48 protein-coding genes and 3 pseudogenes (1 of these 51 cut by a window edge) are annotated in these 50,322 nt (G+C 49.0%); 21 read left to right on the top strand and 30 right to left on the bottom strand.

All coding sequences use genetic code 11. The features are described from left to right. Positions 1-1,050, top strand: the 3' end of a protein-coding gene (locus AC5JLP_RS06980) for a GAF domain-containing protein (RefSeq protein ID WP_496067201.1). The gene continues 4,512 nt to the left of window position 1, outside the view; the window shows 1,050 of its 5,562 coding nt (coding positions 4,513-5,562); the start codon falls outside the window, past its left edge; the stop codon is at positions 1,048-1,050. Then, positions 1,047-1,673, top strand: a complete 627-nt coding sequence (locus AC5JLP_RS06985; protein WP_496067202.1) for a response regulator — start codon at positions 1,047-1,049, stop codon at positions 1,671-1,673. Before AC5JLP_RS06980 ends, AC5JLP_RS06985 begins: the two co-directional genes overlap by 4 nt. Before the next feature lie 67 nt (positions 1,674-1,740). Here the strand turns inward: AC5JLP_RS06985 and AC5JLP_RS06990 are convergent, their stop codons facing one another. The 5 genes from AC5JLP_RS06990 to AC5JLP_RS07010 all read right to left on the bottom strand — a co-directional run bounded on the left by AC5JLP_RS06990 (position 1,741) and on the right by AC5JLP_RS07010 (position 8,427). Continuing rightward, complete coding sequence (locus tag AC5JLP_RS06990; RefSeq protein WP_496067203.1) at positions 1,741-3,501, bottom strand: GMC family oxidoreductase; 1,761 nt, start codon at positions 3,499-3,501, stop codon at positions 1,741-1,743. 111 nt (positions 3,502-3,612) lie between these two features. Then, positions 3,613-4,383, bottom strand: a complete 771-nt coding sequence (locus tag AC5JLP_RS06995) for a gluconate 2-dehydrogenase subunit 3 family protein (protein ID WP_496067204.1) — start codon at positions 4,381-4,383, stop codon at positions 3,613-3,615. A 31-nt stretch (positions 4,384-4,414) separates the two neighbouring features. Continuing rightward, on the bottom strand, positions 4,415-5,941 hold the full coding sequence (locus AC5JLP_RS07000; protein ID WP_496067205.1) for an iron uptake porin: 1,527 nt from the start codon (positions 5,939-5,941) through the stop codon (positions 4,415-4,417). A 404-nt stretch (positions 5,942-6,345) separates the two neighbouring features. Then, entirely contained in the window at positions 6,346-6,810 is a 465-nt protein-coding gene (locus AC5JLP_RS07005) for a nuclear transport factor 2 family protein (protein WP_496067206.1), read from the bottom strand. A 171-nt stretch (positions 6,811-6,981) separates the two neighbouring features. Then, complete coding sequence (locus AC5JLP_RS07010; protein WP_496067207.1) at positions 6,982-8,427, bottom strand: HlyD family secretion protein; 1,446 nt, start codon at positions 8,425-8,427, stop codon at positions 6,982-6,984. Between the two features lie 459 nt (positions 8,428-8,886). Between AC5JLP_RS07010 and AC5JLP_RS07015 the strand changes: the two genes are divergently transcribed. The 9 genes and pseudogenes from AC5JLP_RS07015 (at position 8,887) to AC5JLP_RS07055 (ending at position 19,545) form a co-directional block, all read left to right on the top strand. Next, on the top strand, positions 8,887-9,483 hold the full coding sequence (locus AC5JLP_RS07015; protein WP_496067208.1) for an isochorismatase family protein: 597 nt from the start codon (positions 8,887-8,889) through the stop codon (positions 9,481-9,483). A gap of 100 nt (positions 9,484-9,583) precedes the next feature. Then, on the top strand, positions 9,584-10,567 hold the full coding sequence (locus AC5JLP_RS07020; protein ID WP_496067209.1) for a tetratricopeptide repeat protein: 984 nt from the start codon (positions 9,584-9,586) through the stop codon (positions 10,565-10,567). Between the two features lie 64 nt (positions 10,568-10,631). Continuing rightward, a complete protein-coding gene (locus AC5JLP_RS07025) occupies positions 10,632-12,233 on the top strand; it encodes a DHA2 family efflux MFS transporter permease subunit (protein ID WP_496067210.1) in 1,602 nt (533 codons plus the stop codon). Between the two features lie 214 nt (positions 12,234-12,447). Then, positions 12,448-12,669: pseudogene (locus AC5JLP_RS07030) on the top strand (IS6 family transposase); the annotation flags it as partial. 42 nt (positions 12,670-12,711) lie between these two features. Beyond that, positions 12,712-13,332: a TetR/AcrR family transcriptional regulator gene (locus tag AC5JLP_RS07035; RefSeq protein WP_496067211.1), complete on the top strand. Its 621-nt coding sequence runs from the start codon at positions 12,712-12,714 to the stop codon at positions 13,330-13,332. A gap of 94 nt (positions 13,333-13,426) precedes the next feature. Continuing rightward, positions 13,427-14,833: an HlyD family secretion protein gene (locus AC5JLP_RS07040; RefSeq protein WP_496067212.1), complete on the top strand. Its 1,407-nt coding sequence runs from the start codon at positions 13,427-13,429 to the stop codon at positions 14,831-14,833. 96 nt (positions 14,834-14,929) lie between these two features. Then, entirely contained in the window at positions 14,930-16,909 is a 1,980-nt protein-coding gene (locus tag AC5JLP_RS07045; RefSeq protein WP_496067213.1) for an ATP-binding cassette domain-containing protein, read from the top strand. An 8-nt stretch (positions 16,910-16,917) separates the two neighbouring features. Then, a complete protein-coding gene (locus tag AC5JLP_RS07050; RefSeq protein WP_496067214.1) occupies positions 16,918-18,051 on the top strand; it encodes an ABC transporter permease in 1,134 nt (377 codons plus the stop codon). After that, positions 18,052-19,545 (top strand): ABC transporter permease, encoded by a 1,494-nt coding sequence (locus AC5JLP_RS07055; RefSeq protein ID WP_496067215.1) that lies wholly within the window; start codon positions 18,052-18,054, stop codon positions 19,543-19,545. Positions 19,546-19,786: 241 nt separating this feature from the next. On the opposite strand, the gene AC5JLP_RS07060 is transcribed toward AC5JLP_RS07055, so the two are convergent. The 8 genes from AC5JLP_RS07060 to AC5JLP_RS07095 all read right to left on the bottom strand — a co-directional run bounded on the left by AC5JLP_RS07060 (position 19,787) and on the right by AC5JLP_RS07095 (position 26,355). Then, entirely contained in the window at positions 19,787-20,707 is a 921-nt protein-coding gene (locus AC5JLP_RS07060) for a DUF2231 domain-containing protein (protein WP_496067216.1), read from the bottom strand. 11 nt (positions 20,708-20,718) lie between these two features. After that, a complete protein-coding gene (locus tag AC5JLP_RS07065; protein WP_496067217.1) occupies positions 20,719-21,258 on the bottom strand; it encodes a DUF2231 domain-containing protein in 540 nt (179 codons plus the stop codon). Between the two features lie 8 nt (positions 21,259-21,266). Next, positions 21,267-21,425: a hypothetical protein gene (locus AC5JLP_RS07070; protein ID WP_496067218.1), complete on the bottom strand. Its 159-nt coding sequence runs from the start codon at positions 21,423-21,425 to the stop codon at positions 21,267-21,269. A 4-nt stretch (positions 21,426-21,429) separates the two neighbouring features. After that, positions 21,430-22,170 (bottom strand): cbb3-type cytochrome c oxidase subunit II, encoded by a 741-nt coding sequence (locus tag AC5JLP_RS07075; RefSeq protein ID WP_496067219.1) that lies wholly within the window; start codon positions 22,168-22,170, stop codon positions 21,430-21,432. After that, on the bottom strand, positions 22,167-23,657 hold the full coding sequence (locus AC5JLP_RS07080; protein ID WP_496067220.1) for a cbb3-type cytochrome c oxidase subunit I: 1,491 nt from the start codon (positions 23,655-23,657) through the stop codon (positions 22,167-22,169). The genes AC5JLP_RS07075 and AC5JLP_RS07080 overlap by 4 nt, the downstream gene beginning before the upstream one ends. 721 nt (positions 23,658-24,378) lie before the next feature. After that, positions 24,379-25,251 carry an NAD(P)-dependent oxidoreductase gene (locus tag AC5JLP_RS07085; protein ID WP_496067221.1) on the bottom strand — a complete coding sequence of 291 codons (873 nt, stop codon included), beginning with the start codon at positions 25,249-25,251 and terminating at the stop codon, positions 24,379-24,381. 62 nt (positions 25,252-25,313) lie between these two features. Continuing rightward, positions 25,314-25,610 carry a DUF1330 domain-containing protein gene (locus tag AC5JLP_RS07090; protein ID WP_496067222.1) on the bottom strand — a complete coding sequence of 99 codons (297 nt, stop codon included), beginning with the start codon at positions 25,608-25,610 and terminating at the stop codon, positions 25,314-25,316. A gap of 19 nt (positions 25,611-25,629) precedes the next feature. Continuing rightward, positions 25,630-26,355 carry an SDR family oxidoreductase gene (locus AC5JLP_RS07095; protein WP_496067223.1) on the bottom strand — a complete coding sequence of 242 codons (726 nt, stop codon included), beginning with the start codon at positions 26,353-26,355 and terminating at the stop codon, positions 25,630-25,632. Between the two features lie 206 nt (positions 26,356-26,561). On the opposite strand from AC5JLP_RS07095, the gene AC5JLP_RS07100 reads away from it, so the two are divergent. From AC5JLP_RS07100 to AC5JLP_RS07115, 4 genes are all read left to right on the top strand, one after another. Continuing rightward, complete coding sequence (locus tag AC5JLP_RS07100; RefSeq protein WP_496067224.1) at positions 26,562-27,458, top strand: LysR family transcriptional regulator; 897 nt, start codon at positions 26,562-26,564, stop codon at positions 27,456-27,458. Positions 27,459-27,734: 276 nt separating this feature from the next. After that, a complete protein-coding gene (locus AC5JLP_RS07105; RefSeq protein WP_496067225.1) occupies positions 27,735-28,526 on the top strand; it encodes a DUF6597 domain-containing transcriptional factor in 792 nt (263 codons plus the stop codon). Between the two features lie 78 nt (positions 28,527-28,604). Then, positions 28,605-28,973 carry a nuclear transport factor 2 family protein gene (locus AC5JLP_RS07110; protein WP_496067226.1) on the top strand — a complete coding sequence of 123 codons (369 nt, stop codon included), beginning with the start codon at positions 28,605-28,607 and terminating at the stop codon, positions 28,971-28,973. A 4-nt stretch (positions 28,974-28,977) separates the two neighbouring features. Further along, entirely contained in the window at positions 28,978-29,532 is a 555-nt protein-coding gene (locus AC5JLP_RS07115; RefSeq protein WP_496067227.1) for a VOC family protein, read from the top strand. 967 nt (positions 29,533-30,499) lie between these two features. On the opposite strand, the pseudogene AC5JLP_RS07120 reads toward AC5JLP_RS07115, so the two are convergent. Further along, positions 30,500-30,592: pseudogene (locus AC5JLP_RS07120) on the bottom strand (hypothetical protein); the annotation flags it as partial. A gap of 27 nt (positions 30,593-30,619) precedes the next feature. Between AC5JLP_RS07120 and AC5JLP_RS07125 the strand changes: the two are divergent. Both AC5JLP_RS07125 and AC5JLP_RS07130 read left to right on the top strand, forming a co-directional pair. After that, positions 30,620-31,810: a hypothetical protein gene (locus AC5JLP_RS07125; protein WP_496067228.1), complete on the top strand. Its 1,191-nt coding sequence runs from the start codon at positions 30,620-30,622 to the stop codon at positions 31,808-31,810. Between the two features lie 215 nt (positions 31,811-32,025). Then, on the top strand, positions 32,026-34,146 hold the full coding sequence (locus AC5JLP_RS07130) for an amylo-alpha-1,6-glucosidase (protein WP_496067229.1): 2,121 nt from the start codon (positions 32,026-32,028) through the stop codon (positions 34,144-34,146). Positions 34,147-34,207: 61 nt separating this feature from the next. Here the strand turns inward: AC5JLP_RS07130 and AC5JLP_RS07135 are convergent, their stop codons facing one another. The 12 genes from AC5JLP_RS07135 to AC5JLP_RS07190 form a co-directional block, all read right to left on the bottom strand. Then, on the bottom strand, positions 34,208-34,390 hold the full coding sequence (locus tag AC5JLP_RS07135) for a hypothetical protein (RefSeq protein WP_496067230.1): 183 nt from the start codon (positions 34,388-34,390) through the stop codon (positions 34,208-34,210). A 202-nt stretch (positions 34,391-34,592) separates the two neighbouring features. Next, positions 34,593-35,450 carry an SDR family NAD(P)-dependent oxidoreductase gene (locus AC5JLP_RS07140; protein WP_496067231.1) on the bottom strand — a complete coding sequence of 286 codons (858 nt, stop codon included), beginning with the start codon at positions 35,448-35,450 and terminating at the stop codon, positions 34,593-34,595. A gap of 402 nt (positions 35,451-35,852) precedes the next feature. After that, on the bottom strand, positions 35,853-36,590 hold the full coding sequence (locus AC5JLP_RS07145; RefSeq protein WP_496067232.1) for a hypothetical protein: 738 nt from the start codon (positions 36,588-36,590) through the stop codon (positions 35,853-35,855). Beyond that, a complete protein-coding gene (locus tag AC5JLP_RS07150) occupies positions 36,587-36,853 on the bottom strand; it encodes a hypothetical protein (protein WP_496067233.1) in 267 nt (88 codons plus the stop codon). The genes AC5JLP_RS07145 and AC5JLP_RS07150 overlap by 4 nt, the downstream gene beginning before the upstream one ends. Before the next feature lie 6 nt (positions 36,854-36,859). Further along, entirely contained in the window at positions 36,860-38,317 is a 1,458-nt protein-coding gene (locus AC5JLP_RS07155) for a hypothetical protein (protein ID WP_496067234.1), read from the bottom strand. 16 nt (positions 38,318-38,333) lie between these two features. Next, positions 38,334-39,083, bottom strand: a complete 750-nt coding sequence (locus tag AC5JLP_RS07160) for a hypothetical protein (protein WP_496067235.1) — start codon at positions 39,081-39,083, stop codon at positions 38,334-38,336. 100 nt (positions 39,084-39,183) lie between these two features. Next, complete coding sequence (locus AC5JLP_RS07165) at positions 39,184-39,516, bottom strand: HepT-like ribonuclease domain-containing protein (protein WP_496067236.1); 333 nt, start codon at positions 39,514-39,516, stop codon at positions 39,184-39,186. Next, a complete protein-coding gene (locus AC5JLP_RS07170) occupies positions 39,513-39,803 on the bottom strand; it encodes a nucleotidyltransferase family protein (protein ID WP_496067237.1) in 291 nt (96 codons plus the stop codon). The genes AC5JLP_RS07165 and AC5JLP_RS07170 overlap by 4 nt, the downstream gene beginning before the upstream one ends. Positions 39,804-39,885: 82 nt before the next feature. Then, on the bottom strand, positions 39,886-43,500 hold the full coding sequence (locus tag AC5JLP_RS07175) for a tetratricopeptide repeat protein (RefSeq protein WP_496067238.1): 3,615 nt from the start codon (positions 43,498-43,500) through the stop codon (positions 39,886-39,888). A 41-nt stretch (positions 43,501-43,541) separates the two neighbouring features. Beyond that, on the bottom strand, positions 43,542-43,988 hold the full coding sequence (locus tag AC5JLP_RS07180; RefSeq protein WP_496067239.1) for a hypothetical protein: 447 nt from the start codon (positions 43,986-43,988) through the stop codon (positions 43,542-43,544). A gap of 76 nt (positions 43,989-44,064) precedes the next feature. Then, positions 44,065-44,253 (bottom strand): hypothetical protein, encoded by a 189-nt coding sequence (locus AC5JLP_RS07185; protein WP_496067240.1) that lies wholly within the window; start codon positions 44,251-44,253, stop codon positions 44,065-44,067. Positions 44,254-44,318: 65 nt separating this feature from the next. Next, positions 44,319-45,584 (bottom strand): hypothetical protein, encoded by a 1,266-nt coding sequence (locus AC5JLP_RS07190; protein ID WP_496067241.1) that lies wholly within the window; start codon positions 45,582-45,584, stop codon positions 44,319-44,321. Positions 45,585-45,832: 248 nt separating this feature from the next. On the opposite strand from AC5JLP_RS07190, the gene AC5JLP_RS07195 reads away from it, so the two are divergent. The 4 genes and pseudogenes from AC5JLP_RS07195 to AC5JLP_RS07210 all read left to right on the top strand — a co-directional run bounded on the left by AC5JLP_RS07195 (position 45,833) and on the right by AC5JLP_RS07210 (position 48,592). Then, the gene (locus tag AC5JLP_RS07195; RefSeq protein ID WP_496067242.1) at positions 45,833-46,030 is read left to right on the top strand and encodes a hypothetical protein; all 198 of its coding nucleotides are present in this window, start codon (positions 45,833-45,835) and stop codon (positions 46,028-46,030) included. A 183-nt stretch (positions 46,031-46,213) separates the two neighbouring features. Further along, complete coding sequence (locus AC5JLP_RS07200; protein ID WP_496067243.1) at positions 46,214-46,546, top strand: hypothetical protein; 333 nt, start codon at positions 46,214-46,216, stop codon at positions 46,544-46,546. 79 nt (positions 46,547-46,625) lie between these two features. Then, entirely contained in the window at positions 46,626-46,976 is a 351-nt protein-coding gene (locus AC5JLP_RS07205) for a Pepco domain-containing protein (protein ID WP_496067244.1), read from the top strand. Continuing rightward, positions 46,977-48,592: pseudogene (locus tag AC5JLP_RS07210) on the top strand (GUN4 domain-containing protein). A gap of 182 nt (positions 48,593-48,774) precedes the next feature. Here the strand turns inward: AC5JLP_RS07210 and AC5JLP_RS07215 are convergent. From AC5JLP_RS07215 to AC5JLP_RS07230, 4 genes are all read right to left on the bottom strand, one after another. Next, positions 48,775-49,155, bottom strand: a complete 381-nt coding sequence (locus AC5JLP_RS07215; RefSeq protein ID WP_496067245.1) for a hypothetical protein — start codon at positions 49,153-49,155, stop codon at positions 48,775-48,777. Then, a complete protein-coding gene (locus tag AC5JLP_RS07220) occupies positions 49,146-49,490 on the bottom strand; it encodes a DUF5674 family protein (RefSeq protein ID WP_496067249.1) in 345 nt (114 codons plus the stop codon). Before AC5JLP_RS07220 ends, AC5JLP_RS07215 begins: the two co-directional genes overlap by 10 nt. Before the next feature lie 81 nt (positions 49,491-49,571). Next, positions 49,572-49,907, bottom strand: coding sequence for a hypothetical protein (locus AC5JLP_RS07225; protein WP_496067246.1), 336 nt, complete (start codon positions 49,905-49,907; stop codon positions 49,572-49,574). Further along, positions 49,889-50,257: a hypothetical protein gene (locus AC5JLP_RS07230; protein WP_496067247.1), complete on the bottom strand. Its 369-nt coding sequence runs from the start codon at positions 50,255-50,257 to the stop codon at positions 49,889-49,891. Before AC5JLP_RS07230 ends, AC5JLP_RS07225 begins: the two co-directional genes overlap by 19 nt. Positions 50,258-50,322 lie beyond the last annotated feature (65 nt).

Below are 50,322 nucleotides of genomic sequence, written 5' to 3' on the forward strand. Positions count from 1 at the left end.
GCTGCCGCACTGTTTCTCTACAACGATGATGAAACTCAATCCATGCAAAGCTTTGTCAAAGAGGGGCAGGTGCAGTCGATCGCCACCCATCCAGATTTAACCCTGTTTAGAAACCCCGTATCCAGAGATCCCGTTCCTCTGTGGGACTATGCCCTGGCGCAGAGCGAAGCGGTGTTCTTCAACCTCAATAACGAGCGAGTGTGTAGTCGGTTTCAGTGGCATCAGAGTCAGGGACACCAATCGATCGTGCGCGTGCCCTTGCTGCTAGGCTCTCAACTGCTTGGCTTTATCGGTTTCTGCTTTCAAGCAGCGCGATCGCGCTTGCCTTCCAATATTGAACTCGTCATGACCCTGGCGCAGCAAGTTGCCGTAGCTCTGCATCTGGCGCAGCTAGCCGAGCAAAATCGACACGCCATTCTCACCGAAGAGCGCAACCGATTGGCCGGTGAAATTCACGATACATTGGCGCAAGCCTTTAACGGCATCTCGATTCAGCTTGGTGTTGCCAAACGCATTCAAGACCCCGAAGAAGTACAAAAGATTCTCGATCGCGCCAGCAACCTGGCTCAAACTGGCTTGGCAGAGGCACGTCGCTCCGTCTGGGCGCTCTATGACGGCGGCACCCACTACATCGATCTGGCACGAGCACTCACAACCAGCGTCGAACAACTGACAGATGGCAGCACCGCACGCACTGTACTCAACCTGCAAGAGGCAACCTGCAACCTGCCCGCGATCGTCACCACAAACCTGCTGCGAATTGGTCAAGAAGCCCTACACAACGCCCTCAAACACGCCCAAGCCACTACTATCTGGATCGACCTCGACTGTGATGCTAAAGCCGTGAGCTTGAGTGTGCGCGACAATGGACGGGGCTTTACCTTGCCTGCCAGCGCCAGTCGGGTCAGCGATGGTTTTGGGCTAATGGGTATGCACCAACGCGCCGAACGGATTGGCGCTCAACTGACGATCGCCACTCAGCCTGGGCAAGGAACCGAAGTGATTGTATATGCCCCCTTGTCCGTCAGCAGAGGCAACGATGACCTATGAGCCAAGCTAACATCCGCGTCTTAATCGCTGACGATCATCCCATCGTTCGCAACGGCATGATGCTGTTGATTAAATACGAACCGGGGATGGAAACCGTTGCCGAAGCCAGCAATGGACTAGAAGCCGTGCAGCTTTTTCGTCAGCACCAGCCCGATGTGACGCTGATGGATCTGAGAATGCCAGAGCTAAGCGGCGTGCAGGCTATTAGCACAATTCGCGACGAGTTTCCTCATGCCGTGATCATTGTGTTGACCACCTACGATGGCGATGAAGAAATCTACCAGGGTTTGCAAGCTGGAGCTAAGGGCTATCTACTCAAGGATGCACCGCTCGATCAAGTGCTGGAAGCGATTCGCATTGTGCATGTGGGACAAAACTACATTCCTCCCGAAGTGGGAGCCAAACTTGTAGAACGCATGAGTCGCCCGCAACTGAGCGATCGCGAACGAGATGTGCTGGGTTTGATGGTGAAGGGTAAAGCCAACCAGGATATTGCTAACAGCCTCTACATTAGCGAGGGCACAGTCAAGTTTCACATCAGCAGTATTCTCAGAAAATTACAGGTGAGCGATCGCACTCAAGCAGTGCTCATCGCCCTCAAGCGCGGTATTACAAGGCTATGAGCAGTGACTCCTGCTTTATTCAGATGGCGGCACCTCTTGCCTGAAATCATCAGCGATCGCGTCACGCTCAAGCAAGGAAACCTGGCTGCTTTAAATAGCGATTCTTGATGGCATCCACTGCCCAGTAAGCAAGTGCACCTACTGTGCCGGTTGGATTGTATCCAGTGTTTTGTGGAAAAACTGTTGACCCCACAATGAATAAATTGTGGACATCCCAACTTTGTAGATAACGATTAACAGCACTGGTTTTAGGATTAGTCCCCATCGCCGTACCACCCGTGTTGTGGGTCGTTTGATACTTTGTGATATCGTAGTGACCCGTTCTCCGAAGTGGCAACACCTGTTTTGCACCCATTGCTTGTGCGATCTCAAGAGCTTTATCGGTAATGTAGTCTGACATTTTATGTTCGTTCTCGGTGAAATCAAACGTCAGCCGCAGGAGTGGAAATCCCCACGCATCTTTGTAGGTTGGATCAAGGTCGAGGTAGTTGCCACGATACGATTGACAGGCGGCATGAATATTCAATCCGGTTGCACTTTGATAAGACTCCACAACTGCTTTTTTCCAGCCGCTGCCCCAGGCAGGCGTGTGAGGCGGTGTGGGACGGTAGCTAATGGGCATTCCTCCAGCAATAAACGAACCAATAAAGCCACCGCCGATAAATCCCAATTTACTGTGATCAAAGTTGTCGCCATTGAAGTCATCGATCACAGTCGCTGTCCCGCCCGCAGCAACATAAGGGTTGAAGTTTTTGTTGTCGAAAAAGGCGATCGCATTGGACAGCGTTTGATAGGCATAGTTTCGCCCAATTACGCCTTCACCTGTTTTGGGATTGTAGGGCTTGCCGATACCCGACAGCAGCATGATGCGGGCATTATTGTAGGCAAACGCAGCCAGAAACACCAGCTTTGCAGGTTGCTCAACTTCACGACCCGCAGCATTGATGTAAGTCACGCTGGTGGCTCTCTGTCGCGCTTGATCAAGATTGACTCGAACGACATAGGCGTTTGTCCGCAACTCAAAGGTCTTGCTCGTGAGCAGTGCGGGCAGAATCGTGGAGACTGCACTCGCTTTAGCACTATAAGTGCAGGCAAAGTTAGCGCAGTGACCACAGATGCGACATTCTCCTAGCTCTACACCGTAGGGATTTTTGTACGCCCGACTGCTGTTAGACACTGGCACTGGAAACGGAGAGTATCCTAACGACTTCGCTGCTTTTGCAAACAGTTCGCCAGCATACGTGCGCGGTAAGGCTGGATTAGCATACTCCCGCGATCGTGCTCCTTCAAACGGATTGCCACCCGCTTGAATTTTGCCCTTCAAATTTCCTGCTTTACCACTAGTGCCTGCAACTGCCTCGAATTTGTCGTAGTAGGGTTCCAATTCTTCATAGGTAACGCCCCAATCCTGAATCGTCATTCCCTCTGGCATGAAATTGCTGCCGTAGCGATCGCGAATGTGACTGTAGAGACTTAAATCTGAGGGCAGGTTGCGAAACGTGTGACCGCTCCAAGTCACGCCCGATCCACCCGTGCCCGACCCCGGATTAAATGAACCAATTTGACGCATTGGTAGAGCGGTTTCGGTAGAACTATTACGGAAGGTGATTGTTTCCCGCGACAAATCCATTGCGAGAGCGTTGCGAATGTTAAAGGGCAACTCGTCAAACATGCGCGGTGTGCTAAACGTTTCTGACTGAGTGCGAAGCGCACCCCGCTCTAATCCCACAACCGTTAATCCGGCATCAGATAATTCCTTTGCCACAATGCTGCCAGCCCAGCCCATTCCTACAATTACAACATCAACGGGTTGTTTCTGAATCGTCATAATTCCTCTATTTTGAGTTAGCTAAAGTTGCTGGCATTGCTGATTCCCAGAGCGACAGGGCTGGATGTTTGGCACTTCTTTCCCCATCATCTTGTTTTCAGCAACGCAAATTTAACCACGAGTCGCTCGTTGCGGTTGCTGCATTGCTTGTGCTAAGTCGATTGGTGCACGAACGACACGCTCTGACTTACCAACTTCATCCCGAAAGTCGGCATGAGCACCCGGAAATCCAAGCATTTTCCAACTTGCCATGTCTCGATTGCCGCCATAAATTGGGTCTGCAAAATAGCCTTCGATCGTATTTTGCAGCAGCATTCCGAAAAACAAAGGAGCCGGTAGATTCGCTAGCGTGATTTCTCCTTTCTCCAACCCAGTTAAGACCTTGATTTGATCACTCGTTCCCAGTTGTCCAAACACCTTTTCACCAAAACTAGCGCGACAGTAATGATCCACATCAGCAATTCCAATCCGGTATACTTCTCTCGGTCGCAACGGCAGTTGGTAGCCTTGCTGCGGCGTTCCTTGCTGAAAAGGGCCTTCGAGATATAGGTATTCACCATTGCCAAAGCTACTGGCGAGCTGACGATCGATGTAAACTGCAACATTCAACTCCAAGGCTCCCGGTCCCACACTGTCTTTGGGAATGAGTTGATCGATCGCGGCTTCAATAAACGCGGCTTCGGATTTCGTAAAGAATGTGTAATTGGCTGGCTGCAAAGGAAATTGCGCCACAGTCACTTCAAGCAACTTAGGTGTTGCTGTTGCAGCGGATTGAGGCGGTTGTGCTACAAGGTGAGCGGGTGCAGTTGCGGCTCCGGCAAGTCCGGCTCCGGTTAAACCTGCATACTTCACAAACAAACGGCGCGATACTTTTTTGGGCATCTCCATCTCCAATCAATAATCAAGCAATGAGTTAGAAGTTGAAACTTGCGCGAATCACACCCACATACTGAGTTGCGTTACTGCTATTCTCAGGATTTGTAACGAGCCAAAACCCCGGAGTGATCGAGATGAAATCATTCACCTGAAAGCGATAGAACGCTTCGATGTGAAGCGAAGTAGCCGATCGACGAATATCACCGCGAGTAATATGGGGCGGCAACCCAATTAAAAGACCGGGCAAATTGCCTTTGCCACCAACATCGGGAAAGGTAAACGCGATCGCGCCATACCAAAGGTCAGCGCTGCTTCCTTTTTCTACTTGCTGAACCAGGCTGCCACCTTGACCATCAGAAAGTTGACTCAACCCAGAGCTTTCTGCTTCAGCGCGTGTATACCCCACCCAACCATGAACTTGAAGCTTGGGCGTGAATTGATGGAAGCCTTGAATTGAAAGGGTGTTGCCAGAAGTTGCGATCGCATTTCCAAACGGTTGTGATGCCAAAAGGCTACCCACACTTCCGGTCAGGTCAACCCGTCCACCTGGCGCATACAGCCGAGAGTATGCAATCCCAACTGCACCCCGCTTGTGAGTGTAAACAAATTGAGCCAGGGCATTAAAACCACCATTGAATAGCCCATTTTTCTGAATTGGACTGGATGGAGTTCCCGCTAGATAGCCTAATGTCAGCTTTAAGTCAGGTGTGATATTCCAGTTTACGCCAATGCCGCCACCGTTTTGGCGGTACAGTGAGCTATATTCTCCAAAGCGTGAAGGCACTCCGCGACTGTCATCGGCGATCGTAGGGGGTGTAACGGTATCGGTAATGTCGGTGTAACCTTCGCCCGTCGTGCCAATGGCAATTGAAACAGTCCCGATTGGAAACCGATACAGCAAATGTGGAAGCACAACCTGTCCGTTGGTGTTGCGGTCAAAGTTTAGCCGTGTCATGTTTGTGCCTGTTACAGCCAAGCTGGAGCCAAAATTACCACTTTCTAAGCGAACGCGAAGCAAGTCTTTACCAGTAAAACTTGTTTCAAGATTGAGTCGTGTGCGGTAGGCAAAGCTGGCATTCGATTGATTAGATTGTGCACCAACGCGATCGCCGAACGTGTCCGTTGCTGCCAAAATTATTTGTCCATGTAGCTTTGTTGTCGTTGAGAATGACTGGGCTTCTACCGTTGTCGATCGAGCTTCTAAAGCGTCAACCTGACTGCATAGGGTTGCAAGTTCTGTAGCAAATGCCTCCTGTAGCTTTTGTAAGGTTGCAAGATCGGCTTGCGTTACCGATGTTTCTCTAGAGGCAATCAGTTGATTAATCTGATTCAGACAGGCATTTAATCCTGATGCGAACTCATAGCGGCTGAGGGTAAGGTTTCCTCGGTAAGTACCGTCTGAAGATCCGCTTAAGCACCCATATCGCTCAGCCAACAATTGCAGTGCCTGAAATACCCAATCACTCGATCGTACCTCTGATAACTGAGAAACCAATGTCAAACTATCCATTGCTTCATCGGTTGCGATCGCAGCTTCTAAGTACACTAAACACGTAATTAGCATTGTTGAACTAACTAATAACAGCTTGCGAACAGACATCAGCTCTCTACGTGGCGTTGAGATGAGTGTCACCTGTTCCTTAGCTTTCTGCTAGACACAATTCACCTGTTAACCAAGAACTTATGGTCATGTTTTAAGATAGGATCTAATACCAATTTAAAGAATGAAAGTTGCAGATGGGGGTGTGGGGGCGAAGCCCCCAGCCAGGGGTTCCACCCCTGCACTCCGTCCCTAATCCGCCCTGTTCGCTATTTAAATTGGTATAAACATAGCTAGAGTACAAAATAGATCAATGACAAGCACACAGACACGATCACGCTTCTGCAATTGAGAGCTCAGCGATCGTGCCTTGTATCGTGTGTTATCAGGTTCCTTTACAAGCAGTAGAAGAACAGTGCAGTAGTGAATTATATTGCAGTTTTAACTTTGCCAGGTGAATACCACTCGCCGCGCAGCAGCGAAGCATCAACGTAGATATATTGATAGTCGCGCCGTACAAATTTCCATCCATCTGTTGTCTTAATCAATTCGTCTTGGTACACAGCGTGGTTGAAATATCCCTGATCGAGTGTATCGGGTTGTCCAAATTCAGTCACTCCCCAACGAGCAGAAGCGTGATCTCCTTTCAGATCAATTACCCCTTCATGCAATGCTTGAAAGAAGGCTTTTTCGCGCGTCAAGAGTTCCCTTAGTTTGGCAACAATACGATCGACACCTTCAACCTGCATCGAAATCGGTTCACTTATCGTCCAAACCGCATCTTTCGTCCACAAACTCCCGAAGGTATCGAAATCTCGCCAAACCACTGCATCTGTCCAACGAGCGGTGAGATTACGAATTTCTTCGCGCGCCACGAGTTCTTCAAAATCCATAATCATTCCTCCTGATTCATTCACTGCTTGGTAAGTTGCGACTACTGGCGGAGACAAACTATTTGATGGTTCAGCCCGCCTTAGAAACCAGCACAGCAAATACCGTACAAACAATAATCAAACAGCAGAGTACATTTTTGGTGGTATCGGAGCCAAATTGATCACAAGGCATCAATTGAGCAACACGCTCACCGTAACCGACATTCCTGGAGCAATCTGTGACTCATACCCCTTCATGCTTTCTGGATCAAACACAACCTTGACTGGAACTCGCTGCACAATCTTGGTGAAATTGCCCGTCGCATTATCGGGGGGCAGGAGCGCAAATTTTGCGCCCGAAGCCGGAGATAGGCTGTCTACTTTGCCCTTAAAGGGATGATTGGGGAAGGAATCGATTTTAATTTCCACTAATTGTCCTGGCTTCATTTTGCCAAGCTGGGTTTCCTTGAAATTAGCAACAATCCACTCCTGGTCTTGCACGACTGCCATCAAGGTTTGTCCCGATTGCAGCCGTTGCCCAACTTCCGCCGTTTTGTTGCCAATCAGACCTGCTGTGGGTGCCGTGATCCGAGTGTAAGACAACTGAAGCTGGGCATTTTTTACCTGAGACTGAGCCTGGGCGATCGCAGCGAGTGCCGCCTGATATTGCCGCCGATTGGCTTCCGTTTGCTTTGTCACCGAATTGGCTTGTTCCAACGTCCCTTTCGTGGCTGCCAATTTTGCTTGAGCATTGTCCACATTTTTCTGCGCTTGCACGACCTGCGCCTGTGCCTGCCGAATCTGCTCTTTCAACGTATTTCGTTGTGCCAGAAGTGCTTCATAGGTTGCTTTGGCGGCATCTAACTGCTGCTGCGGGGAAGCGCCTTCTCGAACTAAATTGATGTAGCGATCGTAGTCCAGTTTTGCTTTGACTAAATTAGCTTCCACCTGTACCAAATTGGCTTGTGCCGCTGGAACCCCTGCCCGTGCTTCTGCCAGGGCTGCCTCTGAAGTCGAAATGCTGGCAGCGGCGGCATCAATATTTCCCTGAGCGGCAGTTGTTTGCCCCTGAGCATTGGCGGCAACCACTCCAATGTTGGTTTGGGCGACATCCGCTTGATGGCGAGCAGCTTCCAACGCGGCTTGTGCCTGCTGCAAGGCAACCTCGTAATCACGTGGGTCAAGTTGAACGAGGAGTTGCCCTTGAGCAACCCGTTGATTGTCATCGACTAATACCTGTGTAACGGTTCCAGAGACGCGTGAGTTTACGGGATGAATATGTCCCGTGACGTAAGCATCATCAGTCTCCTGATGGGTGCTCGCATATTGCCACCAGCGAACTCCCGCCACAGTCAGGGCGATCGCTCCCACTCCCAACGCGACAAGCAGAACTCGTTTAGGGGGGCGTTTGGGTATGGGAGCAACGGGATAGGGTGTTCCTGGAGGAGTACTGGGGAGCGCTTTGGTTGCCTGCATAGTTGCAGTAGCCGTCTCTCGCCCTCGCGTCTGTGACGTTGATGCAGATGACTGAGAGGTGATAGAGGCAGAAGATGGACTTGGCGGCAACTGATCCGCAGCCGTTTCGGCTTTACGACCATCAAACTGCGGTGCGCCGTTGGGAAAATTTGAGGGTTCCATTTTAGAACTCACCGTTAAGGAGTTTGATTTCAGTGTTTCACTTTGTGCTTTTGATGAACAGATAAGATCAACATGTTAATTATGAACTTAAGGAAGATAAGCCAAAGCCTCAATGGCAGGAACTGACCTTTTTGATTGTTTAATGTGAAAGCAATTCCGGTCTAAAGCTTCCCAGCAGCACTCATTCTTTTTTGGGTAGTGCCCAACACGTAATGATTTTTGAGTTGTTAACGATGGCGGCCAGTGCCGCTCATCATTACCTTGTTAGGTCCACCCTTTTTTGACTAACTTCTGCCTTAACTGCTGGATCTTGCCTGGTGAAAAGTGCAGTAATCGTCAAAACTAAACTAGCATTCAATGACCTCAAGGACTCCTGCCTGTGCGCGAATCAAGAAAAGGCGTGCAATTAGCAAGTCTGTGATGAAGCGATGCTACTGATAAGAAGCGAAAGGAGCTGCAATGAAGAACAAGTTTACCATCGAAAATTCGGCAATGTTGTTGATTGATCATCAGCAGGGCACCATTAAGCTCGCTCGTAATCTGCCCTACGAAGAGATTGTGCAAAACACCCGCGCCCTGGCTCGCACCGCGATCGAAACTAAGATGCCGATCGTGTTGACCAGCAGTATGGAAGATCATTTCCAGGGATTGCTGCTCGACGATCTGCAAAAAATTGCACCAGATGCTTACGAGAAGCGGGTCAAGCGCCCTGGTGTGGTGGATTGTTGGGAGTACGAGCCATACAAAAATGCGGTGCTGGCGACAGGTCGAAAGAAATTGATCATGTCCGGCTTAACCAATGACGTTTGTATTGTCTATCCAGCCATCAGCGCTGTTGAAGATGGTTTTGAAGTGCAAGTGGTGGTAGATGCAGGCGGTTCACCGACAACGCTTGCTGATGAAACCTCTCTCAGACGTATGGAAAAGCATGGGGTAACGTTGACTTCCACCAATCAGGTGATGGCAGAACTTGCCAATTCCTGGTCAGAAGGGGCGGGACAAACCATCCAAACCATCATGTATGAAGAGATTCTTGCAAAACTCGTAGATTCATAGAATCTAAAGCTGCCAGTTTAAGTCGAGACAGTAGAACAAGACTTTGCCATGTCGATCGCTCAGATTTGGGAAAACGAGTGTTGTCAGGTGCTAACGGAATATGAATCTTACGATCGCCTTGATTGGAGTCGTCGGGGGCATCATCGCCATTGTTGCGATCGAAATTGTCTTCGATGCGACCTGGGCACTGACTCAACGAGGCTGGACGCATAAAGAGAGCGGACGCTTTAGCAATGCCATTGCAGATTTCAGTCGTGCGATTCATCTCAGACCGCGAAACAAATGGGCGATCGCAGGCAAAGCCCAACTCCATCGTCTGATGGGGCACTACGAAGCCGCACTCGCAGACTTCAACCAGGCGTTAATGCTTGACCCTGAGTGTCCCTGGTGCTTGGCAAATCGAGGCGAAACCTATCGCGTGTTGGGGCGCTATGAGGAAGCACTGGTTGATTTGAACGATGCCATTCACATCGCACCGGCATTCAAATGGGCGATCGCCAATCGCGGTCAGGTCTATCGGCAACTGGGGTATGACGATGAAGCTTTGCAAGATTTTAGCCATGCCTTAGCGCTTGCTCCCAACTGTCTCTGGTGTTTGGCAAATCGGGGCGAAACCTATCGGTTGTTGGAGCAATATGCAGCGGCACTGGCAGATTTTGACCGCGTAATTGAGCACAATCCAGACTACAAATGGGCGATCGCGAATCGTGGTAAGACTTATTTGCAATTAGGTCATGATCTTGAAGCGTTATCAGACTTCAACCGGGCGTTAGACCTTGATCCAAACTGTCCCTGGTGTTTAGTGAATCGGGGTGAAATTTATCGCCATATCGAGTTCTACGAAGAGGCGTTGGTCGATTTCGATCGAGCGATTTCCTTACAGGAACGCGACGCGAACGAGCTTGATCCTAACTACGTGCGATGTTTAGGCAATCGCGGAGAGGTTTACAGGCAACGGGGGCAACTCGATCGAGCACTCGCTGACTTTAATCACGCCCTTGAATTGCAACCAGATAATGATTGGCTCCAACAGCATCGAGCACTGGCACTGCAAGGACACGGAAATGCGGAGAATTCAGCTTAATTCAAAACTCAAAACTTAAAACTTCTTCCTTTCCCCCTTCCCCCTTGATTCCGAGAAATCACCCGTGAACTCCAATCAATCCAACCAACTCCCACCTCAAGCGCCTCAGCCGATACCAACGACAGCAGCGCCTAGACCCGACCAGGTATCGCCCGTGCGTGCCTTGCTGGGGGTGATTATGCCGGTCTTAGGATCATTTCTGGCAACCCTCGATCTGCAAATGACCAATGCCTGCCTTAAGGATGTGCAGGGCGCTTTAGGGTTTTCAGCCGATGAAGGCACCTGGGTTTCCATTGCTTACACCAGTGCCGAACTGGTGAGTATTCCATTAGCAGGTTGGCTCAATCGGGCATTCTCGCGTCGTTGGTGTCTTTCTGCAAATGCCGTTCTGTTTGTGTGTGGCACGATCGCTGCCGCATCCGCCTGGGATCGAACATCTTTCATTATCTTTCGCTTACTGCAAGGGTTCGTCGCGGGTGTGTTTATCGTCTCTGCGTTTACGATCGTGATCACGCAAATGCCCCGGTTCAAGCAGCATATTGGTTTGGTGCTGGTGGGCATCACATCCAGTTTGCCGATTCCGATCGCTCAACTGCTGGCTGGCTGGTTTGTTGATCACTACAACTGGCAAGCGTTCTACTCCTTTGAAATTCCCCTCGGTCTGCTTTTGGTGGCTGGACTCTGGCACTGGCTTGATCCACAACCCATACAGTTATCAGTACTGAAGCAGATAGACTGGCTCGGTTTAGCATTATTAGCAATTTCCCTAATCTGTTTGATCACGGTGCTACAACGAGGCAATACTGAAAACTGGTTTGATTCTGATCAGATTGTACGACTGAGTTTGATTTCTCTCTTCTTTCTGTTGCTATTTTTTGCATGGGAAATGAGAGTTCGATCGCCGTTAATCGATATTCGACTGCTCGGAAACCGAAATTTTGCCTTCGCTAATCTGCTCAATCTTAGCGTTGGGCTAGTGCTGGCTTATACATTTGTGCTACCACAATACCTGGGACAAGTTCAAGGCTACAACACCGTTCAAATTGGGGCAGTGCTGATTTGGGGAGCAGTGGTCAATCCCTTTGTGCCGAAACTGGTGGAACATCTGGAAGCGCGGCTGGTGCTGGCGATCGGGTTAAGCATCTTCGTCGTCAGTTGCTTTATGAATTCAGCCCTGACCTACTCCAACGGTGGAGAGCAATTTGTGTGGTCACAAGTGGTACGCGCGATCGGACAACCTGTGATGGTGGTTGCCGTCTCATTTATCGCCACCAATAGAGTGCAAAGAGATCAAGCAGATTCGGTGTCTGCCATCTTTAATGGCATTCGAGTCGTCGCTGCAACGTTGGGAACGGCGTTACTGGGAACCTTACTCACCAGGCGCGAACAATTTCACTCCAATCATATTGTGGAAGCCGTTTCTTCGTATAACACCCAGACGCAGGAGCGATTACAGCAGCTCAGTCAAGTTTTTACGAGCAAACTTGGTGATCCGAATGTCGCTCAGACTCAGGCAGCTTCAGCATTGGGAGGAACCGTTCGCCAACAGGCAACCATCATGGCGTTTAGTGACTGCTTTTATTTCATTGGGATCAGCTTAATTCTGGTTGCAGCGATTCTCTTTCTGCTCCAACGTACCAGCAAACCTGGCGAATTTACTCACTAAGCCTTCATTCAGGAGACGCTTGTAGCGACAATGAAAGCCGTTCGATCAGCAACATTTAGGCGCTCCAGATATTCATCACATTAGATAAATTGCCGCAGCCACAACCGCAGCCAGAAAAGGTTTTGATCCGAGTTCACGCTGCCTCGATTCATCCCTTTGGTTCTGTCGCAAGAATGGTAGAGTAGGAGGACAATTTCCTCTGACCTCTGTCTAAATGGCATCTACCTCTGTGTTTAAGTGGCGGCACTTTTTGCCCGACATCATCCTTTTGAATGTGCGCTGGTACTGCCGCTACGCCTTATCTTACCGAGACTTAGAGGAGATGATGCAAGAGCGGGGGGTGCAGGTGGATCACTCTACAATTAATCGCTGGGTACTGAAGTACGCTCCAGAGTTAGATAAACGGATTCGCCCTTATTTGAAACCGACCAACGACGAACTCTGCTACTATATTGATTAACTAATCAATCAATTAGTTATGCCTTTTCGTGACGAACAAGATTTTGAGGAACGCCGCCAGCAGATTATCGATGGTGCTCTAGAGGTCTTTGCCAGTAAAGGCTTTGAGAAAGCAACCAACAAAGATATTGCGGCGGCGGCGGGTATTGGCTCCCCTGGGCTGATTTACCACTATTTCAAAGATAAAGCGGATCTCTTTCAGCAAGTCGTTGAGCAACGGATGCCGCTGCTTCAGCTATTGACGCATGATGAGTCTGAGATTATGGGTAAGCCGCCCCGTGAAGTGTTGACCATTTTTGCCCAATCGTTTCTGCGGGTGACCGAGAATCCAACGTCGATCGCCATGGTGAAACTGCTTTTGAGTGAGGCATTTCGACAACCTGCTGTCGCTGAAATTTTCAATGTGATCGGTCCAAGCCGCTCCATTTCCTTCCTGACCCGCTACTTAGAGAAACAGATGTCGATCGGTGCACTGAAGCCAATGGACTCAAGAGCCGCTGCTCGCTGTTTTATAGGTCCTATGATTGCGTATCTAATCACACGAGAAGTCTTTCTTCAGACTGATGTTCAGCAACTCAGCACTGATACGATGGTAGCTACAACTGTAGAAATATTTTTGAAAGGCATGGAGCACTCGTAAGCATGGGTGCTTTTTCTATCGATTGACTGTAAATTTTAGTTAATTGACTAATCAATCAACATTAAGAACTGGTTGAATTCCTCAAGGAGATATTATGCCACCCACTCAAACCGAGACCGGCAACGATTCTAACAATGGGTCTAGACAGACGACTGGCACTCAGGTTCAGGAGAAGCCGCAAACTTCAGAGCCGGAACAGCAGCAGTCGCCTAAACCTGAGATTCCTCCCCAAAAGCCGTGGCAGAAGATTCCCAAGCCAGTCCGAATCCTAGGGGTGATTGCGCTGGTTGCCGGAGTTGGCTTTGGGGCATACCGCCTATTTTTCTACCATCCTGACGAGAACGGCATTTTTCTCAGCGGGCGGATTGAGGGCTACGAAACCGATGTCTCCGCCAAAATTGGTGGCAGAGTTGCCAATGTTGCTGCCAGGGAAGGCGATTTAGTGAAGCCAGGTCAGTTGCTCGTGGAACTGGATGATTCAGACACACGGGCACAATTGCAGGGTGCGATCGCCCGTGTTCGAGCAGCTCAGGAGCGGTTGCAGCGGACTCATCAGCAGCTACCAGTTTTGCAAGCACAATTGGCGCAGGCATCCCTGACAACTCAGCAATCTGGGCAGGACAGTGAAGGTCGTGTTCTGGAATCTGAGAATTCAGTTGCCGCCAGTCGATCTCAACTTGCAGAGGCACAAGAAAATTTGATATTAGCGCGAGCAAAGCAGCGGCGAACCAGTTTTCTCTATGGTCAGGGTGCGGTGTCTGCCCAGCAACAGGATGAGGACAATGCCTCATTTGGTACGGCTCAAGCTCGTGTCGCTGCCGCCAAGCAGCAGGTTGATTCGGCTCAGGGACGGTTAAAACAAGCTCAGGCAACTGCCCAAAATCCATCCATTCGAGCAACTCAGGAATTACAAGTTCAGAAGCAGATTGCTCAAGCGCAAACCGATATTGCTGTCTCTCAGCAGGAATATCAGGATGCTAAAGCCAATCAGGCACAGATCCAGGCGAACCTGAATTATCTGGTGGTGAAAAGCCCGATGGAAGGGGATGTGATTACGCGATCGGTGGAGCCTGGGGAAGTCGTGGCAGCAGGCGCACCATTGCTGACGTTGGTCAACAAGAATCAGCTCTATCTGCGCGGTTTTGTTCCCGAAGGACAGATTGGCAAGGTCAGAATTGGACAATCGGCTCAGGTTTATCTAGATGCCTTTCCCGATCGTCCTCTGGAAGCTACAGTTTCACGAATTGATCCGAAAGCCAGCTTCACACCGGAAAACACCTACTTCAAGAAGGATCGGGTGACGCAGGTGTTTGGTGTGGAATTGACGTTGAAAAATTCAGAGGGGTTGGCAAAGCAAGGAATGCCTGCGGATGGGCGGGTTCTATTGCCAGAGAGCGATCGTAAACAATCGAAGATCCTGTTACCGGGTGCATTGGGTTTTATTAACTCGACCATAACTGACCTTACACATCGGACTGCCTTCATTCCTCAATTCCCTTAAGACGGGAAGGGAAAACAAATTGAAGTCCTTGCTCCTTTGGGGGCGAGGTTAAGTGGGGCAAAATGCGATCGCAGTCGTTGCTAGGTTAACAGAACAATGACACAAACTCTTTCATCTACAGCGTCAAGTCAGCGCTCCAATGCTCCTGTAATTTCCATTCGCGATTTGCACCATCGTTATGGTAAGCGAGATGAGGAAGCGGTGGCAGGCATCAATTTAGATATGTACCCCGGTGAGATCTTTGGCTTAATTGGTCCAGATGGCGCGGGCAAAACAACCACGTTTCAGATTCTCTCAGGCGTGATGCCACAAACCAGCGGTATTGTGGAAGTACTGGGGTCTTCTCCAAGAGATATGCGGTTGGAAATGGGCTATCTGACCCAACGCTTTAGTCTCTATCAAGACATGAGCGTGATCGAGAATCTGCGGTATGTGGCAGGCTTGCGAGAAGTCAGCGACAAGGATTTCAAGACTCGCAGTGAACACTATTTTGAACTGTTAGATTTAGCCCGTTTCAAAGAGCGTTTGGCAGGGCGGCTCTCTGGTGGGATGAAGCAAAAACTGGCGCTTTGCTGCACGCTAATTCACAATCCTCGCATCGTGCTGTTAGATGAACCAACGACTGGTGTTGATCCCATCTCACGCCGAGAGTTTTGGGACATTTTGGCACAGCTGGCTGCAATGGAAGGGATTACGACTGTGGTGGCAACGCCTTATCTCGATGAAGCGGAGCGCTGTTCTCGCATTGCGTTGATCTATGAAGGGCAGATTCAGCAGTGCGACACACCCGCAAAGGTGAAGGCAAGCTTGCAGGTAAAGCGGTTGGAGGTGTCCTTACCCGTTGACCAACTCGATCGGGCTGAAAGAATTCTTAAGAGCAGTGTGGATGTACAGGAGTTGACTTCTGATGTGCAGCGGTATGGCGATCGGCTCGATGTCCTCACGGCACAGCCAAAAGACGTTCAAAGCCAGATTCAACGAGTATTGCAACAGCAGCAAATTCAAGCCAAAAACTTTGCCATTGATACGCCCACGCTAGAAAACGTTTTTGTTGCCCGTCTGCGCGAGTTAAAGGGTGACAGTCAGGTGAGCGATTATCCGCGCATTCGTCCGGTGGAGGAGGCGAGAGGAACGGCAATCGGTGCTCAGGATTTGAATAAAACCTTTGGTGATTTTCGCGCAGTTAAACATATCAACCTGGATATTCAATACGGTGAAGTCTTTGGTTTATTAGGGGCAAATGGTGCCGGAAAAACAACCGCGATTAAAATGCTGTGCGGTTTGCTGCCAGCCACGTCTGGCAAGGTCACACTGGCAGGTGAAACAGGAGAACTCCGCAGCGAAACGGTTCGTCAGCGCATTGGTTATATGTCTCAAAAATTTACGCTGTATGACGATCTAACGATCGACCAGAATCTTGAATTCTACTGTGGCGTTTACGACATTCCGCGCCGTCAGCGCCCTGCCAAGAAAAACTGGGTACTGCAAATGAGCGATCTGGTTGGGCAAGAATCCCTAATGACCAAAGAGTTGCCCGGTGGTTGGAAACAGCGCGTTGCCTTCGGTGCCGCCGTCATGCACGAACCGAAAATTGTCTTCTTGGATGAACCAACCTCAGGTGTAGACCCGCTTGCCCGTCGTCAGTTTTGGCGCTGGATTAACGAGTTTGCCCGTAACGGTATGGCAATTTTGGTGACAACGCATTACCTAGAAGAAGCAGAACAGTGCCATCGGTTGGGCTTTATGGTGGCAGGCGAACTGGTTGCACAGGGTACACCGCGACAGGTCAAAGATGATCAACCCGGACGACTAGTGGAATGGGAGTGCGATCCACTTCAAAAGGCATCCGATTTGCTGAAGCAACACTTCGATCGCTGGCGAGTATCCATCTTTGGTTCACGATTGCATACGATTTTGGACGATCCAGACAACCAAATTTCTCAGGTGGAAAACTTGCTGCAATCCAATCGCATTCAAATTCAAAGCCATCGTGAAATTGAGTTTTCCCTGGAAGATGTGTTCATTAGTGTAGTGGATCAGGCACGACAACGTGGCTTAGACGTTCCAACAGACTAGGAGGCAAAGTGACAGTACAATCAACCGTTCGACCCAAACGCATCGTGGCTCAGATCATTAAAGAGCTATCCCAGTTAGGGCGCGATCGCCTGACGCTAACAATGGCGTTGGGCTTACCATTAGTCCTGTTGCTACTGTTTGGGTTTTCCACCTCGCTCGATGTGAATCGATTGGATTTTGCCATTCAAGACCTCGACAATACCCGCCTGAGTCGAGAATACATTGCCACCTTTGAACGCACTAACAAATTTCACGTCGTGGCTCAAGGTTCCACCGTTAATATCCCCAAACTGCTCGATCAGGGACGAATTTTAGCCGGATTGGTCATTCCACCAGAGTTTTCTCGCGACTTGAAGCGCTTTGAGCGTGATGCCCAGGCGCAGGTGCTAGTCGATGGTACCGATGCCAATACTGCCAACATCGTGCGGGGATACGTCAGCGCCACGACGAATGAATTCGTTCAGAATCTGCAATCAACGGCTTCCAGACCGCCTGTGAATCTGCAAACACGGCTCTGGTTTAATCCAGGGTTGGAAACTCTGAAATATATCGGACCGGGAGCGCTCGCCATTACCGTCACCTTATTTCCGGCGCTATTAGCGGGTTTAGCAACCGCAAAAGAGCGTGAACAAAGCACCATTTTACAGGTGTATGCGTCCAGTCTGACCGGAATTGAGTACTTACTGGGAAAAGCGATCGCCTACTGGCTAGTCGGCATGGCAGAGGTTTTACTGGTAAACCTGGAGGCGTGGCTGTTTCTTGGACTTTGGTTTGTGGGCGACCCTACACCGGTGATTGTGGGTTCTGCCCTTTACATTGCCTGTGGGGTGTTATGGGGAATTTTCTTAGGAGCTAATGCTACAGCCCAGAGTGCCGTGATTCAATCCGTCTCTTTCACGGCGTTCCTATTATCGTTGCAATTTTCTGGCTACATTTATCCTGTTTCCAACATTCCGGTTGCGTTGCGCTGGCTTTCCAGTGTTGTTCCGGCACGGCATTACATTTTGATCACGCGAGATGCCTTTGCCAGAGGAATTGGTTGGGTGGGTATCTGGGGAGCAATGCTGGCGCTGGTATTGTTGGCGGGGCTGTTCTTTTTTCTAGCATGGCGCAAATTGCGAAAGATGCAAGTGGAGACTTAAATGAAACGTTTTATCAACTACTTCGATAAAATTTTTGGGAATCGATTTTTAGCGCTGATTGGAAAAGAAGTGGCGCAAATTCTCCACAATCGCCAGCTTCTGATTCAGCTATTGGTTCCCCCAACCGTCTTTCTGATTCTGTTTGGCTTGGCGCTCAATCCAACCTTTCAAAATCTCAAAGTGGGAATTACAGATTATAGCCACAGTCGTTATTCCCGTGAATTGATTGAGTTATTTAGCCAAACCGATGCCTTTGTCATCAGTCGATATTACTCCGATCAACAGGATATGCAGTCTGAACTCGCCAAAGGAAATCTGACGGTTGGCGTTACGATTCCACCTGAGTTTGGTCGCGATCTTGCCCGCAAACGTCCCGCACAGTTGCAAGCAATGTTTGATGCGGTTGATGCGAATACTGCCCGTGTAGCTTCCGGTTATTTGACTCAATTAGTGGGCGATTATAATGCCCGACGATCGACCGAAAATTCGCGTCAAAAAGGTGCTGGAATTACAACAACTAACTTAAGCCAGCAAAGCAATCAATCGAACTCAACCACAACGAACTCAACTGCAACGAACTCGACCACAAGCAGTTCTACTAATCAACAAAATATCGATTCAATTAATACAACAAATCAGCAGACGAGCAATCCTAGCGATTCAACCTCAACAAACTCCGGCAATCAATCCGGTAGTTTTTCTAATTCCCCTGATTCTTCAACGAACCTAAATACCAGTTCCACTTCAGGAAACTCATCGAATCAAACGTCTAGCCAGAGAAACCAGTCCACTACAACAAATTCATCACCGACTAATTCTGTACCTGTTACGAATCCACCTCTTCCGCAAAATCAGGTGCAGTTAAGCACCTCTGTCTTTTACAATCCCGGACTGGAAGCATCCTGGTTTATTGTGCCAGGAACGATCGGCATCCTGATGACGGTGTTGGGATCACAGGCGGCGGCTTCATTGGTCGTCCGTGAGAAAGAAGCCGGAACAATCGAACAGTTAATGATGACTCCTGCCTCAAACACGCAAGTCATTTTAGCGAAGATTTGTCCCTTACTGCTGATATTAACGTTCGATGCCACGATCGCGATCCTCATTAGCAGACTCGTCTTTGGCATGCCATTTCGAGGTAATTTCATCCTCTTCATTAGCATTTCCATCCTGTACTTTTTCGTTGGCATCAGTATTGGCATTCTCATTGCAACCTTTGCTAAAAACGAGCAACAAGCGCTGCTGACCACGTTTTTTATTAACCCGCCATTAGTCCTGCTATCGGGAGGAAATTCGCCGATCGCCGCCATGCCAACCTTTTTTCAATGGCTCACCTATCTTGATCCCATGCGCTATTACATTGAAGTGTGTCGGGGGGTTTTGCTCAAAGGTGTTGGCTTAGGATCACTTTGGCATCAGGTTTTAATCCTATTAATCTTCGCAATCGTTCTAACAACGCTGAGTATTCAGCAATTTCGCCGCCAATTGAGCTAAGGTTAAGTGCTTCCAACCGCTTTGGTTGTCCCATCACGGGTGTTGCACGAACTGTTGATATGCTAACGGGCACGAGTCGTTGAACTGGTCAGCAAACAAACTGACCATGAGAAACGCACTCATGACCAACGGCTGTGTTGCAAAGATGATAGGTTCGTATCCCAAATTTCGACCTTGTTGCTTCAGCGAGTCTAAAACAGGTCTATCGTTTGTGTCTCTATGCTTCTTGTGATAGAAGCGTTCATAGAAAAGCTTGCTGAAGTTTATGAAGCCAGGCTGTTGCAAGAGAACGATCAGCGTGCAGCAGCGGCTGACCCGCGAGCGTGATGAGAGCAGATTCACCTGACCTGTCGAGTTTAAACTGGTCGGCGCGCCACGATCGCTGATTCAATCGCTCTAGCAGGGCTATCCAGTCAGTCGAATCGGGAAGCCGTAGAATGGGGGAGACACCATAGTAGAGCGTTTGTTCGACCTGAGCAAACTTCGGATCAGGTAAATTCAGGGGTGGATACACCATTGAGTCTGAGATGGTGCGTGATTTTGCCAACGAAGGTGGATGCGGTGCGAGCGGATCGCTAATATTAGGCTGTAGCTGTACTGGAGCTAGAGCTGATTGAGTTACAGATGATCGCCCGATCGCTGCCGTGTTGTGAATCCCAATATCATGCGCTAAATGACTGCCTAAGATGCCTTGAATAGACATCAACCCAACGACCAAGACTCCAACCATCACATACTTCCGGGACACTTGCTGCGACTTAGTTCTCCGCCAACGGTAGCGCTGGAGTCCTCGCCAGACTGTTAAAGCGATCATGATCCCAAACAAAATGATGCCGCTGATGCCATGCAGATGCATTGTTAGTTCGCCGCTCAATCCCCAGGCAGTGGTCAGGTTTTCTGGCGGCTTTGCCAAGACGATTTCGTAGATTCCAACTGCGACGGTTGCAACGGTGAACATCGTCGCCATCAGCAAATTCCACCAGCCGATGTCGAAGAAGTTGAGCCGCTCAACTTGAGCCTGATCCTGCACCGATTTGGGGCGATAGAGCACTCCAAATAAATCAGCGAGAATAGCGGTGATAAATAGCCCGATCGTAAAGTGAACCAGACTGGGATGTAGCGGAAAACTATAAGGGAGTTGGTTGAGACCAACGCTACTCATCAGTAAATGTCTCATTGGCTGCTGCTAGTCCGAGTCGGTTTATATTCGAGTGCTTCAATTTCAAGTGCGGTTGCCCTCAGAGCTTCAACGGCTGGCTTGACGTGTAAGCCGTGTACCCAGACCAGTTGAGTTCCCAGCACCACTTGATAAGCGACGAGGGCGACCGTTAACAACCCAGCAATGAGATAAAAGAGTGAGATGCGAGGGCGGATGTGGTAGCGCAAGACGCCACGCCACAGCACCAGATTCACCAAAATCAAGGTTAATAGCCAACCGATCGCCATGTGTCGATCAAGTACAGGCTGAGTTGCCTGTGATGGAACCGCCATCGACGCTTCAAATTGCCCCAGGCAAATGGCAACTAAAATTGCGATCGTTGCAATCACTAAGTTCCACCAGCCCACGTTGAAGAAGCTCTGGCGACGCGTGATGAAGCCTAAGCCATCAAAGATCACCGAAATAACAACGGTTGCAATTACAAAATGAACGGCGATCGGATGAAGCTGAAGCAAATACGGCAGGTTGTAATCATTGAGCGTTGAATTAAGCATGTCAATCTCTATAGATCACGAAAGTAGGAGCGATGCCAAGACCAGGACAAATCTAGAAACACAAGCCCTAAAACGCTTATGAGGGCGATCGCAGTCGCTAACAGATTAATCGCCAAATTCACAGCTAAAAAATGCAGTGGCATCAAAACATCGTTGGATATCAGCATCAGATTACTCCGGATCATGAATCATCCGATGAGCGGGTTCTTCAATATCGGCGAAATGATTGCGTTGCCATGACCACAACAATCCGGCAAACACAAGCACCATGATGGAACCGATGACAATAAAAATGGGATAGATGTAAGTTGGCTGTGCTTGAATCGCTTGATTTGCCTCTTGTGTACGATTGGGGATATCTTTCCAATAGCTCGGCTGCCACTCGTCGATCGCGCCCTGATACGGTTCCTTCCAGCTTCCTAGCGATTGCAGATAGCTGACTAGCTGCGTAATTTCTCGATCGCTCAAATGATGGAAGTTAGGCATAAAGGTTTCTGGCACGGCGGCTCGTGGGTTTTTAAGAATTGCCTCTAGCCTTTGCTTGCCTGCCTCACCCGTGTATTTACGTCCAATGTTGGTGAAGTCTTCACCCGTCCGCATTGTACCCATCAGATGGGGGCGATCGTATACATAGTCACTCGGCAACGACGGGCGGGTGCCATGCAGAAAGAGGGTGTCAATTTCAACCGGACGTACCTGCTGGCTATGACAATAAACGCAGCCATTTTGCACATACAGCTTACGTCCAGCCGCTTGCTCTGGTGTGTAGTCCACCAAGCCTGGAGACGGCTGATCAGGAACGTGAGAAAATCTGGGTAAACCACTGAGAATAGTCAAGACGATCGAGTACGATAGCGTCACTCCCAGGAAGATCGCAAAAATCCGATTCATGCTAAAAAAGCGACGATTCATCGCAACTCCTCCCTGGCAAGCGATACCACTTCTGTAGCATGGGGCGACCATTCCGCTTCTAGCGCGTCGAGTTCCCCTGTTGGCGGTGACTGAAACGCCCAAATTAAATTCCAGGCGAAGATCAATTGTCCACCCACCAGTGGTAAGCCGCTGAGCACTCGCAGCCAGTAGTAAGGCGATCGCCCAACCAGCGCCCCCACCATATCGCCAACATGTTGATTATCCAACGTTGACCAGCGTGCTGCTTCCATAAAACCAGCTAGATGCAGCGGGACAACATACAGCAAAAAGCCCAGGGAAAACAGCCAGAAATGCAGCGAAGTTAACAGCGGAGTCAAGGGACGTTTTAAGCCGCGCTCGACAAACAGGTAGATAAACGCGGTCATGGATGATGTAGCGAAGCCCAAAAAGCCCAGGTGCGCGTGGGCAACCGGAAAATCACCAAAGTGAGCATTAATGTTGATCAATGCGATCGCCTCCATTGATCCTTCATAGGACGCTAAGAAATAGTTCAACAGCGCCAGGATTGCAAAGCGCAGCGGCACGTTAGAACCGACATCACGAAATCGACCCCAAAGCGTGCCGATCATATTCACAAAGGTGCCGCCTACAGGTAACGTCATGCCCAATGCAAAGATAATTCCCAGCATTGGAATCACCATTGGCACAGGACCATAAACCAGGTGATGTCCACCATTCCAGACATAAAAGGCAGCAAATAGCCAGAATGACCACAAACTTAAGGCATGGCTAAACAGCTTCTTTCGCAAGAGTTTCGGCACAACGTAGTACAGCGTGCCAATACTACAGGCGGTCAGCCACATGCCTAATAGATTGTGGGCATAAAACCAGTTGATAGCGGCATCCTGTGAGCCTGCATAAATCGGTAAGTTGCCGACAAAATAGACAATATCCAGAGCCGCATACGCCAGAATAAAGTACCAGATGCTGACATAGATCCGTTCGTCGCGCCGCTCTAATACCGTCACCAGCAGACAGGCAGCTACAAGATTGATACAAATCAAAACGCCCGTGTTGAGTGGCAAAATCCATTCCTGATACTCTTTGCCTTTCGTCAGTCCGAGGGCAAGGGTGACAATGCTAGCTGCGGTAATCGCGTTGAAGCCCCAACCAGCGAAAACCGCCAGTTCTCCCAAATATAAATGCCGTTTTGTCAGGCGAGGCACAATCACTAAGGAACTGCCAACCGATGACATGGTGAGCCAGCCAAACAAGACGGTATTGACATGAGCGGGGCGGAGTCGTCCGAAGGTTAGTTCATAAACGCCGCCTAAAAAGCCAGGATAGATCATTTTGATGGCTGAAATCATGCCTAAGCTCATGCCAATGATCATCCAAAAGATGCCAGAAAATAGCCAGAGGCAGGCAGCCCGGTCTTGAACTTTTTCGGGTAAGCGATCGCCCACAATGCGGTTGAGCCAAATTAAACCAGGGGCGATAGCCCGGTCTTGTACACTATTTTGCACCGCTTATTCCTATGATTTAGTAGAGGAAACTGGTTGATGAGAACGTTTACATTCAATATTGAATGCGATATAGATTCTGACCAGGGAAGATTGGCAGTTTAACCGACAAGTTAAGCGGCGATCGTAGTTTAGTCGCAGCAGTGCGATCTCAAAGGATGGTCAAGCACTACCTCAAGTTTTTCGCAATTTGGGGAATGCAGGAAAAGCTGGCTAGGCGTGATACAACCCTTTGGTATTATCAAATCCTGGTTGAACTGCTCAAAATATTCTGAGCGTGCTGTCTGGGTTAAACCGTTTATACTACACAACATTTCAATTCAAACGGATGAGCAGATTCATCACGCAAATGAAAACTGCGCCTAAAAATCTCACTGATCGTCTCGAAGGCTTGTCTCATCATGCAGCTCCTATAGCAGTCGATGAACTTGAAGCATTAGTCCGAGAAACTGTAGAATTGGTCGAAATTCACATGCCTCAAATAGATACTTCATTGGTAAGACAGAAACTAGGGTGGAGGCAGCAACCGTGGAAACTCAACGAGTCAGATCGGTGAAGAATTCCAGCTAACAATCCCGTTGCACGCTGACTATTTCAAGTCTCCTCGTTGAGTTCGAGAGTGATTGGCGGCGGGTGAACGGTATCGTTAGCTGGCTCTGTTCTCAGTTGGGAAAATCATCTGGATTTTGTCCGTTAGCATTCAACTTTTCGTTGGTCAGGACATTTAGACAAAAAGTTGAACGATGCCTGTAATATTCTCACTGCCATGACCTTGAGCGATCGCAGTTCGGTAAATATCGATCACAGCAGCGGTTGTTGGGATCCTTGCCTCCAAACTTTGAGCCGTTTGAGTCACGTAGCGAAAATCTTTCTCGACCAGATCGATTGGAAATAGCGGCGCATGATTCTGGGACACCATCAAACTTCCGGCTCCTTTAGCGGCTGGGCTAAGAACAGGCAAATCCCCCAGGCATTCCATCGCTTTTTCTGGACTGATGCCATCTTGGGATAACATCCCTAACAGTTCTGCCAACGCTGCGACTTGAATGCCAAAGAGCGCATTAATCGCTAGTTTCATCGCCATGCCTTGACCGACAGAGCCAACGTGATGAGTCGTTGCCACCCCAGCATCGGTTAAAACAGATCCTACCTGCGCCAAGGTTTCTGCTTGTCCACCGACTAGCGAAATTAGCTTTCTAACCTCTGCTTGAGGGCGAGAACCCACCACAGGTGCATCGAGAAAACCTGCCCCACTCTGGGCAATGGCTGCGCCCAATTCTCGAATCCAATCCACGGTCAATGTACTCATTTCGATCGCAATTTTATCTGGTGTTAATCCCAAGATTGCACCGGTTTCAGCAGCAAGCCACACTTGGCGCGAGATCTCATTGTCCGTCACCATGCTCAGCACCACATCACTTTGCTCGGCAGCAGCACGGGGACTGGTCGCAAAGGTTGCCCCGCGATCGACCAAGGGTTGCGCCTTTTCGATGGTGCGGTTATGCACAACCACCGAGTAATCTGCATCGATCAGGTTATGAGCTAGCCGCGAACCCATTGCACCTAGACCCATCACCGCAACTGTCTTTGCGTTCATTTTTAGACATCTCCCTAAATTAGTCGATTCATTGAGTGCAGAAAAAAATCCTGCACCGCTCACTACAGTAATGATTCGGACGAGAAGGTGGTCAGAAACTGAAACGCTTTTTCTCGGTAAGGCTCCATTACGGTGTAGGCATCGCTCGACAGGAACTGCTTCATCACTGCCTCGCTAGGGAATTCCATCACTGCAACGAGATCGAAGCGATCGCTGCCCACTAATGTTTCAACCCCTCCATAACGGTGTACTTTGGCACCCGCTTGTTCCAGTAAGGGGAGAACCCCCTCGACATACCGTTGCAAGGCTTCTGCACCGTCTTCTGCAAAATTTGCGATCGTAATCATTGTGGCAGTCATCCGATTTATCTCCCAGCGATTACATTGTGGCAAATTGCTTCTCAACTGCTTTATGGTCTTGCTTCCAAGCTGCATAAAGCTGAGTAGACATTGGATCGGGAAAAATATCTTCTCGGTCGGTTGCAATCCCTTGCAGAACCGCCATTGCAATATCCGCAGGACTTGTCTTTGCCATGTCCACACCAGCCAGCATATCGGTGTCCACCGCACCCGGAAAAATCCCATAAACCGCAATATTTTTATCGGCAACACTAGCGCGAAGGGATTGGGTCATTGACCAAGCAGCCGCTTTTGAGGCGTTGTAAGCAGCCAATCCTGGCATACTGGCTAAAGCCACAAGAGTCAGAAGATTGACGATGGCACCGCCACCATTACGTTCCAGCACGGGCACAAAGGCACGAGCCATATTCAGCGTTCCGTAGAAATTAACATCAAATTGTTGATGGATGGTTTCTACGGTCGTCTCCAGAATATTACCGAACGACAACACCCCAGCATTATTGATGAGAAGATTGACATCTGGAGCTTGCTCAGACAACTGGCTGACCAAATTGCGATCGGTGATATCGACTTGTAACGGAATGACTCGTGCTAAATCGAGGACTGTTAACGCTTCCAAGCTATTGCGATCGCGGGCGGTCGCATAGACTTTCTGCACACCTGCATCCAGTAAGGCTTGAACCAAGGCTCGACCAATGCCACGATTTGCGCCAGTCACCAATGCCGTTGCGTTTTGAAGTTTCATGATCTGCTCACCTGTGCATTAACTTTCGAGATGACCTAACTGTAGCTGCTGTTAAATCAACAATAAATACAAAAACACGAACTTCTCTCGTGTGCATCTCGCATGAATATTGCGTGATTCATGTCTAAAAATCATAAAATATGCAATATTTCAAAAATTGTTGCTTACAATGCAGGAAACTGTCAATTGAGTCTAGGCATTCGGCGATGGAATTATCTGTGCTGCAAACCTTTGTAGATGTTGTCAAGCAAGGCAGCTTTGCTGCTGTTGCGCGGGAGCGCAATGTCGATCCTTCATCGGTGTCACGGGCGATCGCTGGTTTAGAAGAAGAGCTAGGGATTCGTCTGCTCCAGCGCACAACGCGGCAATTGTCTCCCACAGAAGCGGGGATGGCATACTTTCAGCGAATTGAACCGTTGGTCGAGGAGATGCAGCAGGCGATCGATGTTGCTGCTGATATGTCTGGACAACCGAAAGGAACATTGCGGATTACGGCATCGGTTTCTTTTGGACTGAAGCGCGTTGTGCCGTTATTGCCTGACTTCAGATCGATGTATCCCGATCTCACGGTCGATCTACTGCTCACCGATACGAACGTCGATCTATTTACAGAACGCATTGACCTTGCGATTCGACTGGGATTGTTGGCAGATTCGACATTAGTTGCCCAACAACTGATGAAAACTCGTTATTTTGTCTGTGCGAGTCCGCAGTATCTTCAGCAATGGGGACACCCAAAAAATCCTGGCGATATCGAGCAGCATCACTGTTTGCTATTTCCGCTAGCGGGTTTTCGATCGAGATGGCGATTCAAGCATAGCGATCAAGAAGAAACCGAAGTTTTTGTCCAAGGACATACCATGATCTCAAACGCGATCGCGCTTCAGCAATGTGCAATTGCCGGGATGGGATTGGCATTACTACCCGACTGGTTGATTGAAAGCGATTTAGGGGACGGTAGGCTTGTCAATGTGTTTCCCAGTTATGATGTGACGGCAACAGAGTTCGATACTGCTGCCTGGTTGGTCTATCCCTCCCGTGCTTACGTTCCGCTCAAAGTTCGAGTTTTCATTGATTTTCTCAAGCAGTTTATTTTGGGCTAAATGCGCGTCAATCTATTCAGTTGTTGCCGTCAGCTAACCAATCGATGAAGCGGACGGTTAAGAGATCTTGGTAGTGTGCCGAAGTTACTTGCCGCCGCTGCATTTTGCCGTTATGCTGCGAAGTTATCAATAAGATAGGACTTACGCAAAACCTGTCTGAGTTTGCCCCCTAGCCCCCAAATTTGGAGGAACTCAGTCTTTTAAGCCCCCAAAATTGGGGGTTTGGGGGCTAGATGAGTAAGTCCTATAAGACAACCTTTCAAGGTTGTTGGAGAAATGAAACTCTACCATCCCCTTCAACTGGCACTGACCTCTTGGCAACCGCAATCGGGATTGACTTACACTGAATATCGACCTCTACCTCAACTAAAACCATACATTATCTGCTCTTGGGCGATCTCTGGAACCCCACCAGCAGGTAAAACCTACACTTACCGCGCCTTACCTGATGGCTGTCTAGACATTGTTCTTAACCTAGACTATCCACTCCTTGGCTCTCTCTGTGGAGGGTTCACCCACTATACCGATTTCTATTTCGCCGGATCGATAACGCTGATTGGGTTACGTTTCCACCCAGGTGGATTTGTTGCCCTGACGGGCATATCCGGTGAACATTGTACTGGGGGCTTTCTACCAGTTAATAGCATTGGTCTGTCTTTAGAAGAGAACCTTTGGCAGCTTCAATCTATCCCACAAGCACTCGAACATTTGCAGCAAGTTATTTGGTGTCATTTTTTATCGCGCCAGTCATTTAAACCGCAAATGGATCAACTAATTCCTTATATTTTGACACTGAACCCGAACGAACGAGTCACTGATTTAGCTACAACTCTGGGATATAGCGATCGCCAGTTCCGCCGAGTCATTCGTCACCTAACGGGCTATGCGCCGAAATCGTTTCTGTGCATCATGCGGTTTCAACAAACCTTAAAAACCTTGATAAATTCACCCTCGACTTCTACTCTCGATCTTGCCCTATCTCATGGCTACTACGATCAATCTCATCTATTACATGAGTTTGAAGAACTGGGGGGGCTTTCACCGCAGGAATTGGTTATCGACAGGTAATGATGTCCGATTTTTACAAGTCTTTGGCTGGCGATTTCTCTATTGTGAATGAGGTAATTCATCAATCTGGAGGCAACGATGAAAAGTCACTCACACAGTAACACCTGGGAAACCTACTCGAAATCATGGTCTGTGGCAGACACGGCTACAAGGCTGCAATTGTTTGAGCAAAGCCTAAACCCAGATTGTGTATACACTGACCCGATCACACAAGCTACGGGATATGGTGAACTATCTGGATACATGGCAGCACTTCACAACGAAGTGCCTGGAGTGACATTTGTAAATACCGACTTTAAAGACCATCACGATCGGAGTTTGGCTCATTGGAATATGGTGGACGGCAAGGGAGATATTCTATCTCAGGGTGCAAGCTATGGCTTGTATGGGGCTGACGGACGATTAACGGAAATGACTGGATTCTTTGAACCTCCCAGTGCAGGTTGAACCAATGTCTGACAGTGCCTACATCACTCGTAAAATCTTTATGAAGGGCTATCTAGTCCCTTTATTTGTCTTGCCATTACTCACGACCTGTAATCAAAAAGCTACTCATTCATTAGTTCAGGAGCAACCCATGGTGCCTAAGTTTAAGGACGTTTATGCGGTTTACATTACACGTAAAATGGAAGAAACCAAAGCTTTTTATGAAAAGTGGTTTGGTTTTACCACTCTCTTTAATTCCAGTTGGTTTTTAATCCTAGCCAGTCCAGGCGAGCATCCACAGACACTCGCATTTTTGAACGAAGTTTGGCCCCATTCGCCAAAACCGCCAAGATTTCCCGCTTACAACCAAAGTGGTTCCTATCTGACTATCCAAGTTTCAGATGTTGATCCGCTCTACCATTCTCTTAAAACTGAGGGTCTCTCCATTCATTACGAGTTGACAAACGAGCCTTGGGGTCAGAGACGCTTTTCCGTCATCGATCCTTCTGGAATTTTCATCGATATTGTTCAAGATATCGATCCCCAACCTGGCTATTGGGACTCTTACATCAGGAATTAGCACTTTAATGATGAGGCCCCGTCATCAAGCGTGATTGCATCACACCTGCCTGAGAGCCAAATAAGTCGTGCATAAGTGTTCTAACGTCATAAATTAAGATAGCCTCTGGTTTCACTTCAGAAGAACTTCAGCTTTTCTTGAGAATATTTAAGACGTTGTTACTCTTTGAAAAACTACAATGAAAGTTACGTCTTTACTCAACACTGCTGCTTTGCTGGGTTTAGTAACGGTTTGGGATGCTCCGCTAAAGGTGGTTAATCCTGCTCTTGTACAGGCATTTGCCTAATACCAATTTGAATAGCGAACAGGGCGGATTAGGGACGGGGTGCAGGGGTGGAACCCCTGGCTGGGGGCGAAGCCCCCACATCCCCATCTGCAACTTTCATTCTTTAAATTGGTATAACAAACGATGATGGTGGCTGGTGAAACTGCTCAACAAAAAATTGCTCAACTTACCGCCGTAAAAAGTAAACCAGGGAGTGCTGATTTAATGCGTAAGCTGTATGTCAAAGACCTGACGCCGATCGAATTCAACCTGGCGGCGCAGGAATGGTGGTTAACTTATGCAGCAAGGCAAGCGACCAACCATCTCTCTCTGCATGACCTACGATGTCATTGTTGCAGTCAAGAAAGGCAGAATTGTTAAGTTTCCTGCGGCTGAAGTGAAGTAACGATAGCTTCTGAGAAACACGTCACCGAACCCTCTTCAAAGTGCAGACAGGTAACGGGGTTGGAGGCATGCCAGTGCCGCAAAGCCCGGATTCAACGCAGCCATATTGGTTGTGCCTTTCTGGTTTGGCTCAGGCTCAATGCCCTGGCTCATCAAGCAGGGCGGTCAACTTACCAACTCAAGCACAGTTTACTCGATGATTACCTGTGTCAGCAGCTCAAAAATCCATCCCTCAGAATCGCTTTTGCGTAAGTCCTAATCGAATCAGAATCACTGCGTCCTTGAGCCGGACTGTAGCTATTGATGAATTGCCACCTGCAACCCAAGGCAAATGTAACTTTGCTTCCCTCTTCTCTCGCCATTTCTAAGGATGTAATTGGTTTGACATTCTAAGCATTACACTTGAAGGAAAGATAGATGAACAAAAAATTAGGCTTTGCCATTGCATTTTTGCTGGCTTTGATGGTGTCGATCGTGACAATGAACGTCGTTGCCGCACCGAGTGGATTAGGAGAAGCCGAGACATTGTTGGTAACCGCTTCTAAGGAATCGGGTCGCCCCAGCTACTCTGAAGCAACAGCCGTTAAATTTAAGCCCAGCGATAATGTCTATGTGAAAAGCGTTTTGGCTGTCGATTTTACCTACGGCAAGGCAAACGTTACTCTACCTCTGTATAGAGGACTTTCTCCGCAGGATGATCCTGTTTATTACATCATCACCGAATCATCCGACTTCGACGTTGCTAAGAAATTGGGAGTCAACTTTGCTCCTAAAATGAAGCAAGCGATCGGCTCTGCTGGAGTACAGAAGGTCACAATGAAGGGCGGTTTGATCACCTTCAAGGGCAATGTAGACTTTTCTCCAGAGTATCAAGTCGAGCCTGGCTCTCCCGATCCGTTTCCGCCTAAAGTGGCAAAGCCAGGAGCGGTTGGAGATGCTCAGTGGTCTTCAATGGTGGTCATGCCCAGTCAGGTCGTGCTCAATATTCAAATGGTGCATAATGCATCAGGTAACCACGATCGACTAAAAGCCCTGGATATGAAGCAGCGGAAAGTAACCATGTCCATCTTGGACGGTTTTCAAGGGGGCAAACAGTACTTCTATCATCTAGTAACGGATGTTTCAGCCGAAGTTCCGTCCGTACTAGAAAAGGGAGTCTACACGCCTCGGCTTGCGAAGGTTCCTCAAATGGGCAAATCAACGCCCTTCGATCGCTCTGCCCTGTTGGGTTTCTCGCCAGTCCTGAACGGCATTACTGACACTGGCACCGGACAGTTTCAAGGCTTCACTGCTTCCCTGGCAAACGGTGGAATTGACCCGATCAATGTCTTTCCCATTCCGCCCTCAAACAACGATCGCTCCGCTAACAACAATTACAGCCCTCTTTGGGATGCCCATGTGAATATGTGGACAGATGCTGCCATCAAGGCAAACAAGGTCAGACGGATTACGTCGTTTGAAGACCTTCAAGGACTGGTGAAAGCGGGATTAGTTACCAGTGCCTATATCAATCCCCAAGGACCTGGCAACCCCTGGTTGTTTGGACTACGACCCACCCAAGCGGTGATCAACTGCCCTGTAATTGCGCATCCTGTACTCTCGAACTAGCTTCAGCGTCTTTTGGATCCGAAGCGTGGAGGTTGGCTTTAGCAATTCTCCACGCTTTTGATATTCATCATTTAATCTGACCAATTGCCCAACCGTTCGCCACTGACTACGCTCTAAAAATTCTTTGCACCAACAATTGAGTACATTCGCATTCAATGTGACCGCTTGCGCCGATTAATTCTGTTTCTCAGTTTCCCAATTAGCAAGAATGACCCATGCCCACTAAAGTTGTTGTTAACCCTGACCAGATTGCCATTAGTGATGGTTCTTCCTTTCTAGTGACTGCACGAGATGGTTCGATTGACGATCGACTTCCTCAAGGGTTCTTTGTCCGCGATACACGTCTTATTTCCTACTACGAAATTTCGCTCAATCGGTATCCCCTAAAGTTACTGGCTTCAAGTCCACTCACCCATCGAGTGGCGCTGTACCGATTTACCAACTCTGAGTTTCGGACGGTGCGAGGAACGTTGCCCTATGGTCAGTTAATCATCGCCGTGCGACGAGACGTTGTGGGCGGATTGCATGAGGATATTGATATTACAAACCATCATGGCGATCGCGTTGAATTTCAACTCATGTTGGCAATTCGCTCAGATTTCGCAGACATCTTTCAAGTTAAGTCTCAACAACTATTAGCCCGTGGCAAAACTCGGACAGACTGGAACGATGGCAAGCTGAGCACCGATTATCAGAATGGTGCCTTTCACCGTAGCATCATCGCTGCACCTGATGGAACAAGTTCACCCCCTGACTTTGCCAACGGTCGCTTGGTCTTCGATGTGGCGCTAGATCCCGGTGAAACGTGGCACGCTTGCATCAATTTCATTGCCCTGGTGGATGGAGATGTACTGGAACCTCGCCATACCAGCGCCGAGATTGCCGTCACAGAGGCAGGCAAAGTACTAGAAAATTTTCTTCAAGTCTCCACTCAGCTCCAAACCTCAAATGCCGAAATTGCCGCAACGTATCGGCAGGCATTGATTGATATGGGTGCTCTACGAATTGCGTTTGAGGAGAATGACAAATCCTACTGGATGCCTGCCGCTGGGATGCCGTGGTTTATGGCAGTGTTTGGACGGGATTCGATCATTGCTGGATTGCAAACAATGGCGATTAATCCAGAGTTTGCCCGTGGCACCCTGGCTCGGCTGGCTCAGTTACAGGCAACAGCAGTCGATGATTGGCGGGATGCTCAACCAGGGAAAATTCTCCACGAGATTCGGCGGGGTGAGTTAGCGCAACTGCATGAAGTGCCGCATACTCCTTATTACGGAACAGTTGAAGCAACCATCCTCTGGATTGTGACGTTAGCAGAAACTCATCGCTGGACTGCCGATAGATCTTTGTTAGATCATTGCCAACCTAATTTGGAACGGGCACTAACTTGGATTGATCAGTATGGCGATTTTGATGGGGATGGCTTTGTGGAATATCTGACTCATTCCAAAGATGGTTTGCGAAATCAAGGCTGGAAAGATTCGGGTGATTCTATCGTTTACCCGGATGGCAGTCAAGTTGAGCCACCGATCGCGCTTTGCGAAGTGCAGGGTTATGTCTACGATGCCTGGAAACGCGCCGCTGATCTTTACGAAGTTTTGGGCAACCATGACCGCGCTGAAGCACTGCACCACAAAGCAGCAGATCTCTATCGGCGGTTCAACGATCGCTTCTGGGTGGAAGAGGAAGGCTTTTACTGCCTCGGATTGGATGCCAAAAAACAGCAAATTCAAGCGATCGCCTCTAATGCTGGTCATCTACTTTGGTCAGGCATTGTGCCGCCAGAACGGGCACAACGACTCGTCGATCGACTGTTCCAACCTGATCTATGGTGTGGTTGGGGTATTCGCACCCTTTCGGCGCAGAATCCCGCTTATAACCCGATTAGCTATCAGCTTGGTAGTATCTGGCCCCATGACAATGGCTTTATTGCCGCAGGGTTAAAGCGCTATGGATATCACGCCGAAGCCAATCGCGTAGCTGAAGCAATCTTCGCGGCTGCCAGCTACTTTGAGGCTGGACGAATGCCAGAACTGTTTGCAGGCATCGATCGCCAGCCCGAAAGTTTTCCAGTCCCTTATCCGGATGCCAATATTCCTCAGGCATGGGCGGCTGGTTCCATTTTCTTCTTCATCCGCACCATCCTCGGACTGGAAGCCGATGCCCCCAATCGACGCTTGCGGGTGCAGCCTACCTTACCCGACTGGTTACCAGACATCGCGTTAACGAATTTAGTCGTGGGTGATGCGAAAGTCAACTTGCGCTTCTGGAGAGACGGCGAACAAACGCGATGGGAGGTCGCTCGGCTGGATGGCGAGTTATTAACCTGGCAATAAAAGTTCTGACGATAGTGGACTAGACCCTGATTGACTGACACATCTTCTCGACCTAAAACGTTTAAGCGGTGCTCAGGCGTTGTTCGAGGGAAATTGCACAATGCCAGCCAATCTTGAAATAGCTGTTGCCTCGGAACCAGTGCGGGTCAACCTGACACCGATTGCCTTGCTCGACGACGGTTGTGCCAATACTGGTTAAGTAGAGCGTGGCAATGGCAAGCACCAGACCCAAGCGCGAGAGCATTGAAACAACGCAACATTGATGCCTGTGTCGATCGCTAGAATCTTCATACCAACCTCCGGTTATTACTTGATAGAGGATTTGAACTTCTGACCTCCAAGGTACCGGAGGTGTCTTTCCTTTCCCTATCGGCTTGCATAGATTCTTTAGACAGCTTTAAGTGACCTGTGAGGAAGCATTTCAAGTTGTCGTGAGATAGCAGTAATCAGTTTCGTCCTGCGGTGACACCGCCATCGACAGGCAAGACAACTCCAGTAATCCAACTGGAGCAAGCATCATCTGCCAGAAACAGAATTGCTGCGGTTGTATCCTTGACCTGTCCATTGCGTCCTAATGGGTGGAAAGCGTTGAGCGAGGCAAGTTGTTCGGGTGTCAGTAAAGGCTCAAATAGTGGCGTTTCGACCACCGCAGGTGCGATCGCATTCACGCGAATCTTGTCCGGTGCAAATTCAATTGCCAGGTCACGAGTCAAGGCGTGAACTCCCCCCTTTGCTGTTGACGATCCACTACAGGGCGTTGCAGCAATTGCATGGTTTGACCACATTGACCCAATATTGACGATCGCGCCACCGCCTCGTTGCCGCATTTGTGCGATCGCCACCTGGGACATGAAAAAGTACCCTCTTAGCAAGTTCAAATAACTGTCAAGGTCTTCTTCCGTATGATCTAGAAAAGGCTTGGGCTGAAAAACGCCTGCATTGTTGAGCAGCACATCTACCCCCCCAAACCGCTCGACGGCTAGATTCACGATCCTTTGACTCGTTTGAGGTTGCCCAATGTCACCTACCGCGTAGACAACGCTCTCCCCAGTAGGGATTGCGACAGGATACGTGCAAAAACCTGCAAGATAGCCTTCAAAGGCTTGCTCATCAGTGCTTTCAGTAAACTCAACCAGAAAGCGATACAATGTCTGCCCTATTGCGGCACGGGCAGAAGTGCTACGAGAGAATGGGGCTTTCAAGCGTTGAAACGGCACCAAAAAGGGTCGTGTACTACTGGTTTTGGGGTAGTACTTGGGCCAGAAATAGTCCAACCCTGTACCAATCAAGGTTTCTGGTGGCATGTCGTAGGGCTTAAAAGCTGTAACCCTTACAGGCTAAGCATTTTAACCCTATCCTGCAGGTTTTTACATGTATCCTGTTCCAATCCCTGCTTCATCTGCAATTTGACATTCCAAGGCTGTGAAGCATTGAGACTCAAACTGGTTCTGCTTCCTATCCAAAGTTGCTTTGAATCTAGCAATCTCAACGATATCGATTCCATGACCAACAATACTCACCTGAGAACCTTCCTCTGAGTGACGCTAAATTGCCTGTCGTCTATCACTCTAAACAAATTCTCAGATGACAAGTGTCTATTTTTACTTTTGATGGCTCTTAAAACTTTAGATAAATAAAATCACCAGAGGAGTTGATTTACGAATAACCTCACCAAGTCTTCCTGGAAACAACTATCAGAAGTTCACCTAAAACGCAGTTCTTAATGTTGAAGTTTCCTGAATTGGCGAAGAAGGACGATCCTCCTGGGAAAGCCGTCCCAACTCTGCAAGTACCTCCAACGGAATCCCAACTGATTGGGCTGCTTCCAAAACCGTCATATTCTCAGTTCGCATCAGTTCCAGAAGCTGGCGCACTTTAGCAACAACAGGATCATCGATCGACGTGTAGCCTCGCATAATGGCAATGCTTAACCCGGTTTGAATGTTGTCCAGCGTTAAGTTGAGATTACCAACAGTGGGATCAGCTTGTGAACGGGCGATCGTAGGCAAAATCTGAACACCGACATAACGTGGATTGCTGCTGTGAATAATATCAAACGTGTAGAGCCGATTCTGCCCTCTAGCATCTACCGTTTGCACCATCAGGTTGGTTACAGGCGTAGTGGTCGCTCCTGGAAAGCGAAGTGGTTGAATCACTCTCAAGAAAATAGTCTTTGCCCGCCCAGTCTCTAACTCAGCATCAGTGCTGTAGACTACCCGCGAGGCATCTGCCAGTAGGATATAGGCGATCGTTTCATCGGTCTGGCTAAAACTAATCGACGTTGCCCGTCCAGGAGCAACTTGAACTTGCACAGAACTGGTCGTCGCTCTGGTGCGATCGACGACCTGATAGGCTGACGTTTGTGCCTGAACGGATAGCCCAGGAGATACCAAACCAATCAATAATGCTGTGCTAACTAAGCTCAGAGCAGGCAATCGTCTCATCGGTCTACCCTCAAAAAGCTATTGACCACCACAGAAACTTCGGTTCCTTCAGGAACAAACTGCACATTGGGTCGTTGCAAGAGTTCTTGCATCGTTTGATCAGAGCGGCGAGCTATCCGTTCAGCAATGGGATTGAAGAAACCTTCGAGTGCAGCCGCCCAAATCTGAGGTTCAGCACTCGAAGTGATTACGCTCTGATTAAAGTTACCTCCCGATGTGGTGGTGCTGGACTGGGTGCAAATGTTTCTGGAAACACGAGACAAGCTTTGTCAGGTTCCAGAAACATTTGGAGGTTGATTGATAATCGTTCCCACCCGACCCAAGCTGCTGAGTAATCCTGTCAACAGGTCTTGGCGAGCGATATCAGGTCCTACATTATTGAGCTTTTGGGCTATTAATGGTCGATTGTCTTGCCCCCGAATCTGAAGGCTATCAGGCGGTAAGGTTTGCTGACGGATTTGACCGCTGCGATCGCGATACACAATGGCGATCGCACTTGCCGATACTAAATTATTACCTCGCCCTACAGCGCTGGTACGAATCACCAAAACCGTACCCGTAGGGAGTGCCACCGTGCCATTTGTGGCTTTCATATCTTCAACCAACTCTACGGCAAAGCGATTTTCTTGGGCAGATGCTGTACCACCTGTCGAATTATTGCTACCCTCGTCCCAAATCATCGGCATAATCACCCTGGCCTTAGTGAACGTTCCGAGCGCGACTTCCCTGAAGCCACCCATTTGTCCATCAAGCTGGTCAGCCGGAGTACGATTCAGAATGCCAATCATGCCAGGAGTCATGTCAGCACTAAACGCGGAGTGCAACTCCGTAGGCAAAGCCACCCCAAAGGGGTTAGGACCCGTGTCGGAACTGGTTGTCAGGCTTGATGATTCTGTTTCCATCCTACCAATAGAGACTACGGGAATAACCGGGTTTTGCTGAGTCGCTGATGCAGATGGATTAGACTGAGCACCAGGTCGATCACTGGAAGCTGTTCTCGAAGGCTCCATAGCACCGGGACTCACTCGTAGTTGTCCAACATTTGCCAGTTGTGCCCAGCGCTGAAACGGATCGACTCTTTCGACAGGTTGAATCCTCTCTGGCGGAGTAACAGGTGATCTTACAATCACTGGGTCTGGTCGAGAGGCTGTGATAGGAGGAGACACCGCAGCCGGAGTCGGTGCTGGAGCCGTTGACCTCGAAGCCACAGGTCTGGATGGGGCTGGAGATTGAGATCTAGCAGCAGATTCAGGCTGGAGTTGTTGCTGCTGATCCTGGAACGCTAGACGGCTTTTCAGTTCAGCCGTCTCATCAAACGTTGGCGGCGTTGGCGGGGTTGGGGTGGGCGACTGAGTAACTTGTCGGGCTGGTGGGCGAGGTTGAAGGAAGCCAAACCACAAGACAGCTCCGGCTCCCATCACTGTTCCAACCACTGCCACGACAGAACCCAATCGAATGCTGGCACGCTCCGCTAGGGGACGCTCTACTGCACTTTCTTGGTCTTGCTTCAGCCGATATTCTTCTGAAATTAACTGCGGAGTGGCAGGATTAAAACCCGCTAGCTGCTGTTCCTCCTCTGGAGTCAGGTCATCATCAGCTTCCAAGTCATGTTGGACTGATGTTGTAGAAGTTTTGCCATTTCCGTTTGAATGATGAGTCGGGTTGGAAAATGCCTCAGACATCTCATCAAACTCATGGGATTCAAACTGCCGGTTCGCATTTGTCATGATCATCCTCGCTGCACTACCGCTGTTGCTGGGGGTTAAACTCGACAATTCGGGTGATTTGCAATCCCGCAGCACGTATTTCGTAGATTTTGCGTTCTACCAGAGGCGCATCGGCTCCGAGGGGCGACTCTCCTGCGGAGACACTGCGTGAACGCGGCACTTCAACCGCCTGCAACGTAAATATACGATTGAAAGGAATTCGCTCATCCTTACCCGTCGTGCGATCGATTAGCACCCGCGTCGCCACCAGATCCACTTCCCATTCGCCAGGTCGAATTTCCCTCGGTTCTGACAGGTAGGAAATGATCGTCGTGCTCCGAATCTGCCCCGAAAAAAGCGCCGGAGGAACCAGCTCCGCAACCTTGGGCAGAGACGCTTTGGCAAACTCCGATTCCAGCAGCAGAGAAGCAAACCAGGCATTGGTCGGAATTCGTTTGTTATTACCAACTCGAACCCCCTGGTTGGGTTCATTCGTGCCAGGAATCTTTTCATCCCAGTTGAAGGTTAGGGTCGTCCAATCACTGACGACTTTCTGGATCACCGACGGATAGCGCCAGTTCCGCTCTTGCTCCGAGACATAAATCGTTTCACCATTCACCAACTGAGCAAAGGTTGTCTTCCGTTCGGCAATGCGGTTCACTCGAAAGGCAGTGAATAGCGTTAAGACAAAAATCAAGCTGTTGAAGACAGTCAGGCAGATAAAACACACTGCCAGAAAATTTTTTGCCTCGGGTAAGAGTGGAGCTTGAAGTCGTTTAATCTGCATAGCTACCCCCGTCGTATCAGAGCAATGCTGGTGACTGTACCGATCGCGCAGTGTCTCTATCGAAGAGTCGCATTACTGAAAATGCCTCTTACATATTCGTCTACAACGATCGCAAAATAGCTGCGATCGCTTGCTTCAGACTCGGTAATTCTTGCTCGACAGCTAACCAAACAATATCAAGGTCAATCTCAAAGTAGTTATGAGTCAAAATGTTTCGCATTCCAATCATTTTTGACCAAGATACTTCTGGATGCTGGTCTCTGGTGGCTGAAGAAAGCGAGCGGGAAGCCTCGCCAATAACTTGCAGGTTTTGAGTGAACCAGGTTTGAATCAGCTCATTTTGCTCAAAGGCTTGTCTACCCTGCACAGCATAGCGATCGATCCGCTCGATCGCCTCTAGAATATCTTGCAGTTTCTCGCGATCGTCTCTCATAGGGGGATTGCTTCGCTCAGGACGCGATCGCGGATTCTGGGTCGCAGTCCTTTTTCTGTAACTACATCCACCGGACAATCTAGCAGGTCTTGTAATTCCATCAGCAAACCACCGAGGTCAAATAGGCTGCGTTTTGCCTCCAGTTCCACTAGAAAATCCACATCGCTGTCTGAATCAGCTTCGCCCCGTGCCACCGAGCCGAAGACTCGAACGTTGTAAGCACCATATTTTGCCGCTGTCGCCAAAATTGCTTCCCGCTTTTCCTGTACCTGTGCCCCAATGTTCATACGCAGCTTCCCCGTTTGTCTCGATTATCCCATCACTCCACTGCCCTGTCCCTATCCTGAAAGTGACCCATTTTAGGCATTGCTATTCCCCCATGTGTAGTTGCTGGAGAACGGCTTGCGTGAGGGGCTGATCGGAGAGTTGAGAGGTTTGTCCTGTCGCAAACGCTTGGTTTAGCAAAGTCAAAAAGTTTTGTTTGCAGGTTTGAGTGTTGGGATGGTTGGCTCCTAACTGTCTTCTCCAAATGCTCATTGCCCGAATATAGAGAGGTTCTGCCTCGGTGTAGCGTCCTTGCGTTTGGTAGAGTAATGCCAAATTGTTAAGGATATTAGCAACATCGGAATGGTCTCCACCTAATTGCGGTTCCAAAATTGCCAGCGATCGCTGGTAGAGTGATTCAGCTTCGCTATATCGCTCCTGCACATAGTAAAGGTATGCTAAACCGATAAGGCACTGAGCAACATTGGGATGGTCTTTACCCAGTTGTTGCTCCCAAATTCCTAACGATCGCCTGTACAGAGGCTCTGCCTCGGCATAACGTCCTTGCGTTTGGTAAAGTAATGCCAGATTGTTCAGACTTTGGGCAACATCGGCATGGTCTTTACCCAACTGCTGTTCTCGAATGGACAGAGATCGCTGGTAGGGCGGTTCTGCTTCAGCGTAGCGTCCCTGTGCCTGATAAAGTAATCCAAGATTGTTAAGACTGTTAGCAACGTTAGGATGGTTTTTACCTAGTTTTTGCTCCCAAATTGCCAGCGACCTCTCATATAAAGACTCTGCCTCATTGCAACGTCCTTGCGCTCGATAAGCTTCTGCCAGATTGTTGAGGCTGTTGGCGACATCAGGATGATTGGCTCCCAACTGCTGTTCTTGAATTGACAGTGCTCTCTGATACAGAGGTTCAGCCTGACTGTAGAATCCTTGTATTTGGTAGAGGTATGCCAGATTAATGAGGGTTTGGGCAACATCAGGATGGTTCCTGCCTAACTGTTGTTCTCCAAGGTTGAGCGATCGCTGTAAGAGTGGTCTAGCCTCGCTATAACGTCCCTGCAACAGGTATACTACTGCTAGATTATTGAGGCTCTGGGCAACGTCCGGATGTCCACTACCTAGCTGTTGTTCATAAATTGCTAGTGACCGCTGGTAGAGTGGCTCTGCTTCAGCATAGCGTCCCTGAGTTTGATAGAGTAATGCCAAATTATTTAGGCTTTTAGCGACATTGGGATGATCTTTGCCTAGTTGCTGTTCCCAAATTGCCAGCGATCGCTTGTATAAGGGCTCTGCCTCAATGTAACGTCCTTGCACTCGGCAGAGTTCTGCCAAATTGTTCAAGCTGTTAGCAACATCGGGGTGGTTGCCCAACTGCTGTTCCTGAATAGTGAGCGATCTCCGTAGGAGAGGTTCTGCGTCAGTATACCGTCCCTGAGTTTGATAGAGTAATGCCAAATTACTAAGGCTGTTGGCGACGCTGGAGTGGTCTTTACCAAATTTCTCCTCTCGAATTTTTAATGAACGCTCAAAGAGGGGTTCTGCATCAGAATATCGCCCCTGAGATTGATATACAGATGCCAGATTGTTGAGGATGTTGGCAACATCGGGGTGATCACTACCCAACTGCTGCTCATAGATGGAGAGTGCTTGCTGGTGATGCACTTCCGCTTTGGCATAACGTCCTTGAGCGTGATAGAGAAGTGCTAGGTTAGACAGACTCATGGCAACATCAGGATGGTTTTTGCCTAACCGTTGTTGACGGATGGAGAGCGATCGCTGGAAGAGAGGTTCAGCATCGGCATAACGTCCTTGAGCGCGGTAAATTTCTGCCAGATTGTTGAGGCTAGTAGCGAATTCCCGTTGGTCATTACCCAACTGTTTTTCATAGATGGAGAGTGCTTGCTGATAGTACACTTCTGCTTTAGCATATTGTCCTTGAGTGTGGTAAAGGAGTGCAAAATTATTAAGACTCATAGCGACATCGGGATGGTTGGCACCTAACTGCTGTTCCCTAATAGCGATCGCTCTCTGGAAAAGTGGTTTTGCTTCAGCGTAGCGACCGATTATTCGATAAAAGCTTGCTAGATTATCCAGGATCGCGGCAACATTAGGATGGTTGTTACCCAATCGAGCTTCTACTGTTTCCAGACAATGCTGATACCAGGTCAGGGCAGAGGTATAATCTGCCTGCGCTCCATAGAATTGGGCAACACGGGTAGATGGATAGATCAAATCAGCATCAGCAACCCACAGGCACAGCGTAGTCGCAACTTCCTTGAGGTGGGGAATGATGGGGGTAAATTGCTCAACCTGTGCTTGGGTTTCTACAATGGGCATTCGGTTTGCTTCGGCTGCCATGACTTGGCACACCCTTTGCTTCAGCGCAACATCATTTGCCATCTGCTCTCGCTTCACCGCAAAAAACTCCCGCAGCAGTTGATGCAGTTGAAATAGGTTTTTGCCAACTCTGGATATCAAACTGCGTCCCAGTAGGTGATCAACCCGGTAAGTTTCTAAGACTTCCTTGCCCCAATCTGGCAGACATTTTTCCACTAAATTCCAGGGAACGGGCGCTAGAGCAAATACACTCAACAATCCACAAAGCATCCTAGCTTCATCGGGGAACTGTTCATCATCCCAAGTTAATTGGAAAGCCGCTGCTACGCCCAGTTGAGCCGTCATCTGTTTCGCCTGCACTAACGCCTGAGCGGCCAACTTTTTTGCTTCCAACCGCTCTAACATTTCCACCAAGCTCAAGTCCTCCCTCCGAGCCAGGTAGCGCCCAACTAACTCTAACCCTAAGGGCAAATAGCCTAACCATTCACACAATCGTTGGGCATCGGCAAGTTGACTATCAATCCGATGGGGGTCATCTACCAACACTCGCAACAGTTCCAGAGAAGCCGCCTCCGTCAACACCTCCAACTCCAGCCGCTGAGCCGAGGCTAACAGCTTCAACCGAGTGGTCATCAACACCCGAAAACGGGGATCGAGCAGATTCAAATAGGGTTCCACCACCTCATAATCCGTCACATCATCCAGCACCACCAAAATCGGTTCCCCCTGCCAGCGGCGGCAAACCCACTCCACCTTCTTCAACAAGGTTTCCTGGTCATCGGGCGGTTCCGGTAGCCCCAACTGGGTGCGGGCAAACTCCAACAAGCTCAAGCCCACATCCTGCGACCTGACGTTAATCCAGCAGAGACCACCGGGATAGGTATGCGACTGCAAGTGCTGGTAGGCATACTGCAACGCTAATTCCGTCTTACCCACACCCCCCATCCCCGACACTGAGGTCACGGCAACCGTCGAGGCAACTTGCAACTTCTCATGCACCTCAGCTAGGTTCTCTTCCCGCCCCACAAACTTCACTACCCCACTCAACGGTAGATTACTGGGAATCCCCACAGGTCGCCTTGCCAGTTCATCCAGGAGTGTTCTCATCCCTTCCTGAAGCACCGCTGGATCATTAACTACGTAGTTGGTGCCAAAAAATCCTCTAGCACCACTTTCTAACCATGTTTGAAATCCAACCCCATTCCCTTGGTTGAATTGCACCATGCGGTCTTCAAACACCGTTCTCAAACGAGCGTCCGCTTGAATGACTGACTGCAAAAATGCAATACTTTCAGGCTTGGAAACGCTACCATTCTCTTCCAAATGCTCAGCCAGCATTTGACAAAATTGTTCAATCAATAAATCTGACATGGAGGGCAGTCTCTAAAAAGATGAAGTCAGAAGGAAATCACTCAAGCTTCAGGCGACTTGCCATAGATGTGGTTGTCGCCAATAAAGGCTGTTCCGCCCTCAACTTTCGTTTGCCACCCCTTCGCATTGCCGGAATTATTCTGCACCATTGAGCTATTATCCTGAATCTTCCCGGCATTAATTTGCTGCGCCATCAACTGAATTTCATTGGCAAATTGAGGATCATCATCCATTGCCACCTGCAAATAGGCAGCGATCTGGTTAATCTGTTCTGGCGTGATTTTGTGGGTTTGGTCAAGCGATGCTTTGACTTCCTCAATCCGAGGCTTGCCGCGCAGCTTCGTCCAGATACGCTTGAGCAGGCTTTCCATTTTGGCGATCGCCTCCATCGTATATTTCTTGCCCAGTTCACCTGCACCAGACTCGATGAACTTTTGAAAAGCAACGGTGGCGATCGCGCCAGCGGTCAATGATACAGGGTCAGTCATTTGGGAGACTCCAGGACTAGGACTGTATCTTTTCTACCAAAGGAATTTGCAATTTTACTGAAAACTTTACACTTAATTAGGCAACTGTCCCTTCTAAAATCAAAAACGGCTTACTTGAAGCGCGAGCATTGCAACTTAGAACATGAGCATTCTCATCTGAAACAGCAACAGTCTCATTTTTAACCGGAACATTCCTACTCAAAATAAGAACTGTGCCGTTTAAACCAGCAATCATCTCATTCAAAACCGAAACGTTTCTATCCAAAACAAGAACGTCCTTGCTAAAACCGAGAACGTTCTCCCCGCAAATCGAATGGGTCTATCTAAAGCCTAAACGGCTGTCGGCTGGGGCTTCTCCTTCTTCGACTTACGGGCAAGCCGTTGCCCCAATTCACCCACCACTGCCTCCAATCCAGCTCCCTGTCCACTCGCCTTGGCGTAGTTGTACACCTGCAACGCCTTGGTGCGGTTGCCTGCAAAAAGGGTATCACCCTGATTGTTGTTAAGGGCGAGGTCGCTCCCCAACACTAATGTGACCGCCACTTGATTCCCTTGCTCTTCAAATTGCAGCGTTTTGTTACTGGAAATCGTAATTCCCTCCCGATCGGCATCATCCAAGTCTGCATGAGCAGCTCTGGCAAACCCCACTAACGATTCTGCACAGGCAATTTGCTCAGGATCGGCTCGCCGTGCCATAAGTTGTTCCAGCACTTTGGACTCTGCGATCGCTTGTGCGGGTGCCGCAACCTGACTTTCTTCTGTATACACCTCTGGCTCAACCATTGCGGAATTGGTTTGTTCTGCGATTTGCTTCTCCAAACGACTCACCACCACCTCTAAGCGGTCAAGCCGTTTGGATAGCCCTTTCAGATATGCCTCAATCTGGTCAAGCTGTTCGCTAATGCTGGCTTCCCGATCAATCTCCAGGGGTTGCCCTTTGTAGGTGGGGTCTAGTTTTACACCCAGCGTGTCTACCTTACTCCCCACAGTTGCAGCCGCATCTGCTAGAGGATTTTCACCCGCAACTGGTTCTGGTTCCGCCGATGGCGTTACCGTTGAGCGCCCGGTTGTTGCCTCTTGCAAACGGCTGGTTAGATGATCAACCTGCTCATTCTGCCGCTGAAGTTCTCGAACAATTCGTTCGATCCGTTCTTCGTCATCCTGAGCTGCCAGGTTTTCTAACAGCCCCTGTCCAACCACAATGCCCAGAGCTGCCAGTTGCCCTGCCAGCCCTGCCACATTGACTCCATTTGTCTCGCGTCCATTCACAGCCGCCGAAGCACTCAGACGAGACGCTTCCTCCATCGGATCTCGGTAGCGGAAGTCCCGACCATTAGATTTACTAGCTTTACCTTGAGTTTGCGCCTTAGATTGAGCCTTGCTCTGAGCTTTCGATGATGATTTGGCTTGATTTTTAGCTGTCGGAACTGGAGCAAGCTCTTCATCCCCCAGATTCTCTAGATCCTCATCAAGGTCTCCGTCCAGCAGGGCATTCAGTGCCTCGTCTGGCTCTTCATCCAAGTCATCGTCCAGATCAAGGGCATCATCCAGATCCGTATCCAAATCGCCAAATTCTGCCTCTTCAAACCCAAACATCTCAGCAATGTTGGAGGGCGTAAAGTAGTTTTCATCCTTATCCGTAACGCCTTCCAGGTTCTTGATCAGATACTTGCCACTAGTTCTTTGACTGGGATCGCTGGTGAGATAGAAGCGGTAGCCCCGAATTTCATCATCACTGCCACCACCTTCACAAAGTTCAACGGTAATGGGAGCCTTGCCCGTTGCGTAGCTTGCGCGAAGCGCACTCGCTCACTGAATGACTCAACATAAGCCTTGAAGTCCTCATGAGACTCAATTCCTTCTTCCTGAAGCGCCTTAGTGATGGCTTTATCCAGGGTGTTTTCAAGATGGCGGAGTTTGCGGCGAATCTCCTATCGGAGACACTACGTGAACGGTCAGGTTCTGCCACGTTCGGCTCTGCCGTCTCGAAGAGTCTCGCTTCTGGGTACTCTGCCGCTGCTTGGGTCGGGTGGGTGTTTTGATAGCCATAGGCAGCCCTGGAACACAAGTTAAGGTTGCTGTAGATGTCACTCTAGCAAGGCGAGTGTGCTTTGCACACGCTACGCGAACGCCCCTACACCCTATACCCAATGGCGATTTGTCCAGTATCCAGTTGGCTAAGTTATAATAATCCCAGAATTATACCCTTGCGGTTTGCTCAACCTATGAACAACAGCGTAATTAAAGATCCCACGTTCCCAATGCGCCATGCCCAGGTGACGGAGTTGAAAAATACCGCCAAAATCGCGGATTTGGCAAAAGACGCGGATGTCCTGATTACTCGAAATGGGGAAACCATAGCCTATCTGGTCAATCCAGAGCATTATGAGGCAATGATTTCAGCATGGAATGAACTGCGGATCAAGGTCAGCCAAACCTTGATATCCAGCTATGAACAGCAGCATGGAGGTTTGCAACGATTAGATGCGGCGATCGCGGCTGCCCAACGAGGAGAGTGGGCAACTCCAGAAGAAGAGGCTGAGGTGTTTGACGATTAGATGAAAGTCACGTTTCAACGAGCTGCGTTGGATGACATCGAAAGAGTATTATCGGGCTGACCTCTAAATTTCAATAGCTATGCCAGAAGACTACATTTTAATTGTGACTGATGAAACTGATGGAGTCTCTGTACCAATCGAAGGTCAACGGGGATGGGGCGAGGAAGTCCGTAACCGCATTGCTAGCCTAAAGGAAGTCAGGTTGCCCGTCGCGCAGCTAGAGCAGAACATGAATCAGTTCTTGCAACTGATTGGGCGCTTGTTCAAGCAGGTAGATCAGCAGATTGGTGCAGAATCGGATATGAAGCTGGATGAGGTAGAGCTATCGGTGGAAATCAGTGGGGAAGGAGAAGTTAAATTGGTGGCAGGCGGGAAAGCTGCCGGAAAGGGGGCAATTAAGCTTAAATTCACGCGATCGGATAAGAAGTAAATGGCAAGCAATTGGGCGATCGTCATTGGCATTAACCAGTATCGATTTTTGCAACCGTTAAAGTATGCGAAACGGGATGCCGAAACGATGCATAGCTTTTTAATGCAAGAAGCCAAATTCGATCGCATCTTTTTGTTTACCGATGACTCTCCCCCTATTAGCGGTAAACCAACTGAACCGTTTCGGGCAAATCTGCTGCGGGTCTTGCGCCAAATCTTTGCAACGCCCTTTATGAAGGATGGCGATAACTTCTGGTTCTTTTTCAGTGGACATGGAATTCCCCACAACGGACAGGATTATCTGATGCCGCTGGATGGCGATCCAGAGGACATTGAAAACACGGGCATTTCCACAAACGCCATTGCTAATTACCTGCGGAGTTGTGGAGCCGATAATGCGGTGATGATTTTGGATGCTTGTCGCAGTGGAGGCAAGAAAGCGGGTGAAGGGATTGGTAGACAAACGGAAGCAGAAGCTCGTCAAACTGGGGTGATTAGCCTCTTTTCTTGCAGTCCCGAACAGTATTCCTATGAATTGGAAGCCATCGAGCAGGGAGCCTTTACCTATGCCTTGCTAGAAGGTCTGGGCATTCGAGGTCGGTGTGCGACTGTCGAGCGACTCAACCAGTATCTTGAACATCGAGTGCCGGAACTGGTGACTCAATATTTGGGCAGGGTCAGACAGGTTCCTTATACCATTGCCGAACCCCTGAATCGCTCTCACCTGATTTTAATGCCCCAACACTCCAGTCTTGCTGATATTGCAACACTGAAGAATGATGCCTATCGTGCTGAGAGACAACAAGATTGGGATTTGGCACAACGGCTCTGGATACGAATCAATGCAGCGGCTTCGGGTCAAGATATGGAGGCGATCGAAGCCTTGCAAAATCTGGAAACCCAGCGTCGCAACAGAACGGCTCCCCCTCAACCAGAACCACCGCGAACAGCAGAATCCTCCAAAGCTTCTTTTAAATCCCGCTCACTAACTCGAAGGCAAGTTCTCCAATGGGCAATTCCAGCAGGCGTGGGAGTGGCGGGAGTAACCCTTGCCAGCCAACTGCTTAAAGTGCCATCCCAGCCAACTGCTTCCCCCTTTTCCCCATCTCAGCCAACTCCTCCCTCCCCCCCATCTTCTCCAACTTCTGTCAACGTTGATTATTCCAGATTAGAAGGATTTCTGAAGTCCGGGAAATGGGAACAAGCTGACCTGGAAACCACTGATTTGATGTTGAAAGTGGCAAATCGAGAAAAGGAAAATTGGTTGGACGATGAAAGCATAAAAACTTTCCCTGTAGTGTTCTGAGTAGAATTGACCGCTTGTGGGTAAACAATAGTGATGGCAAATTTGGATTCAGTGTGCAAAAGAAGATCTATGTTGGAAGCTGTGGTGGCGAGCTTAGTGGACAGAATAGTGAAAAGGCTGATAATTGCTTTGGTGATCGGGTAGGGTGGCGAGTGAAAGAAAACTGGATCAGTAACAGTGATACAGACTACAGCACACAGGCACCCAGAGGACACCTACCCACTTATTACAGCGCTGGAGGTACGTATGTTTTGTTTTGGGAGATGGGGAGGTTTGCTCTCTTCTCTCGTGCAGAGACTTGTAAACTTTAGCATTTAACGGTTTCGGTAGTTTCTAAAGATTTGTAGTAGCAGCCTTTTTAGGCAAATAATCAAGATTCCAGCACTTCATTACCTAGCACCAGAGAGTCCTTACCCAGTTAGGAAATTCTGCGATCGCTCTTTTGAGAGCAGCAAGCGATCGCCCCTCTCGCCGCAGGTTTGGTTGAGTACCGTTAAGTTCTTGCCTGTAAATCATTGGATGAGGTGAAACCCAACTGCAAGCGATCGCTCCACTGTTGAACATCAGCAGCAACTTGCAAGCGATCGCTTGGGCTTGACCAGAGTGTTGACCACTGGAGTTTCCATCGACTCAGTTGGCGTTGCAACTCAACCAATTGGGTCGCCAACTCTATGTTTGTATCCAGGTTCAGGCTAGGAACGACCCACTCAATAAAAAACTGGCTTTCTCGAATCAGGTCTTGGGCAAGTTGTTCCTCCGTACCCGCTTGAGCCAGTGCTTTAATTTGAGTCAGGTTTTCAACCAACTGACCAAGCTGAGTCGAAACGTCATGTTCTAGATACTGGGTTTTGAGGCTATGCAAATTTACTGCCATGACACATTTCCTAAAAGATGCTGAACAATGCGGTGAATCTGCTCTCGAATTGCTGGATCTTGAATTTCCATTGAGCGATTGCCAACGCTAGGGCGAATGTTAATTAACGATTCGTAACCAACGCCCTGTTTAAGGGGATACCAGTCTGCTCCCCAAACATGGACTTGCTCGCTGCCGTCCTCCAGTAGTACCTGTTCACAGTCGGCATGGAGTTCCCCTCCCCCCGCTAAAATGCCTTGTTGTATGTCTACTGCTAGTTTAATGTAAATCCCCAAAACCTCTAGCATTTGTCGCATTTGCTCTGGTGTCGCGCGGGTGCGAATGATCTGGATCATCAAAGTAATAACGATTAAGGCTTAATTCTCTCCCAATTCTCCTTTACTTTGTGGCAATCAACTCAATCCTAGCTGTCAGGTTCAGGTAGCATTCGAATCAATCGCGGTCAAAGGAAAATTGAGGATTGGACGAATGGGGCGATCGTGGTTTATCCTGCTGAGGCGATCGGTCCCTCTCCACCAGCATTCTCTCTCTAACTCCCCTGCGTACTCTTCTGACAGTGACATGGTTTCCTCACCCGTATGTAGATTCCCTCGACAAATCGTGCGTCTCGCTTCATTCCGAACAATAAAGTCACCTGTGGGTTGAACGTAGGCAGTCCATTGGTCACCCACCTTAAACTGAGCAATTTCAGCATCACCTGACCGGCGCTGTTCATAGGTTGTGGCTACGGCTGTCACCAGTCCTGAAAACATCTCTCTACGCCATTGATCCTATCCAGTTCAGAACTTTGAACCGCTTCGGCACCAGGGAGGACTGGCTCAGGCAGTTGAATCGAATCAGGGTTCAACTTCAGCACCACGCTAGAACCTTCAGGACGTAGATTTGCTTCAAAAGAACTCCCGATCGGTAGCTTAGGAGTATCCGGTGAGAAAGTGCCAAGGTTCTTATCGTCGATCTGGACGATCGGGGTGCCGTTATAGCGGTAGTACTCTGGATGCGATTCCGGCAGTTCAAACTCCCCTACCTGAATGCTCACAGTCTGATTGCGCCATTGCTTACTGGCAAAGTTCTCCCCAGCAAAGTCATTGTGGCGGATACCCAAAACCTTAATCTCTAGAACTTACGCATTGACAGAAGTGGCAATGTCTGAAGTCAGACAACAGCCGA

The organism is Stenomitos rutilans (assembly GCF_059505485.1).

Coding starts and splice junctions, on each gene's coding strand:
- AC5JLP_RS07195 (WP_496067242.1), top strand. CDS start 45,833: ATGAGACTCAATTCCTTCTTCCTGAAGCGCCTTAGTGATGGCTTTATC.
- AC5JLP_RS07190 (WP_496067241.1), bottom strand. CDS start 45,584: ATGTTTGGGTTTGAAGAGGCAGAATTTGGCGATTTGGATACGGATCTG.
- AC5JLP_RS07060 (WP_496067216.1), bottom strand. CDS start 20,707: ATGAGTAGCGTTGGTCTCAACCAACTCCCTTATAGTTTTCCGCTACAT.
- AC5JLP_RS07170 (WP_496067237.1), bottom strand. CDS start 39,803: ATGAACATTGGGGCACAGGTACAGGAAAAGCGGGAAGCAATTTTGGCG.
- AC5JLP_RS07055 (WP_496067215.1), top strand. CDS start 18,052: ATGAAACGTTTTATCAACTACTTCGATAAAATTTTTGGGAATCGATTT.
- AC5JLP_RS07145 (WP_496067232.1), bottom strand. CDS start 36,590: ATGAGACGATTGCCTGCTCTGAGCTTAGTTAGCACAGCATTATTGATT.
- AC5JLP_RS07165 (WP_496067236.1), bottom strand. CDS start 39,516: ATGAGAGACGATCGCGAGAAACTGCAAGATATTCTAGAGGCGATCGAG.
- AC5JLP_RS06990 (WP_496067203.1), bottom strand. CDS start 3,501: ATGACGATTCAGAAACAACCCGTTGATGTTGTAATTGTAGGAATGGGC.
- AC5JLP_RS07125 (WP_496067228.1), top strand. CDS start 30,620: ATGAACAAAAAATTAGGCTTTGCCATTGCATTTTTGCTGGCTTTGATG.
- AC5JLP_RS07035 (WP_496067211.1), top strand. CDS start 12,712: ATGCCTTTTCGTGACGAACAAGATTTTGAGGAACGCCGCCAGCAGATT.
- AC5JLP_RS07065 (WP_496067217.1), bottom strand. CDS start 21,258: ATGCTTAATTCAACGCTCAATGATTACAACCTGCCGTATTTGCTTCAG.
- AC5JLP_RS07135 (WP_496067230.1), bottom strand. CDS start 34,390: ATGCTCTCGCGCTTGGGTCTGGTGCTTGCCATTGCCACGCTCTACTTA.
- AC5JLP_RS07160 (WP_496067235.1), bottom strand. CDS start 39,083: ATGCAGATTAAACGACTTCAAGCTCCACTCTTACCCGAGGCAAAAAAT.
- AC5JLP_RS07085 (WP_496067221.1), bottom strand. CDS start 25,251: ATGAACGCAAAGACAGTTGCGGTGATGGGTCTAGGTGCAATGGGTTCG.
- AC5JLP_RS07175 (WP_496067238.1), bottom strand. CDS start 43,500: ATGTCAGATTTATTGATTGAACAATTTTGTCAAATGCTGGCTGAGCAT.
- AC5JLP_RS07070 (WP_496067218.1), bottom strand. CDS start 21,425: ATGCTGATATCCAACGATGTTTTGATGCCACTGCATTTTTTAGCTGTG.
- AC5JLP_RS07075 (WP_496067219.1), bottom strand. CDS start 22,170: ATGAATCGTCGCTTTTTTAGCATGAATCGGATTTTTGCGATCTTCCTG.
- AC5JLP_RS07000 (WP_496067205.1), bottom strand. CDS start 5,941: ATGCTAATTACGTGTTTAGTGTACTTAGAAGCTGCGATCGCAACCGAT.
- AC5JLP_RS07140 (WP_496067231.1), bottom strand. CDS start 35,450: ATGCCACCAGAAACCTTGATTGGTACAGGGTTGGACTATTTCTGGCCC.
- AC5JLP_RS07040 (WP_496067212.1), top strand. CDS start 13,427: ATGCCACCCACTCAAACCGAGACCGGCAACGATTCTAACAATGGGTCT.
- AC5JLP_RS07180 (WP_496067239.1), bottom strand. CDS start 43,988: ATGACTGACCCTGTATCATTGACCGCTGGCGCGATCGCCACCGTTGCT.
- AC5JLP_RS07005 (WP_496067206.1), bottom strand. CDS start 6,810: ATGGATTTTGAAGAACTCGTGGCGCGCGAAGAAATTCGTAATCTCACC.
- AC5JLP_RS07225 (WP_496067246.1), bottom strand. CDS start 49,907: ATGTTTTCAGGACTGGTGACAGCCGTAGCCACAACCTATGAACAGCGC.
- AC5JLP_RS07220 (WP_496067249.1), bottom strand. CDS start 49,490: ATGATCCAGATCATTCGCACCCGCGCGACACCAGAGCAAATGCGACAA.
- AC5JLP_RS07105 (WP_496067225.1), top strand. CDS start 27,735: ATGAAACTCTACCATCCCCTTCAACTGGCACTGACCTCTTGGCAACCG.
- AC5JLP_RS07205 (WP_496067244.1), top strand. CDS start 46,626: ATGCCAGAAGACTACATTTTAATTGTGACTGATGAAACTGATGGAGTC.
- AC5JLP_RS07110 (WP_496067226.1), top strand. CDS start 28,605: ATGAAAAGTCACTCACACAGTAACACCTGGGAAACCTACTCGAAATCA.
- AC5JLP_RS07095 (WP_496067223.1), bottom strand. CDS start 26,355: ATGAAACTTCAAAACGCAACGGCATTGGTGACTGGCGCAAATCGTGGC.
- AC5JLP_RS07045 (WP_496067213.1), top strand. CDS start 14,930: ATGACACAAACTCTTTCATCTACAGCGTCAAGTCAGCGCTCCAATGCT.
- AC5JLP_RS07010 (WP_496067207.1), bottom strand. CDS start 8,427: ATGGAACCCTCAAATTTTCCCAACGGCGCACCGCAGTTTGATGGTCGT.
- AC5JLP_RS07200 (WP_496067243.1), top strand. CDS start 46,214: ATGAACAACAGCGTAATTAAAGATCCCACGTTCCCAATGCGCCATGCC.
- AC5JLP_RS07090 (WP_496067222.1), bottom strand. CDS start 25,610: ATGACTGCCACAATGATTACGATCGCAAATTTTGCAGAAGACGGTGCA.
- AC5JLP_RS07155 (WP_496067234.1), bottom strand. CDS start 38,317: ATGACAAATGCGAACCGGCAGTTTGAATCCCATGAGTTTGATGAGATG.
- AC5JLP_RS07115 (WP_496067227.1), top strand. CDS start 28,978: ATGTCTGACAGTGCCTACATCACTCGTAAAATCTTTATGAAGGGCTAT.
- AC5JLP_RS06985 (WP_496067202.1), top strand. CDS start 1,047: ATGAGCCAAGCTAACATCCGCGTCTTAATCGCTGACGATCATCCCATC.
- AC5JLP_RS07015 (WP_496067208.1), top strand. CDS start 8,887: ATGAAGAACAAGTTTACCATCGAAAATTCGGCAATGTTGTTGATTGAT.
- AC5JLP_RS07130 (WP_496067229.1), top strand. CDS start 32,026: ATGCCCACTAAAGTTGTTGTTAACCCTGACCAGATTGCCATTAGTGAT.
- AC5JLP_RS07215 (WP_496067245.1), bottom strand. CDS start 49,155: ATGGCAGTAAATTTGCATAGCCTCAAAACCCAGTATCTAGAACATGAC.
- AC5JLP_RS07100 (WP_496067224.1), top strand. CDS start 26,562: ATGGAATTATCTGTGCTGCAAACCTTTGTAGATGTTGTCAAGCAAGGC.
- AC5JLP_RS06995 (WP_496067204.1), bottom strand. CDS start 4,383: ATGCCCAAAAAAGTATCGCGCCGTTTGTTTGTGAAGTATGCAGGTTTA.
- AC5JLP_RS07020 (WP_496067209.1), top strand. CDS start 9,584: ATGAATCTTACGATCGCCTTGATTGGAGTCGTCGGGGGCATCATCGCC.